Source organism: Cupriavidus sp. CPT47-8839-RL05A, from assembly GCF_058792255.1.
On record NZ_JBYTEG010000008.1, the window covers coordinates 182,467 to 238,793 of the forward strand.

At 62.7% G+C, this 56,327-nt stretch carries 51 protein-coding genes, 1 tRNA gene and 1 pseudogene (2 of these 53 only partly in view); 29 read left to right on the plus strand and 24 right to left on the minus strand.

Annotation, left to right across the window (positions count from 1 at the left end; genetic code table 11):
• Positions 1 to 1,449 carry the 3' portion of a 4-hydroxy-3-polyprenylbenzoate decarboxylase gene (ubiD, locus tag AC3WVS_RS12035; RefSeq protein ID WP_456804338.1) on the plus strand. 81 nt of this gene lie to the left of the window's left edge, so only the last 1,449 of its 1,530 coding nucleotides appear in the window; its start codon lies beyond the left edge, outside the window; its stop codon occupies positions 1,447 to 1,449.
• Between the two features lie 131 nt (positions 1,450 to 1,580).
• Positions 1,581 to 3,605, plus strand: coding sequence for an acetoacetate--CoA ligase (locus tag AC3WVS_RS12040; protein WP_492318813.1), 2,025 nt, complete (start codon positions 1,581 to 1,583; stop codon positions 3,603 to 3,605).
• A 33-nt stretch (positions 3,606 to 3,638) separates the two neighbouring features.
• Here AC3WVS_RS12040 and AC3WVS_RS12045 read toward each other — a convergent pair whose 3' ends face one another.
• Complete coding sequence (locus tag AC3WVS_RS12045; protein ID WP_018311213.1) at positions 3,639 to 4,292, minus strand: glutathione S-transferase family protein; 654 nt, start codon at positions 4,290 to 4,292, stop codon at positions 3,639 to 3,641.
• A 250-nt stretch (positions 4,293 to 4,542) separates the two neighbouring features.
• On the opposite strand from AC3WVS_RS12045, the gene AC3WVS_RS12050 reads away from it, so the two are divergent.
• On the plus strand, positions 4,543 to 5,757 hold the full coding sequence (locus AC3WVS_RS12050; protein WP_492318814.1) for a polyhydroxyalkanoate depolymerase: 1,215 nt from the start codon (positions 4,543 to 4,545) through the stop codon (positions 5,755 to 5,757).
• 84 nt (positions 5,758 to 5,841) lie between these two features.
• Positions 5,842 to 6,744 carry an aldose epimerase family protein gene (locus tag AC3WVS_RS12055; RefSeq protein WP_492318815.1) on the plus strand — a complete coding sequence of 301 codons (903 nt, stop codon included), beginning with the start codon at positions 5,842 to 5,844 and terminating at the stop codon, positions 6,742 to 6,744.
• 15 nt (positions 6,745 to 6,759) lie between these two features.
• Here AC3WVS_RS12055 and AC3WVS_RS12060 read toward each other — a convergent pair whose 3' ends face one another.
• The 3 genes from AC3WVS_RS12060 to AC3WVS_RS12070 form a co-directional block, all read right to left on the minus strand.
• A complete protein-coding gene (locus AC3WVS_RS12060; protein WP_492318816.1) occupies positions 6,760 to 7,137 on the minus strand; it encodes a DUF5594 family protein in 378 nt (125 codons plus the stop codon).
• 86 nt (positions 7,138 to 7,223) lie between these two features.
• Positions 7,224 to 8,336 carry a CoA transferase gene (locus AC3WVS_RS12065; protein ID WP_492318817.1) on the minus strand — a complete coding sequence of 371 codons (1,113 nt, stop codon included), beginning with the start codon at positions 8,334 to 8,336 and terminating at the stop codon, positions 7,224 to 7,226.
• Between the two features lie 8 nt (positions 8,337 to 8,344).
• Complete coding sequence (locus AC3WVS_RS12070; protein ID WP_492318818.1) at positions 8,345 to 9,334, minus strand: tripartite tricarboxylate transporter substrate binding protein; 990 nt, start codon at positions 9,332 to 9,334, stop codon at positions 8,345 to 8,347.
• A gap of 90 nt (positions 9,335 to 9,424) precedes the next feature.
• On the opposite strand from AC3WVS_RS12070, the gene AC3WVS_RS12075 reads away from it, so the two are divergent.
• The 5 genes and pseudogenes from AC3WVS_RS12075 (at position 9,425) to AC3WVS_RS12095 (ending at position 13,579) form a co-directional block, all read left to right on the plus strand.
• Positions 9,425 to 10,423, plus strand: coding sequence for a LysR family transcriptional regulator (locus AC3WVS_RS12075; protein WP_492318819.1), 999 nt, complete (start codon positions 9,425 to 9,427; stop codon positions 10,421 to 10,423).
• Between the two features lie 107 nt (positions 10,424 to 10,530).
• Positions 10,531 to 11,391 (plus strand): transglutaminase-like domain-containing protein, encoded by an 861-nt coding sequence (locus AC3WVS_RS12080; RefSeq protein ID WP_492318820.1) that lies wholly within the window; start codon positions 10,531 to 10,533, stop codon positions 11,389 to 11,391.
• A gap of 98 nt (positions 11,392 to 11,489) precedes the next feature.
• A tRNA-Gly gene (locus AC3WVS_RS12085) sits at positions 11,490 to 11,564 on the plus strand.
• An 86-nt stretch (positions 11,565 to 11,650) separates the two neighbouring features.
• Positions 11,651 to 11,821, plus strand: a pseudogene (locus tag AC3WVS_RS12090) (DUF6538 domain-containing protein); the annotation flags it as partial.
• 30 nt (positions 11,822 to 11,851) lie between these two features.
• Positions 11,852 to 13,579, plus strand: a complete 1,728-nt coding sequence (locus AC3WVS_RS12095; RefSeq protein WP_492318887.1) for a site-specific integrase — start codon at positions 11,852 to 11,854, stop codon at positions 13,577 to 13,579.
• Positions 13,580 to 13,737: 158 nt separating this feature from the next.
• On the opposite strand, the gene AC3WVS_RS12100 is transcribed toward AC3WVS_RS12095, so the two are convergent.
• From AC3WVS_RS12100 to AC3WVS_RS12115, 4 genes are all read right to left on the minus strand, one after another.
• Entirely contained in the window at positions 13,738 to 13,911 is a 174-nt protein-coding gene (locus tag AC3WVS_RS12100) for a hypothetical protein (protein WP_492318821.1), read from the minus strand.
• Between the two features lie 234 nt (positions 13,912 to 14,145).
• The gene (locus AC3WVS_RS12105; RefSeq protein ID WP_492318822.1) at positions 14,146 to 14,961 is read right to left on the minus strand and encodes a hypothetical protein; all 816 of its coding nucleotides are present in this window, start codon (positions 14,959 to 14,961) and stop codon (positions 14,146 to 14,148) included.
• Entirely contained in the window at positions 14,958 to 15,161 is a 204-nt protein-coding gene (locus AC3WVS_RS12110; RefSeq protein ID WP_492318823.1) for a hypothetical protein, read from the minus strand. Before AC3WVS_RS12110 ends, AC3WVS_RS12105 begins: the two co-directional genes overlap by 4 nt.
• Positions 15,158 to 15,490 (minus strand): hypothetical protein, encoded by a 333-nt coding sequence (locus AC3WVS_RS12115; RefSeq protein WP_492318824.1) that lies wholly within the window; start codon positions 15,488 to 15,490, stop codon positions 15,158 to 15,160. Before AC3WVS_RS12115 ends, AC3WVS_RS12110 begins: the two co-directional genes overlap by 4 nt.
• 230 nt (positions 15,491 to 15,720) lie before the next feature.
• Between AC3WVS_RS12115 and AC3WVS_RS12120 the strand changes: the two genes are divergently transcribed.
• From AC3WVS_RS12120 to trmB, 3 genes are all read left to right on the plus strand, one after another.
• Positions 15,721 to 16,296 carry a recombinase family protein gene (locus AC3WVS_RS12120; protein WP_492318825.1) on the plus strand — a complete coding sequence of 192 codons (576 nt, stop codon included), beginning with the start codon at positions 15,721 to 15,723 and terminating at the stop codon, positions 16,294 to 16,296.
• Between the two features lie 77 nt (positions 16,297 to 16,373).
• Complete coding sequence (locus tag AC3WVS_RS12125; RefSeq protein WP_492318826.1) at positions 16,374 to 17,516, plus strand: hypothetical protein; 1,143 nt, start codon at positions 16,374 to 16,376, stop codon at positions 17,514 to 17,516.
• Between the two features lie 289 nt (positions 17,517 to 17,805).
• Positions 17,806 to 18,594 (plus strand): tRNA (guanosine(46)-N7)-methyltransferase TrmB, encoded by a 789-nt coding sequence (gene trmB, locus AC3WVS_RS12130; RefSeq protein WP_492318827.1) that lies wholly within the window; start codon positions 17,806 to 17,808, stop codon positions 18,592 to 18,594.
• Between the two features lie 69 nt (positions 18,595 to 18,663).
• Here trmB and AC3WVS_RS12135 read toward each other — a convergent pair whose 3' ends face one another.
• The 3 genes from AC3WVS_RS12135 to AC3WVS_RS12145 form a co-directional block, all read right to left on the minus strand.
• The gene (locus tag AC3WVS_RS12135) at positions 18,664 to 19,545 is read right to left on the minus strand and encodes an undecaprenyl-diphosphate phosphatase (protein WP_492318888.1); all 882 of its coding nucleotides are present in this window, start codon (positions 19,543 to 19,545) and stop codon (positions 18,664 to 18,666) included.
• Between the two features lie 78 nt (positions 19,546 to 19,623).
• Positions 19,624 to 20,184 (minus strand): DUF1439 domain-containing protein, encoded by a 561-nt coding sequence (locus AC3WVS_RS12140; RefSeq protein ID WP_492318828.1) that lies wholly within the window; start codon positions 20,182 to 20,184, stop codon positions 19,624 to 19,626.
• 41 nt (positions 20,185 to 20,225) lie between these two features.
• Complete coding sequence (locus AC3WVS_RS12145) at positions 20,226 to 20,531, minus strand: YkgJ family cysteine cluster protein (protein ID WP_492318829.1); 306 nt, start codon at positions 20,529 to 20,531, stop codon at positions 20,226 to 20,228.
• A 276-nt stretch (positions 20,532 to 20,807) separates the two neighbouring features.
• On the opposite strand from AC3WVS_RS12145, the gene AC3WVS_RS12150 reads away from it, so the two are divergent.
• The 6 genes from AC3WVS_RS12150 (at position 20,808) to AC3WVS_RS12175 (ending at position 28,683) form a co-directional block, all read left to right on the plus strand.
• Complete coding sequence (locus AC3WVS_RS12150; protein WP_492318830.1) at positions 20,808 to 21,623, plus strand: TetR/AcrR family transcriptional regulator; 816 nt, start codon at positions 20,808 to 20,810, stop codon at positions 21,621 to 21,623.
• Between the two features lie 2 nt (positions 21,624 to 21,625).
• Positions 21,626 to 22,738, plus strand: coding sequence for an efflux RND transporter periplasmic adaptor subunit (locus AC3WVS_RS12155; RefSeq protein WP_492318831.1), 1,113 nt, complete (start codon positions 21,626 to 21,628; stop codon positions 22,736 to 22,738).
• Between the two features lie 11 nt (positions 22,739 to 22,749).
• Positions 22,750 to 25,986 carry an efflux RND transporter permease subunit gene (locus tag AC3WVS_RS12160; protein ID WP_492318832.1) on the plus strand — a complete coding sequence of 1,079 codons (3,237 nt, stop codon included), beginning with the start codon at positions 22,750 to 22,752 and terminating at the stop codon, positions 25,984 to 25,986.
• A gap of 113 nt (positions 25,987 to 26,099) precedes the next feature.
• Positions 26,100 to 26,753, plus strand: a complete 654-nt coding sequence (locus AC3WVS_RS12165; protein WP_010813784.1) for a protein-L-isoaspartate O-methyltransferase family protein — start codon at positions 26,100 to 26,102, stop codon at positions 26,751 to 26,753.
• 13 nt (positions 26,754 to 26,766) lie between these two features.
• Positions 26,767 to 27,090, plus strand: coding sequence for a rhodanese-like domain-containing protein (locus AC3WVS_RS12170; protein ID WP_011615877.1), 324 nt, complete (start codon positions 26,767 to 26,769; stop codon positions 27,088 to 27,090).
• Between the two features lie 75 nt (positions 27,091 to 27,165).
• A complete protein-coding gene (locus AC3WVS_RS12175; RefSeq protein ID WP_492318833.1) occupies positions 27,166 to 28,683 on the plus strand; it encodes a TolC family outer membrane protein in 1,518 nt (505 codons plus the stop codon).
• 67 nt (positions 28,684 to 28,750) lie between these two features.
• On the opposite strand, the gene AC3WVS_RS12180 is transcribed toward AC3WVS_RS12175, so the two are convergent.
• Entirely contained in the window at positions 28,751 to 29,575 is an 825-nt protein-coding gene (locus AC3WVS_RS12180; RefSeq protein WP_492318834.1) for a DUF4377 domain-containing protein, read from the minus strand.
• A gap of 356 nt (positions 29,576 to 29,931) precedes the next feature.
• Here AC3WVS_RS12180 and AC3WVS_RS12185 point away from each other — a divergent pair, with 356 nt between their 5' ends.
• Positions 29,932 to 31,221: an O-antigen ligase family protein gene (locus AC3WVS_RS12185; protein ID WP_492318835.1), complete on the plus strand. Its 1,290-nt coding sequence runs from the start codon at positions 29,932 to 29,934 to the stop codon at positions 31,219 to 31,221.
• Entirely contained in the window at positions 31,218 to 32,309 is a 1,092-nt protein-coding gene (locus tag AC3WVS_RS12190; RefSeq protein WP_492318836.1) for a glycosyltransferase family 4 protein, read from the plus strand. Before AC3WVS_RS12185 ends, AC3WVS_RS12190 begins: the two co-directional genes overlap by 4 nt.
• Before the next feature lie 8 nt (positions 32,310 to 32,317).
• Here AC3WVS_RS12190 and waaA read toward each other — a convergent pair whose 3' ends face one another.
• The 3 genes from waaA to AC3WVS_RS12205 are packed head-to-tail and all read right to left on the minus strand — an operon-like array spanning position 32,318 to position 36,079.
• A complete protein-coding gene (gene waaA / locus AC3WVS_RS12195) occupies positions 32,318 to 33,607 on the minus strand; it encodes a lipid IV(A) 3-deoxy-D-manno-octulosonic acid transferase (RefSeq protein WP_492318837.1) in 1,290 nt (429 codons plus the stop codon).
• Positions 33,607 to 34,713 (minus strand): lipopolysaccharide heptosyltransferase I, encoded by a 1,107-nt coding sequence (gene waaC / locus AC3WVS_RS12200; protein ID WP_492318838.1) that lies wholly within the window; start codon positions 34,711 to 34,713, stop codon positions 33,607 to 33,609. The genes waaA and waaC overlap by 1 nt, the downstream gene beginning before the upstream one ends.
• Complete coding sequence (locus AC3WVS_RS12205) at positions 34,694 to 36,079, minus strand: phosphomannomutase/phosphoglucomutase (protein ID WP_492318839.1); 1,386 nt, start codon at positions 36,077 to 36,079, stop codon at positions 34,694 to 34,696. The genes waaC and AC3WVS_RS12205 overlap by 20 nt, the downstream gene beginning before the upstream one ends.
• Before the next feature lie 421 nt (positions 36,080 to 36,500).
• On the opposite strand from AC3WVS_RS12205, the gene AC3WVS_RS12210 reads away from it, so the two are divergent.
• The 3 genes from AC3WVS_RS12210 to AC3WVS_RS12220 are packed head-to-tail and all read left to right on the plus strand — an operon-like array spanning position 36,501 to position 40,203.
• Entirely contained in the window at positions 36,501 to 37,817 is a 1,317-nt protein-coding gene (locus AC3WVS_RS12210) for a sugar transferase (protein ID WP_492318840.1), read from the plus strand.
• On the plus strand, positions 37,814 to 38,983 hold the full coding sequence (locus AC3WVS_RS12215; protein WP_492318841.1) for a glycosyltransferase: 1,170 nt from the start codon (positions 37,814 to 37,816) through the stop codon (positions 38,981 to 38,983). Before AC3WVS_RS12210 ends, AC3WVS_RS12215 begins: the two co-directional genes overlap by 4 nt.
• Positions 38,968 to 40,203, plus strand: coding sequence for a lipopolysaccharide biosynthesis protein (locus AC3WVS_RS12220; RefSeq protein ID WP_492318842.1), 1,236 nt, complete (start codon positions 38,968 to 38,970; stop codon positions 40,201 to 40,203). Before AC3WVS_RS12215 ends, AC3WVS_RS12220 begins: the two co-directional genes overlap by 16 nt.
• 166 nt (positions 40,204 to 40,369) lie before the next feature.
• Here AC3WVS_RS12220 and AC3WVS_RS12225 read toward each other — a convergent pair whose 3' ends face one another.
• The gene (locus AC3WVS_RS12225) at positions 40,370 to 41,437 is read right to left on the minus strand and encodes an MraY family glycosyltransferase (RefSeq protein ID WP_492318843.1); all 1,068 of its coding nucleotides are present in this window, start codon (positions 41,435 to 41,437) and stop codon (positions 40,370 to 40,372) included.
• Between the two features lie 199 nt (positions 41,438 to 41,636).
• Here AC3WVS_RS12225 and AC3WVS_RS12230 point away from each other — a divergent pair, with 199 nt between their 5' ends.
• From AC3WVS_RS12230 to AC3WVS_RS12255, 6 genes are read left to right on the plus strand one after another with little or no spacing between them, the layout of a single operon-like run.
• Positions 41,637 to 42,686, plus strand: coding sequence for a glycosyltransferase family 4 protein (locus AC3WVS_RS12230; protein WP_492318844.1), 1,050 nt, complete (start codon positions 41,637 to 41,639; stop codon positions 42,684 to 42,686).
• Positions 42,683 to 43,843, plus strand: a complete 1,161-nt coding sequence (locus AC3WVS_RS12235) for a glycosyltransferase (protein WP_492318845.1) — start codon at positions 42,683 to 42,685, stop codon at positions 43,841 to 43,843. Before AC3WVS_RS12230 ends, AC3WVS_RS12235 begins: the two co-directional genes overlap by 4 nt.
• Positions 43,840 to 44,664, plus strand: coding sequence for a glycosyltransferase family 2 protein (locus tag AC3WVS_RS12240; RefSeq protein ID WP_492318846.1), 825 nt, complete (start codon positions 43,840 to 43,842; stop codon positions 44,662 to 44,664). The genes AC3WVS_RS12235 and AC3WVS_RS12240 overlap by 4 nt, the downstream gene beginning before the upstream one ends.
• Complete coding sequence (locus tag AC3WVS_RS12245; protein WP_492318847.1) at positions 44,655 to 45,890, plus strand: oligosaccharide flippase family protein; 1,236 nt, start codon at positions 44,655 to 44,657, stop codon at positions 45,888 to 45,890. The genes AC3WVS_RS12240 and AC3WVS_RS12245 overlap by 10 nt, the downstream gene beginning before the upstream one ends.
• Complete coding sequence (gene wzy / locus AC3WVS_RS12250) at positions 45,883 to 47,232, plus strand: O-antigen polysaccharide polymerase Wzy (RefSeq protein ID WP_492318848.1); 1,350 nt, start codon at positions 45,883 to 45,885, stop codon at positions 47,230 to 47,232. The genes AC3WVS_RS12245 and wzy overlap by 8 nt, the downstream gene beginning before the upstream one ends.
• Entirely contained in the window at positions 47,213 to 48,112 is a 900-nt protein-coding gene (locus AC3WVS_RS12255; protein ID WP_492318849.1) for a glycosyltransferase family 2 protein, read from the plus strand. The genes wzy and AC3WVS_RS12255 overlap by 20 nt, the downstream gene beginning before the upstream one ends.
• Positions 48,113 to 48,125: 13 nt before the next feature.
• Here the strand turns inward: AC3WVS_RS12255 and AC3WVS_RS12260 are convergent, their stop codons facing one another.
• From AC3WVS_RS12260 to AC3WVS_RS12295, 8 genes are all read right to left on the minus strand, one after another.
• On the minus strand, positions 48,126 to 49,001 hold the full coding sequence (locus AC3WVS_RS12260) for a glycosyltransferase family 2 protein (RefSeq protein WP_492318850.1): 876 nt from the start codon (positions 48,999 to 49,001) through the stop codon (positions 48,126 to 48,128).
• Positions 49,001 to 50,029 carry a glycosyltransferase family 2 protein gene (locus AC3WVS_RS12265; RefSeq protein WP_492318851.1) on the minus strand — a complete coding sequence of 343 codons (1,029 nt, stop codon included), beginning with the start codon at positions 50,027 to 50,029 and terminating at the stop codon, positions 49,001 to 49,003. The genes AC3WVS_RS12260 and AC3WVS_RS12265 overlap by 1 nt, the downstream gene beginning before the upstream one ends.
• 122 nt (positions 50,030 to 50,151) lie before the next feature.
• The gene (locus tag AC3WVS_RS12270; protein WP_492318852.1) at positions 50,152 to 51,096 is read right to left on the minus strand and encodes a glycosyltransferase family 2 protein; all 945 of its coding nucleotides are present in this window, start codon (positions 51,094 to 51,096) and stop codon (positions 50,152 to 50,154) included.
• Between the two features lie 2 nt (positions 51,097 to 51,098).
• On the minus strand, positions 51,099 to 52,154 hold the full coding sequence (locus tag AC3WVS_RS12275) for a glycosyltransferase family 2 protein (protein ID WP_492318853.1): 1,056 nt from the start codon (positions 52,152 to 52,154) through the stop codon (positions 51,099 to 51,101).
• Between the two features lie 140 nt (positions 52,155 to 52,294).
• Positions 52,295 to 53,161 (minus strand): alpha-1,2-fucosyltransferase, encoded by an 867-nt coding sequence (locus AC3WVS_RS12280; protein ID WP_492318854.1) that lies wholly within the window; start codon positions 53,159 to 53,161, stop codon positions 52,295 to 52,297.
• Positions 53,158 to 54,903, minus strand: coding sequence for an FkbM family methyltransferase (locus tag AC3WVS_RS12285; protein WP_492318855.1), 1,746 nt, complete (start codon positions 54,901 to 54,903; stop codon positions 53,158 to 53,160). The genes AC3WVS_RS12280 and AC3WVS_RS12285 overlap by 4 nt, the downstream gene beginning before the upstream one ends.
• On the minus strand, positions 54,900 to 56,183 hold the full coding sequence (locus tag AC3WVS_RS12290) for an ABC transporter ATP-binding protein (protein ID WP_492318856.1): 1,284 nt from the start codon (positions 56,181 to 56,183) through the stop codon (positions 54,900 to 54,902). The genes AC3WVS_RS12285 and AC3WVS_RS12290 overlap by 4 nt, the downstream gene beginning before the upstream one ends.
• Before the next feature lie 3 nt (positions 56,184 to 56,186).
• On the minus strand, positions 56,187 to 56,327 hold the 3' end of the coding sequence (locus AC3WVS_RS12295; RefSeq protein WP_492318857.1) for an ABC transporter permease. Its footprint extends 726 nt past the window's final position; 141 of the gene's 867 nt are visible here — the last part of the coding sequence; the start codon falls outside the window, past its right edge; it ends in the stop codon at positions 56,187 to 56,189.

Consider the following 56,327-nt stretch of genomic DNA (forward strand, 5'->3'; position numbering starts at 1 on the left):
CCCAACCTGGAAATGACCGAAGTCTGCGACCGGCTGCTGCGCGCCGGAGGCCCCGCGGTCCTTTTTGAGAAACCTTCCGGAGCCAGCACCGATGGAGGTATCTATAGCGTCCCCGTGCTGGCCAATCTGTTCGGCACGACACACAGAGTCGCACTTGGCATGGGCGCCGAATCGATGGAGGACCTGCGCGACATCGGCCGGGTCTTGTCGGCACTGAAGGAACCGGAACCGCCGCGCGGCCTGCGCGAGGCCGGCAAGCTGTTCACGCTGGCCAAATCTGTGTGGGACATGGCACCAAAGCGCGTCAGCAGCCCGGCCTGCCAGGAGGTGGTGTGGGAAGGCAACGACGTCGACCTGGCGCGCCTGCCGATCCAGACCTGCTGGCCGGGCGACGCCGCGCCGCTGATCACCTGGGGCCTGGTGGTGACCAAGGGCCCGCACAAGAAGCGCCAGAACCTGGGCATCTACCGCCAGCAGGTGATCGGCCGCAACCAGGTCATCATGCGCTGGCTCGCGCACCGCGGCGGCGCGCTGGATTTCCGCGAGCATGCGCTGGCCAATCCCGGCAAGCCCTTCCCGATCGCGGTGGCGCTGGGCGCCGACCCCGCCACCATCCTGGGCGCGGTGACGCCGGTGCCCGATACGCTGTCCGAGTACCAGTTCGCCGGCCTGCTGCGCGGCAGCCGCACCGCGCTGGCCGGCTGCCTCACGCCGACGCTGTCCGAGCTGAGCGTGCCGGCTTCTGCCGAGATCGTGCTCGAAGGCCATATCCAGCCCGACCCGAACCACCCGTCCGGCTACCAGCATGCGCTGGAAGGCCCGTTCGGCGACCACACCGGCTATTACAACGAGCAGGACTGGTTCCCGGTGTTCACCATCGACCGCATCACCATGCGGCGCGACCCGATCTACCACTCCACCTACACCGGCAAGCCGCCCGACGAGCCCGCCGTGCTGGGCGTGGCGCTGAACGAGGTGTTCGTGCCGCTGCTGCAGAAGCAGTTCCCGGAGATCACCGACTTCTACCTGCCGCCCGAGGGCTGCAGCTACCGCATGGCGCTGGTGCGCATGAAGAAGCAGTACGCCGGCCATGCCAAGCGCGTGATGTTCGGCGTGTGGAGCTTCCTGCGGCAGTTCATGTATACGAAGTTCATCGTGGTGGTCGATGACGATGTCGACGTGCGCGACTGGAAGGAAGTGATCTGGGCCATCACCACCCGGGTCGACCCCAGCCGCGACACGGTGCTGGTCGACAACACGCCGATCGATTACCTGGACTTCGCCTCGCCGGTGTCGGGCCTGGGCTCCAAGATGGGCATCGACGCGACCGACAAGTGGCCGGGCGAGACCACGCGGGAATGGGGCACGCCGATCTCAATGGATGCGGCCGTCAAGGCAAAGGTCGACACCATGTGGGAAACGCTGTTCGAGCGCCCCGCCAACCGCTGATGAACCGCTGACGGGCAACCGCGCCCGTCCCCCGTTATCATGTCAGGCTGATGCCGGGTGTCGCCCCAAGCGCCCCCGGAACGACCATCGGACCATCCCATGCCCGCGACAGACGGGCGCAAGGAGGAGACATGACGACCGCCGCCCCGCTCACCGAAGGCAACCTGATGTGGACGCCGTCCGAGGCGTTCCGCGACAGCAGCCAGATCGCCGCCTTCATGGGCTGGCTGCGCGCCGAGCGCAGCCTGGCCTTTGACGACTACGACAGCCTGTGGCAGTGGTCGGTCACCGAGCTGGAAGCCTTCTGGGATGCCGTGCGCGCGTATTTCGACGTGCATTTCGACACGCCCGCCACGCAGGTGCTGGACCGCCACACTATGCCGGGCGCGCGCTGGTTCGAAGGCGCGACGCTGAACTACGTGCAGCAGGTATTCCGCCATGCCGGCACCGGCAGCGCCCGCCAGCGCGCCGCGATCCGTTATGCCGGCGAAGCGCAGCCGCTGGCCGAAGTGAGCTGGGCCACCCTCGAAGCCCAGGTCGCGTCGCTGGCGCATGCGCTGCGCCAGATGGGTGTGCAGCGCGGTGACCGTGTCGCCGGCTACCTGCCCAATATCCCCGCCACCATCGTCGCCTTCCTCGCCACCGCCAGCCTCGGCGCGGTGTGGTCGGGCTGCGCGCCCGACATGGGCCAGGTGGCAGTGATCGACCGCTTCCGCCAGATCGAGCCCAAGGTGCTGATAGCCGTCGATGGCTACCGCTATGGCGGCAAGGTCTACGACCGGGCCCCGGTGGTGGCAGACCTGGTCGCCACCCTGCCCTCGCTGACCGATCTCGTGCTCGTGCCACAGGTCGGCAGCAATGCGGCGCCGCCCGCTGGCGTGCGCACCCATGCCTGGCAGGAGGTGCTGGCGCACGACGTGCCGCTGGCGATCGAGCCGGTGCCGTTCGACCACCCGCTCTGGATCGTCTATTCGTCCGGCACCACCGGCATGCCCAAGCCGATCGTGCATGGTCATGGCGGCATCGTCATCGAGCAGCTCAAGCTGATGGCCTTCCATAACAACCTGGGCCCGGACGATGTCTTCCACTGGTACAGCAGCAGCGGCTGGATCATGTGGAACGCGCAGGTGGCCGGGCTGCTGCTGGGCACCACCATCGCGCTGTATGACGGCAACCCGGCTTTTCCGGATGCCGGCGTGCTGTGGCGCTTCGTCGACGATGCCGGCGTGACCATGTTCGGCGCCGGCGCGGCCTTCTTCACCAACTGCATGAAGGCCGGCATCGAGCCGGCGCGCATCGCCGACGTGTCGCGCCTGCGCGGGCTCGGCTCGACCGGCTCGCCGCTGCCGGTCGAGGCCTACGACTGGATCTACCGCCATGTGCGCGAAGACATCTGGCTGGTGCCGATGTCGGGCGGCACCGACTTTGCCGGCTCGTTCGTCGCCGGCTGCCCGCTGCTGCCGGTCTATTCCGGCGAGATGCAGTGCCGCTGCCTGGGCGCCAGGGTGGAGGCCTTCGACGACCACGGCCAGCCGCTGCTCGACGCGGTGGGCGAACTGGTCTGCACCGAGCCGATGCCGTCGATGCCGCTCTACCTGTGGGGCGACACCGACGGCAAGCGCTATCGCGACAGCTATTTCGACACCTATCCCGGCGTCTGGCGGCATGGCGACTGGCTCAAGATCACAAAGCGCGGCGGCGCTGTGATCTACGGGCGCTCGGACGCCACCATCAACCGCCACGGCATCCGCATGGGCACCAGCGAGCTGTACCGCGTGGTGGAAGACCTGCCGGAGGTGCTCGACAGCATGGTGGTCGACCTGGAATACCTGGGCCGCGAATCCTATATGCCGCTGTTCGTGGTGCTGCGCGAAGGCCTGGTGCTGGATGATGCGCTGCGCGACACCCTGCGCGCGCGCATCCGCGACGCGCTGTCCTCGCGCCACGTGCCCAACGAGATCGTGCAGGTGCCCGGCGTGCCGCGCACGCTGTCGGGCAAGAAGATGGAGGTGCCGATCAAGAAGCTGCTGCTCGGCCATGCGCCGCAGGGCATCGCCAACCGCGATGCGATGGCCAACCCGGACACGCTCGACTGGTACTTCGACTACGCCGCACGCTTCCTGAAAGCACGGCAGGCCGACTCCGCCACGGCGTAGCGCCGGCGGACGCGGCGGTTGCCAGCGAGGACATCAGAACTCCACATCCAGCTCGCTGATTTCGTCGGGTTCCTCGCGCGCCGCCGCGATCCACTCCTGCAGTTCCGGCATCGACAGGATCTGCTTGCAGTAGGCAACCGGCACGGGATCGAGCATCACGCCATAGGTGACAAAGCGCGTCACCACCGGCGCGTACATGGCGTCGGCCATGGTGCGCGTGCCGAACAGGTACGGCCCGCCATAGCGCGTCAGGCATTCGGTCCAGATCGCCGTGATGCGATCGATGTCCGCCTGCGCACGCGACCATACCTTCATCCCGGGGAAATGCCCCTTCAGGTTCATCGGCAGCGCCGAACGCATCGCGGCAAACCCGGAATGCATCTCGCCGCAGATGGCGCGGCAGTGGGCACGCGCGGCGCGGTCTTCCGGCAGCAGGCCAGCCTTGGGGTGGATTTCATTCAGGTATTCGGCGATTGCCAGCGTGTCCCACACCGTCACGCCGTGGTGGCGCAGGCACGGCACCAGGATCGACGGGGACAGCAGCAGGATTTCCGCACGCGCCGCGGCGTCGTCCGGCGGCACCAGCACTTCTTCGAATTCCAGGCCGGCAAAGCGCGCCAGCAGCCAGCCGCGCAGCGACCATGAGGAATAGGTCTTGCTGCTGATGGTGAGTGTGGTCTTGGACATCGCGCCTCCTTTACTGCTTGTTGCCGCCCGTGGCCGCGCACCTATGCAGTGCATCCGGCAGGCACCAGTCTGAAGCCGCTGCGCGCAACGCGCCGCGAAGCGGCGTCATGCCCATGCGCCAGGCGCATGCCTCGCTACTTGCGCGGCATGGTCCGCCCGCTCACAGCACAAAGCGCAAGGCGCGTGCCAGGCATAAACTGATGGCATGCATATTGCGGCTTGCAAGAGCCAGAATAGCGGGGACCGAGCCATGCTGTACCACGCCTACCAGATCTACGCGGACATGATACTGCCGGCCTGCACGCTGGCGGAGCTGGCTGCCGCGACGCTGGCGGCAAATCCCAGGTCCGGTGGTTTCGACGCGGTGCCCCGCCTGCGTGCCGCCTGCGAGCTCATCGCGCTGGTGCGGCTCACGCACCACCGGCCGGCCTTCGGCATCGACCACGCTACCGTCGGCGGCCAGCCGGTGCCGGTCACCGAGGAAGTCGTCGCGCGCACGCCGTTCTGCTCGCTGCTGCACTTCCGCCGCCACGGCATCGTCGGCCAGCCGCGCGTGCTGCTGGTGGCGCCGATGTCCGGCCACTTCGCCACGCTGCTGCGCGGCACGGTCCAGACCATGCTGGCCGACCACGACGTCTATCTCACCGACTGGCACAACCCCCGCGACATTCCGCTGCTGGCCGGGCGCTTCGGTTTCGACGAATTCGTGCAGCACCTGATCGGCTTCCTGCAGACGCTGGGCGGCGGCACGCATCTGGTGGCGATTTGCCAGCCTACCGTGGCGGCGCTGGCGGCAGCGGCACTCATGGCCGAGGACGGGGACCCCGCCCAGCCGCCCAGCCTGACGCTGATGGCCGGCCCCATCGACGCGCGCGTCAACCCGACCAAGGTCAACGCGCTGGCCATGAGCCAATCCCTCGAATGGTTCGAGCGCACCCTGATCGGCATGGTGCCGCTGCGCTTTGCCGGCGCGATGCGGCGCGTCTACCCGGGCCATGTGCAGCTGCTGGCCTTCATGAGCATGAACCCGGAGCGGCACGAACAGGCGCTGCGCGAGCTCTACGCCCTGCGCGAGCGCGGCGAGCACGACAAGGCCGATGCCATCCGCGACTTCTACATCGAGTACTTCGCCACCATGGACCTGACCGCGGAGTTCTACCTGGAAACCGTCAGCCTGGTATTCCAGCGCTTCCTGCTGGCCCAGGGCCTGCTTGACGTGAGCGGACGCCGTGTCCGCACGCACGCCATCCACCGCACCGCCCTGCTCACCGTGGAGGGCGAACGCGACGATATCTGCGCCATCGGCCAGACCGTGGCGGCGCAGGACCTGTGCGCCAGCCTGCGCCCCTACATGCGCATGCATCATGTGCAGACCGGGGTCGGGCACTATGGGGTGTTCAATGGCAGGCGGTGGGAAACGCAGGTGTACCCGCTGGTGCGCAACACCATCTACACCAGCAGTTAGGACGGCCGCAGCCAGCGCGCTGGCCTGGCTTATCATGGCAGCTGCGCCAGGCGGCACGCGAACGGCGCGGCACCAACAATCAACATGCCATTGCTTCCGACACAAGACTTCCAGGGCCAGCCACTGGTCCGGGTCGGCGCTGCCGACACGTTCCTGCTGCTCGCCCCGCAACACGGCGGGCGGCTGGTCCGCTGGGTGCACCGCGGCCAGGACATCCTCTACTGGCCGGACGCTGCCGACTGGTCCCGCCCGGCCAAGGTCCGCGGCGGCAACCCGCTGCTGTTTCCGTTTATCGGCCGGCATTTTGCCGATGGCAGTCCCGGGCAGTGGCGCGACGGACAAGGGACGGTGCACACGCTGGCGCAGCACGGCTTTGCGCGCGACCTGCCCTTCGACGTCAGCGCCGTCGACGCGCAAGGCGCGATCACGATGACGCTGCGCGACAGCGATGCAACGCGCGCCGGCTACCCCTTTGCCTTTGTCTTCGACGCCATCTACCGCCTGCTGCCCGACGGCCTCGAAGTCACGCTGCGCACCACCAATACCGGCGCGCAACGCCTGCCCTGCTATCCCGGCCACCATTTCTATTTCGCGCTGCCGCACGCGCAACGTGCCGCGGCGTCGCTGGCATTGCCGGGCACGGAACGCATGCGCCAGCTACCCGATGGCAGCCCCGGGCCCGCAGAGCCGGGCGAGACGACTTATCGGCTGGACGACGCACGCCTGCAGGACACGTTCCACGTCTTGCGCGACAGCCCGTCCGCCGCGCTGGCGATGCCGGACCGCCGCGTCACGTTCGAACTCGACCTCGCCGGCAGCGCGCCATGGCATGCCGTGACGACCTGGGCCGAAACCGAAACCTCTGACTTCTATTGCGTGGAACCGTGGGTAGGCCTGCCCGATGCGATCCACCACGGCCAGGGGCTGCGCTGGATCGAGCCGGGGCAAACGGAAAGCGCGATATGCCGGCTGCGGGTGGCTGGCTGAGTCAGTGCATCGGGCTCAGTGCTCGAAATCCAGCCCGCCGATCAGGATCGCCGGGTCAGCCTGCGACAGCGAGCGGAAGTCGATCCCGCGCGGCTCCTGCCAGGCGCGCAGCTTGGCCGGCAACGCCGCCAGGTAACCGGCAAAGCGCGTCTCGCCCCCTGCGGCAAACAGCCGTTGCACCTCCAGCCCGTCCCACGCCAGCGTGATATCCAGCGCATAAGGGTGGCGCCGCAGGTCCGGCGGGCCATCCCCGGTCACGCGCAGGCGCGGCGGCCGGCCGGGGGCTTCGGCGGGCAGGGACTGGAGTTGCACGCGCCGGTCATGCTGGCCAATCGCGGCGGCGATGCGCGGCAGGCATTCCGCTTCAAAGCGGGCGAAGAAATCGGTGGTCAAGGTGGCGGCGTCCTGACGTTGCGAGTTGAAGCGATGGCGGCACACAACCGTGCGCCATCGTGCCAGCAACTATACGCCGCCGGGTGTCATACCGGGCGATAGACCTGGAAGCCCAGCCCCGGCGACAGCACCGCGGTCTCCCCTTCCTGCAGCGCCACCGGCCGCAGGCTGCCATTGGCCATCGACTCCCCCGCAAACTCAGCAATATTGCGCAGGCGGGCCGCCGGGATCCCCAGCGCGCTGAGGCGCAATTCCAGCTGCTCCGCGGTGCCCACCGCCACCGCGCCCGCAATCGCCCGCTTGAGCGCGGCCGGATCGAGCGAGCGCACGAAGGCAGGCAAGGCGCCGGCATCCAGCGGCGTCTCGAACAAGGCTGGATCCTGCGCAAGCCCGCCCAGCCCGAGTGCGTCAAGCAGCGCCAGCAACTGCTTCGGCGTATTCGCGCCGATTGCCAGCCAGCCATCCTGCGTGCGGAAGAAATCGGCCGACGGGCTGCCCGAATAGCCCTGGTTGCCCTGCCGCGCCGGCACGCCGCCGGTGGTCATGGCATCGCATGTCATCGGATACATCAGTTGCAGGCCGGCGGTGGCCATCGATACGTCGAGCAGCATGCCCCGCCCCGTGCGTTCGCTCTCGCGCACGCCGGCCAGGATGGCAAAGGCGGCCAGCATGCCGGTGGCCGAGTCGATCACCGGGAAGCCGGTCTTCATCGGCGGATCGCCCTCGGTGCCGGCCATCCAGGCCATGCCGGTGGCGGCCTGCACCACGTGGTCGTAGGCAGGCCGGCCATGCCACCGCGCCGCACCGCGGCCAAAGCCCGAGATGCTGCAATAGACCACGCGCGGATTGCGCGCGCGCACGGCTTCATAGCCCAGCCCGAAACGCTCGAGCACGCCCGGCCGCAGGTTGTCGACGAAGACGTCGCAGCGGCCGGCCAGTTCCAGCGCGTGTTCGCGCCCGGCCTCATCCGACAGGTCGAGCGCCAGCGACGACTTGCCCGCATTGAGCGCGACAAAAGCGGCATGCCCCTTGCCCGCGCGGCGCATCACGTCGCCACCGCCGGCGCTCTCGACCTTGGTGACCTGTGCGCCCAACTGGGACAGCAGGAAGGTGGCAAACGGCCCGGCGATCACGTGCGAGAAATCCAGCACGCTGATGCCGGCCAGCGGGGCAAAGTCCGGTTGTGGAGCGAGGGTCATGGGATGGCCTATTCGATGGTGATGCGGTTCTTGTCGATAACCTGGCGGATGCGGGTGGTCTCGTCGGCCACCAGCCGCGAGAAGGCTTCAGGCGTGGGCGTCGGCGCAAGCACCGCGCCCATCTCGGCATAGAGCCGGCGCAGGCCGGGATCAGCCAGCGCCTGCATCACCGCGGCATGCAGCCGCGCCACGATCGGCGCGGGCAGATGCGGCGGCGCCCAGATGCCGCTCCATGCATCGAGATCGAGATCCTTGCGGCCCAGCGCCTCATTCAGCGTAGGCACCTGCGGCAGCACCGCGGCGCGGCTGGCCGAGGTCACCGCCAGGGCCCGCGCCTTGCCGCTGGCGATCTGCGGAATCGCCGTCGCCGCCACCGGGAAACCGAACTGCGTGTCGCCCTTGATCAGCGCTGGCACGATCTCGACCGAGCCCTTGTACGGCACATGCACCACGTCGATGCCGGTGGCCGACGCAAACGCCGCACCCGACACATGCGCGGCCGAGCCGATCCCGCCCGAGGCGTAGTTCAGCGTGCCGGGCGCGCGGCGCGCCGCGGCGACCAGGTCGGCCACGTTCCGGTACGGCGAGCTGGCGCTGACCACCAGCACCGCCGGGCTGACGCCAACGCGGATGACGTGGGTGAACGCCATCGGGTCGAACTTTGCGCCGGGCTGCAGCAGCTTCTGCGTGACATGGGTCGAGGCACCCAGCATCAGCGTGTAGCCATCCGCCGGCTGCTGCGCGACAAACTCCGCGGCCAGGATGCCGCCTGCACCGACCTTGTTCTCGACCACCACCGGCTGGCCGAGCGCGCGCGCAAGCAACTCAGCCAGCTTGCGGGTCTGGATATCCGGACCGCCGCCGGCGGCGTAGGGCACCACCAGCCGGATCGGCCGGTTGGGATAGGGACTGGCCGCACCGGCCCTGCCCAGCGCGGCAGCGGCCGGCAGCGCCAGCAGGGACTTCAGCAGCAGGCGGCGCCCGACGTTGGCATGCATCGCATGTCTCCTCCATGGTTTGCCCCGATTGTCCGGCGCCGGGCCATTCGAAACAATTATCCAGTTTTGATGGAGCCATCACGCTTTGTTATGAGTCCCGCCTCCCCTACGCGCCCGAGCGCCGCCACCCCTTCTCCCAACCGGATCGACCGGCTGCGCATCCGGCACCTGCGCCTGCTCGACCTGGTGGCGCGCAGCGGCTCGCTGACCGCGGCCGGCGAAGCGCTGCATATCAGCCAGCCCGCGGTCACCAAGATGCTGCAGGAGCTGGAGCACGCCTTCGGCTGCAAGCTGATTGAACGCACCACGCGCGGCGGGCGGCTGAGTCCCGCGGGCGAACGCGCGCTGGAGCGGCTGCGCGTGGTGCTGGGCGTGATCGACGCCGCCGGCGAGGCGCTGCAGGCGCGCCCGGAGGTACCGCTGGTCCGGCTGGGCATGCTGCCGCTGGTGGGCGTGGACGTGCTGCCGCAGGCGGTCGCGCTGCTGCTGGCCCAGGAAGCGCTGCCGCGGCTGGCAGTGCGCGAACATACCGTCGGCGGCCTGACCGCAATGCTTTGCGAAGGCGAACTCGACTGCATCGTGGGCCGGCTGCAGAAAGACGATACCGACCAGCTCAAGGCCAAAGTCCACATCACCCCGCTGCGCGATGAATACCTGGCCGTGGTCTGCGCCCCCGGCCACGCGTTGGCGCGGCGCCGCGAGGTTGCGCTGGCGGACCTGCATGAAGGCCCCTGGATCCTGCCGCCGCGCGGCACCCACACGCGCGACGTGTTCGAGCAGCCCTTCCTCGACGCCGGCCAGCTGCCGCCCGTTCCGCATATCGAATCGGCCTCGTTCCACAGCAACCTGGCCATGACCGCCGCCGGCGGCTTCCTGACGGTGGCGCCGGCCACGGCGCTGGCCCACTACCAGGCCATGTCGATGGTGCGGGAAGTGCGGCTGCGCACACCGTTTGCCTCGGGCCGGCTGGTCTTCATCACCCCGGCGGAGATCGAGGCGCCGCCCGCCGTGATCCGGTTGCGCGAAGCCCTCGAAACGGTGACAAGGCAGGACACCGGCGCACCGCCGGCACGCGCGCGGCGCCGCTGACGGGTCACGGGCTGGCTGCCGCACTACACTGGAAATGGATGCACCGCCATTTCCGGCCCAAGGGAACCGGCCGCCTTTCCCCGGCCCCAGCCAGTGCTGATCACCCGATGAACCGCCTCAGGTACGCAGTAAGCCTGTCCTATGAGGTCATGGATCCCATGGCGGACTTCCTGCTCAATATCGAAGCCGCCCGCACGCCCCGGCAGTTCGTCGTCTCGGAGCAGCTGACGCTGCCGCCCGGCCTCGAGACCACCCGCTACACCGATCCCGTGCTGGCCAACCGGCTGCTCAGGCTGCGCGCGCCCCGGGGCCGCCTCGGCATCCGCTATGAGGCGATCATCGACATCGATCACTACCTGGAAGACGGCGACAGGCTGGCAGAAGTGCCCGTTGCCGAACTGCCCTTCGATGTCCTGCCCTACCTGGCACCAAGCCGCTACTGCGAATCCGACCGCCTGATGGAATTCGCCAGCCGCGAGTTCGGCGGCATGCTGCGGGGCTATGTGCGCGTCTACGCCATCCGCGAGTGGGTGCGCAATCACGTGCGCTTCCTGTCGCGCTCCACCAACGAACGCACCTCGGCTGCCGACACCGTCGTGGAGCGCACCGGCGTCTGCAGGGATTTCGCCCACCTGATGATCGCCCTGTGCCGCGCGCTGAGCATCCCGGCACGGATGTCCAGCAGCCTCGACTATGGCGCGGACGCAGGCATGGGCGCACCGGATTTCCACGCGGTCGTGGAGGTCTACCTGTCGCACCGCTGGTACCTGCTGGACCCTTCGGGCATCTCGATCCCCACCGGGCTGCTTCGCATCGGCACCGGCCGGGATGCCGCGGACATACCATTTGCGGCCATCTTCGGCCAGGTAAGGTCGGAGCGGCCCGCGGTGGAAATCGAGCCGTTGACGGATGCGGCGGCTGGTATCGGGATGCCGGAGTTTACGCCGCAGGCGATTTCGACGTGGTAGCGGATAAGGACGTTAGTGCTGGCACAGGCACTTATTTTGCCCGCACCGCAGCTGGCGGCTTGCGTCCGCGCCAGAAATCCGCATAGAATCTCGGGTTCGCGGGCGTCGTATAATGGCTATTACCTTAGCTTCCCAAGCTAAAGACGTGGGTTCGATTCCCATCGCCCGCTCCAAACTGCATCTAAGCGCTTGATTCCGCAAGGAACTTGGCCGCTACCGGGGCTGCGGCACGCAAGGCTACTACGAAAGCGTAGCCCGTATGGCCGTCAGATCAGGGTATCTCTACCGCCGACCCAGCGGTATCTATGTTGTCCGTATCTGCATCCCTGCCCGCCTACGCGACGCCGTTGGTCGTAGCGAGATTCACGTTTCGACAGGGCTGCGCGAACTTGCCCCAGCCCAAGTCCTTGCGTTTCAAACCCTGGCGGATTGGAAAGCCCGCCTACTGAAGCTCGATCGCATGGACGTATTGAAACTGGACGTTGGCAGCCCCCTGCTTGGTGGCGAAGGGTTCCTATCGCTGGAGGCAGCAGCGGACGCTATTGGACTATCCGCGCCCCGCTTGGCTGAGGAGGCCGCGAATCTGGGCGAAGATTTACACGTCTATGCCGATGGCTGGCCCTGTGTGGTGGTTGATGACATTCGCAAGCTGACTCCCGACGGCACGGACGGCACTTACTGCTACGACGAAGCCAGAGCCATTGGCATTGAGACCGCGCTACGCAAGCATGTAGTGTTGCCGGACCGGCGAGGCGCCGCAGCACAGATCGGCAGGACTGGACATGTATGCGAAGGGCTGTTCTTCCTGGACAGCCGCCGCCGCAAAGCCGCTCTTACATCAAACCCAGATACAACCGTCCCCGCCGCCCAAGTCTCAATACACAAGGACGCGGCAGAACGCATCAGGGCCGCCCTACGCGCGCACCTGACCCCGCAGGCAGTTGAAGCAGCGAAGGAAGCCGCCAGCAGGACCATAGCAGCCCCACAGGGCCACAAGCATGCCAGCATGAAGGTGAGCGAACTAGTGTCCGCCTTCGTAAAGGCGAAGGTTGACGGAGGCCGTTGGAAACTTAATCAGCAGAGCAAGATGGAAACCGTGACGGACTCCTTCGTCTCGCTCATGAATGATCCGGCGCTGGGAAAGATCGACCGCCCCCTAATCGAGCGATACCGGGAGCAATTGCGGCGCCTGCCAGCCGACATCTACCAGTTCCGCCGCAAGCACGGGGCGAACCTGACTTTACGGCAAGTGGCCGATCTGGCGGAATCGCTCGGCCTCTCGGCCAGGACTCAAACGTCGGTGGACCGGGCTGTCGGCAACCTTTCGGAAATGCTGACTTGGGCTGTCGAATCCGGCTACATGCCGGAGAACCCTGCGAAGGCGATGGCTGCCAAGCGCAGCAAGGCCGCACAGGCCAAGAACCAGCGCGACGCCTTTTCACCTGACGACCTAACGCGCGTCTTCGACGCCGAGTGGTTCAAAACAGGACGGGGCGAACTGACCAAGAGCGGCACATACCGGACATTCTGCCCGCACTACTACTGGCTGCCGCTGCTGGGCCTCTATACCGGCGCTCGCATCAACGAGTTGTCTCAGCTTTACCTTGATGACGTGCGGAAGACCGCAGCCGGCGCCTGGTATCTCGATTTCAACCTGGACGGCGCTGACAAGCTTGATGCCGATGCCCCAGAGGACAAGTCCCTCAAGACCGACGACTCTATGCGATCCGTGCCGCTTCACAGTGACGTGCTGCGACTCGGCTTTGAAATCTACGTCCAAGCATTGCGCGACGCCGGCCATACGCGCCTGTTCCCGGAATTGCTGCACGACAAGGTGAAGGGCTACGGCAAACCGACATCACAGTGGTTCACGAGATACATGAAGGCGCGTGGCATTAAGCGCAATGGCCGCAAGGTCTTTCACTCTTTCCGCCACACGTTCATCAGCGCTCTATTTGCTGAAGAGGTTCCTGAACCTATCGTAAATCAGTTCACCGGGCACGCACGTGGCCAAACAATGTCCAGCACGCGATACCGAAAGGATCACGCACCTGACAAGCTCAAACCCTACATTGAGCGCTTGTCGTTTGAGGGGTTGCCCGACATTGCCCCCTTTGACGTGGCGGCGGGCCTAGATGCGGTCAAGGATGCGCTAGACCGAAAGAAGAGCGCCAGCGGCGCCCTATAAGGTTTCGTCAAAAAACCTAGCCGTTGATGAATGGTAAGGAGTCGTATAGGTCGTTTTTTTCTAAGACTCCTACCCCTCTCCCAACCCGGCATACTAAGTCAGTAGTGACTTACCTGTAAGACGGAAAGGCAAAGCTCTGGCCTTACCTTTCCGCCCTACTACAGCCCTTCGCTTACCGTGGCGTTGCCATGACAGTCATTCACCAGGACAAACCGGCGACCGGCAGCAGTGATGCCAACGTTGATGATGGTGTGTGCGATGCGGATGGGCTCTTCTAGAAGGACAGCCTCTTCAAGATAGTCTGCTGCTTGTTCAATGGTCAGGTGTTGCATTTGATGGCTCCTTGCAGTTTGGTTGCCGTAGTTGGGGACTATGATGCAGCGCAAGCAGCGCTGCATCAGGGGGTGACGAAAAGCGTTGCAGGGGGGTGACGGAACTTCGAGAGTTGTCACCCCCCCTTCGGCGGATTTCTGTCACCCCCTGAAACCCGCGCCAGCATTGGGTTTCGAGGGGTGACAGAAGCATGGGGGAACTATGTTCCCCCAAAACACATATAGAGCAAGTAACTAACACAATCGCTCCGCTTGATATTTCTTGATGGCGGTCTCGACCTTTGCCAGATGCTTCGCCACCAAGTTGCGGGGCATGGTATCGCCGGTCATCTGTTCATAGCGCATCGCGGTCTTCGCGGGACTGACCTTCCTGCCCTTCCGAGACATGCGCGAACACAGCCAAATCCGGTGACGACGCAGGAGCGTTTTCCGAGCATCGGCCTCTGTGTAGGCGATGCTTGTATAGTCGCCGCTGAATGCCTTCAGTGCTTCCATTACGCCTGCGCGCATCTCGTCTGTCGTCCTGGCGATGCGGTTGATGTGGTCGGAACGCAGAACCGCACAATCCCACTGTTGGTCGTCATCGAGCCGCAAGCCTCTGGCGATTTCGCCCATTGAGCGGTTTCCGAAGTGGTGCAGAAACTCGCATGCGGACAGGAATGCGCCCGTGCTTCTTGCCGTGAAGACACTCTTCCATCTGAGCCGATCCACTCGCTTCATCTGGTCGGGATGCTGGCGCACGATCCATTGCACGTCATGGGCAAGCAGGTCCGATTCCTGATTCAGACTGAAGGGCTTTGAGCGAATGGAGTGCAGACGGAAACATGGCGGCACGCCGCGCCGAGTCAGTTCTTCCGCTATGACATACGCCGCGACGCGATTGCCACCGCGCCCGGTCGCATGCTCTCGATAACGGCGAATCAGTTCGTTCTGTTCAAGCCCTTTTAGCGCTTCGCGCACCCGGTCCAACCTGGCCGCATCGACACTCCACAACAAGCTCAACGGCTGAAGGCCACTCTCCTCTAGAGTGACCCGGCTAGACGTGGTCATGCCGTCTCGTCATACCAAATCGGACTCAACCCGGCAGGGTTGTCCACGATCCAGACCGGAGCGCCGTAGCGGGTTCCAAAGTAGAGCGTTGCCCCGCCGCCTAGATCGACCTCATAGGACACGGTTGTCTCGGACAGCGTTTGCTCGACTACATCCCCCTTCGGGGTGAGGTAAAGGCTCTCAGGGATCATTACGGTCATTGCTTGCCCCCGCCGGTCGCGTCACTCTGAATCGATGCCGCGAAGGCTTCGCCCATGGTCTGATAGCCTGGATCAAGACGCTTGATGCCGTCCACCAACCCTTCCGGGCCATACGAGACCAGCAGGTTCAAACCCATACCGTGTTTAGCCGTGCCCTGCGCCTGCTTTTCAAGCCAAGTCCGGTATTCCCACAGCTCCTCTACGTGAGCGCCGAGCAAGCGATTGATGATGCCAGACTCGGACAGTCCGGTCTGCGCGGACAGCCACGCCAGGAGTTCTGCCGTGGGATCGTCCAGAGTGACACTGAGGCGCTTCTTGTCGGTAGGCATAGCCACACCCTATGAAATTACGATGACGATAACCTTACCACATAAGCAGCACGAGTGAATCACTTTTGCGCACTGAGTTGCACTAGTGCAACATGAGCGGCGGTAAAAAATCGTCCGGTTTCCTACCCGCACGAGCGGCATGCGCTAACCGGTAATAAATTCCTTGCAACCGACTTTCTTACCAAGTAGGATAATTACCACCATTTATTACCACTTACTTGGTGGCGCCTATGAGCCGAACTTTCCTCTACGCTCGCGTTTCGACGGACGACCAGACAACGGACAATCAGATTCTGGAAGCGCAGACCGCTGGCTTCACCATTCAGACGCGGCACATCATCGCCGAGACCATCTCGGGGAGCGTCCCCGCCTCTGAGCGCCCCGGCTTCTCAAAGCTAATGGACAAGTTGGACGAAGGGGATACCCTGGTTGTGACCAAGCTGGACCGGCTAGGGCGTAATACAGGGGACGTGCTGGCGACTGTCGATAGGCTGGCAGCGATCGGCGTTCATGTGCATTGCCTGGCCCTCAAGGGGGTAGATCTGACAAGCGCATCGGGTAAGCTGCACATGACCGTGCTGGCCGCAGTCGCTCAATTTGAACGGGACATCCTCATTGAGCGGACACATGCCGGACTTGCGCGCGCGAAGGCTGAAGGCAAGAAGCTAGGGCGGCGAAATTCGCTAACCGATGAGCAAAAAGCCGAGATACGTGCCAAGCTGGCTGCCGGCGCGACGGCACGGGGACTAGCGAAGGACTATGGAGTTTCTCATCCGACGATACTGAAATTATCGGCGACTCAATAATGACCCACGATGAACAAACAATTCAAATCCGCAGACCTATAAAACTTAACCGATAGCAATCAATACAAAGAAAAGGCATGGACACAGAACCATTTGTCAAAGGCATTAGCGCAACCGGCTTCCCCCTAGAATACAAAATTGTAAAAACCCTACAAGAAAATAAATGGCAAGTTATAAGCAATAAATATTACGTGGATGAGGACGAGGAAAAGCCACGAGAAATAGACATTCTTGCTTATAAGGCCGCAGCCACTAAGGCATTCGACCTCAGGACAGCAATCCTGATAAGCTGCAAGAAAAGCGAGCACGCCGTTTGGGCGATGCTGACCCGGAACCCCGATTTTAAGGACCCCAACACAGAATGGGAGCCGACTCATTTTTGGACAAACCATAAACCTCTGGATTACATAACCAGTCAGAGCAACTGGCCATCCGAATACTATGCCGCAGTCGCCGAGAGAAACATTAATGTCTTGGCCCGCCCCACCAAAGAAATCTTCGCCTTCCAGGAGATGCAAAAGCAGGTCAACAATGGCCCAGCACAGTTTGCAAACAAGCAGAAAGAAGTTGGCAAACCCCTTGGCGACACCAGCATTTTCAACTCGGTCATGTCCCTCATGAAGGCTCAGGCATATGAGATGACCGCACGCTCAGCGAAAACCCCAAAAAAACCAAGAATATATCAATTTAACCTAATTTCCTTATGTGACACCGAGCTCATCGATTTACACTTCGAGGACGAAGAGATAACAGCATCAGAAATAGACAAAATCCCATATATTTCCCGATACATACTCAAAAGGCGGGATATTTTTTCCAGAATTACTTTCTGCCGGGCAAATGCATTCAAAAACTTACTTGCCGACTACGATGCCTTGCACAAAGCCAATCTTGAGATATTGAAGGAGAAGAACAAGGAATTTTATAAGGATATTCTCACTGACAAGAAGCGATATTCGCTTATCCAGGATGAATTCTCTCAAGCACTATTCAAAAAACTCTCCGCACTGCACATTAGAGAGAAAGGCGCAATGCTTGACTTCAAATTCTCCCAGTTTGCTCTCGATGAAAACAAGAAACAAACAATTTACGTTTTTACCGACGACAAACATCTTCCATTCCTCAATTCACCAAACGCCATAAAGGCAACCAAGGAAATACTAACAAATCACTATGGCTATACGGGTGAAATTAGATTCGAGGACGATATTCCCTTCTAGCTACCTGGCACTTTACCCAGCGGGGTTACGGGCAAACAGCCCTGTCAACTGCGCGCAGAAGGCAAGTTGGCCAAGGCTCCGCATCGGGCTCCGATCAGGTAGAATTGCGCTCGACTGCTACGAAACCTTGCTACGAGCATTCGGCCCAAGCTTCCGTAGTGCTTTTAAATCAACAACTTGCGCGCCGTGATGTGGGTCCGTTCGATTCCCATCGCCCGCTCCACTTCCAGTCGAGACAAGCCGCCTTTGCCACCATTACGGTGATCTGCCCGGCGGCTTTTTTGTTGCCATGCTTCCCCAAGACCCCAGCACCGAACCGACGCCGGCTGACGACGCCGCGCCGGTAGACAGCGCCGGACAAGCGTCCGCTCCCTCTCCTGCCGATCCTGAAGGCGTTGCGCATCCGCGCCGGATCCGTTCGTTCGTGCGCCGCGCGGGGCGGACCTCGACCGGGCAGCAGCGTGCCATCGACGAAGTCGGGCCGCGCATGATGGTGCCGTACGCACCGCAGCCACTGGACTGGGAGGCAACATTTGGCCGCAAGGCGCCGTCGATCCTTGAGATCGGCTTCGGCATGGGCGAGACCACCGCGCATATCGCCGGCCTGCGGCCGCAAGACAACTTCCTGGGCTGCGAGGTGCATGAGCCCGGCGTGGGCGCGCTGCTCAAGCTGATCGACGAGCGCGGCCTGGCCAATGTGCGGATCCTCCAGCACGATGCGGTGGAAGTGATCGCGCATATGCTGACCGATGACTGCCTGGACGGCGTGCATATCTACTTCCCCGACCCCTGGCACAAGAAGCGCCACAACAAGCGCCGGCTGGTGCAGCCGCCGCTGGTGAAGGTGCTGGCCGCGCGGCTGAAGCCGGGCGGCTATATCCATTGCGCGACCGACTGGGAAGAGTATGCGCACCAGATGGTGGAAGTGCTGTCGGGCGAGCCGTTGCTGGAGAACACCTCGACCGCTGCGGACGGATTTGCCGAGCGGCCCGATTACCGGCCCGTGACCAAGTTCGAGCGGCGCGGCGTGCGCCTCGGGCATGGCGTGTGGGACGTGGTCTTTCGCAAGCGCGCCTGAGCGCTGGCGACGGAGAAACAAAAAAGCGTGGCAGCTGCCACGCTTTTTTGTTGCCTGCGGCAAACCCGCTCAGGCGTGCCAGGACACCAGGCCGGAATACGCGGTAACCAGCACCACGATGCCGAAGGCGATGCGGTACCAGGCAAACGGCTTGAAGTCATGCGTGGCGACGAAACGCAGCAGCCAGCGCACGCACAGGAAGGCGGACAGGAAGGCAAAGACGAAACCCACCGCGAAGATGCCGAGGTCGTCGGCGTTCAGCAGCGCGCGCGCCTTGTACAGCTCGTAGACGGTGGCGCCGAAGATCACCGGGATCGCCAGGAAGAACGAGAACTCGGTGGCCACCTGCCGCGACAGCCCGAACAGCATGCCGCCGATGATGGTGGCACCGGAGCGCGAGGTGCCCGGCACCAGCGCGAAGCATTGCGCCAGGCCGACCTTGAGGGCATCGCGCCAGTTCAGGTCATCGACCGATTCAATCCGCGGCGCGCCGGCCTTGGCGGCCTCCAGCAGCGCATTGCCCTGCGGATGCGAGACCGTGCCGCGGCGCGCGTCGCGCCATTCGGCCAGCAGGATGACCACGCCGCCAACGATAAAGGCCAGCGCCACCGAGATCGGGTTGAACAGGTGGGCCTTGATCCATTTGCCGAAAATAAAGGCCAGCACGATGGCCGGCACCGAGGCGATCACCACGTTGGCGGCAAAGCGTTGCGCCAGCGGCTCGGCGTGCAGGCCGCGCACCACGTTGCCGATGCGCGCGCGGAATTCCCAGCAGACTGCCAGGATCGCGCCGAACTGGATCACGATTTCGAAGATCTTGCCCTTCTCGTCGTTGAAGTCGAGCAGCTGGCCGGCCAGGATCAGGTGGCCGGTGCTGGAGATGGGGAGAAACTCGGTCAGTCCTTCGACGATGCCGAGTATCACGGCTTTCAGGGCAAGTGCGATTTCCATGCGGAACGGAGAAACGTGGTCATGGGCGTTGCCCGGCATGCGCGCCGGACCGCCTGGATTGTTATATGAGCGCCCCGGTCAGGGGCGGTTGATCTTGACGTTGATGCCGTCAGGCAAAACGGTGATTGTACCGGGTGCCACATTCATGCCGGCAACGCGCAACTGGTCTTCGCGGAAGGTATAGAGCGGATAGTCCTGCAGCAGCTGCTCGGCCAGGATGCCACCCAGCGCGTTGAGCTGGCGCGAAAACTGCGCGGGCATGCCCTGCACGTCGAAGCGCTGCACCTCGGGGTCCTGCAGCACCACCGAGCGCGTGGGCTCGTCATAGCGCAGGCCGCTGTCCAGCGCAAAACGCCCTGACAGGGCCCGGCTGAAGAACAGCTTGTTGTCGACCACGGCGTCAAACTGCACGTTGACGCGGTTGCGCGCCGGGTCCAGCGTCAGCTGCGGGTTGGCCAGCTGGATGTCGAACAACTCCATATAGCGCTTGTTGAACGGAAACTTGCGCTCCAGCGCCGCCTGCAGCTGGCTTTGCGAGAAGGTGTATTCGTTGCGGAAGGCGCCGCAGGCGGCCAGGCCCACGGCCAGCGTGGCCGCGGCAGCCGCGGCGAGCCAGCGCCGTCGGGAAGTCCGGATCATATTGCCTCCGATTGCGGGATAGTCAGGTCGCGTACCAGGCGTCATGCGAGCGGACCGGGCCGCCCGGGCCCGGCCTGCGGCGCGGTCAGGATTTCCAGCCGGGTCAGCCAGTGCAGCGCGGCTTCGCGCGAATCGCCGCACATCTCGGCCGACGGCTTCAGGCCGCCGCAGAACGCGGGCCGGTCCGGCCTGCCGAACACCGCGCAGCGCATATCCGGCAGCAGCTGCGCGCACGGCTCGCCCGCCGGCTTGCCGGCAGGCATGCCGGGCAGCGGCGAGGCAATCGACGGGGCGATGCAGCAGGCGCCGCAGCCCGCGCGGCAGGAAAGGTCTGACCGGCAACTCATGACGATGGTTCAGGATGGGCAATGGACAGCCGCAAGGCGGCCGGCACAAAACGGACATTGTGCCCGAAGGGCCGCTGTCGTCCTGTAAGAAAAGGAAAACGCCGTAAGCCGCGGCCGAGCGTCGCCGGAAAAAGCGCACAACAAGCCACACTTAGCAAATCAGCCTCAGTGCCGCCTCGGTGTGTACCCGAGGGTCGCCGGCCTGCGCTTGACCCCCTCATGGCGCTCATCTACATTACTGACCCACAAGTTATTAACTTCCTGACCCGCCCCCACGTGCCCCGCAGGACCCGCAAGACATCCGTGAAAACGCCCGCCGATCCGCACAAGGACGCCGACACCCCGCGCTGGAGCCGGCGCAAGGCCGCCCGCCCGCAAGAGCTGGTGGCCGCGGCGCTCGACCTCTTCGTTGAGCGCGGGTATGCAGCCACCCGGCTGGAAGACGTGGCCGCGGCGGCCGGCGTGTCCAAGGGCACGGTCTATCTTTACTTCGCCAACAAGGAAGAGCTGTTCAAGTCGGTGGTGCGCGAGAACCTGGTGCCGGCACTGGCGCGCGGCTCGGACCTGGTCGACGCCTACGACGGCAGCACGCCCGAGCTGTTGCGCGAGCTGCTGCGCGGCTGGTGGGGCCTGATCGGCGCCACGCCGGTGGCGGGGCTGACCAAGCTGATCATGGCCGAGTCGGCCAACTTCCCGGACATCGCCCGTTTCTATAACCAGGAAGTGATGATGCCGGGCGACGAGTTGTTCGCCAAGGTGCTGGCCCGTGGCGTGGCGCGCGGCGAATTCCGCGCGATGCCGGCCAACCCCACCACGACGCTGGTCTGTGCGCCGCTGGTCTTCCTGATGCTGTGGCAGCGCGCGCTGCGCGCCACCGCCGAGAAGGACATCGACCCCGAGGCCTTCCTGGACGGCCTGCTGGACACGCTGCTGTTCGGGCTCACCACCGGCGATGCCCGCAATCGCCCGCTGCCGCCGCAGACCGGCCCCTATATCTGGGAACGCATCCGCGACGACATGCTGGCGCAACGCGCCGCCGCCATGGAAGCCGACGCCGAGCCCGATCCCCCTGCGCCGCGACCCGGCCCCTGAACATGAAGCGCAAGACCCTGCTGATCACCGCCGCCTGCATCGCCATCGCGCTGACCGCCACGGTCGCCGTGCGCAAGGCCGTCAGTGCGCGCCAGCCGCAGGCGCCGGCCCAGGCCGCCGTCAACGTGGTGGAATTCCTGCAGACCGACCTGGTCAGCGTGGCGCGCCAGGACCTGCGGGTGTCGCTGCCGCTGTCGGGCAGCCTGCGTGCGCTGAACCAGGCCTCGGTCAAGGCCAAGGTCTCCGGCGAGGTCAAGGCGGTGCTGGTACGTGAGGGCGAGCCGGTGCGCGCCGGCCAGGTGATCGTTCGCATCGATGCCACCGAGTACGAGGCCAAGGTGGCGCAGGCGCGCGGCCAGATGCTGGCCACGCGCGGGCAGTTCGAGAACTCGCGCCAGACCTGGGAGCGCAACCGCGAGCTGGTCGGCAAGGGCTTTATCTCCAGGACCGCGTTCGACAAGTACCAGGCCGACCTGGATGTCGCCCGCGCCAACCTTGACGCGGCCCAGGGCGGCCTGGCGGTGGCGCAGAAGGCGCTGGCCGACACCGTGGTCAAGGCGCCGCTCGATGGCATGGTGGCCGCGCGCGCGGTGCAGCCGGGCGAGAAGGTCTCGCCGGATACGCGCCTGGTCGACGTGGTCGACCTGCGCGTGCTGGAACTGGAAGCGCCGATCCCGATGGCGGACGTGGCGCGCGCCGCGGTCGGCCAGCCGGTGGCGCTGGACGTGGAAGGCGCCGGCCGCTTCACCGGCAAGCTGGTGCGCATCAACCCGGCAGTCAGCCAGGGCACGCGCAGCATCATGGTCTATATCCGCGTCGAGAATGCAGATCAGAAGCTGCGCGCCGGCATGTTCGCGCGCGGCGCGCTGGTGCTGGGCGAGCGTGCCGGCGTGGTGGCGGTGCCGGCCTCGGCGGTGCGCACCGAAGGCGAGCGCGCCTTCGTCTATGCCATCGACAAGGACACGCTGGCCGAGCGCCCGGTGCAGCTTGGCATCCGCGACGAGGCCAGCGGCATGGTGGAAATCGTCTCGGGGCTGGACGCCGGCACCGAGATCGTCCGCAACAACCTCGGCACGCTGCGCAGCGGCAGCCAGGTCAAGCGCGTCAAGGCGTAAGGGCCCGCGCCATGTGGTTCACCCGCCTGTCGATCCGCAACCCGGTGCTGGCCACCATGATGATGATGGCCTTCATCGTGGTGGGGCTGTTCTCTTACCAGCGGCTGCCGGTCGACCAGTTCCCCGACATCACCTTCCCGGTGGTGGTGGTGCAGACGGAATATCCCGGCGCCGCGCCGGAGTCGGTGGAGTCCGACGTCACGCGCAAGGTCGAGGAGATCGTCAACACCATCTCCGGCATCGACGAGATCTTCTCGCACTCCTACCAGGGCACTTCGGTCGTCGTCATCAAGTTCGACCTGAGCGTCGACGTCGGCCAGGCCGCGCAGGACGTGCGCGACAAGATCGCGCTGATCCGCCCGCAGTTCCGCGACGAGGTGAAAGAGCCGCGCGTGCTGCGCTATGACCCGTCCGACGCACCGATCTTCTATCTCTCGGTCTCCAACGCACCGGGCGCCACCCGCAGCCAGCGCGAGCTGACCACCATCGCCGACCAGATCGTGCGCAAGCGGCTGGAGACGGTGCGCGGCGTGGGCGCCATCAATATCGTGGGCGGCACCAAGCGCGAGGTCGAGATCCGCATCCGGCCGGCGCAGCTCGAGGCGCTGGGGATCGGCGTGGACCAGGTGATGAGCGCCATCCGCAACGAGAACCAGGAACTGCCCGCGGGCGAGCTGCGTTCCTCGGCCACGGAAACGGTGGTGCAGATCAAGGGCCGCGTGCCCACCCCGGACGCGTTCCGCCAGATCATCGTGGCGCGCCGCGCCGGCCAGCCGGTCACGCTGGGCGAGATTGCCGATGTGCGCGACGGCCAGGAAGAGCAGGAAAGCCTGGCGCTGCTGGACGGCAAGCGCGCGCTGTTCCTGTCGGTGGTGAAGGCACAGGGCCAGAACACCGTCGATACCGTCGACGGCCTGGTGCGCATGACCGAAGAAACACGCAAGCTGGTGCCGGCCGGGGTGCAGCTGAACGTGGTCAACGACACCGCGCGCGGCATCCGCAGCAGCGTCAAGGAGGTGCGATCGACGCTGCTCGAAGGCGCCTTCCTGACGGTGGCAATCGTATTCCTGTTCCTGGGCTCCTGGCGCAGCACGGTGATCACCGGCCTGACGCTGCCGATCGCGCTGATCGGCACCTTCGGCGTGATGTATATGTGCGGCTTCACGCTCAACGTGATCACGCTGATGGCGCTGTCGCTGTGCGTGGGCCTGCTGATCGACGATGCCATCGTGGTGCGCGAGAACATCGTGCGCCACAACCTGATGGGCAAGGACCACCGCAGTGCGGCGCTTGACGGCACCAACGAGATCGGGCTGGCGGTGCTGGCCACCACCTTCTCGATCGTGGCGGTGTTCCTGCCGGTGGGCTTCATGGGCGGCATCATCGGGCGCTTCTTCCACCAGTTCGGCATCACCGTGGTCGCGGCGGTGCTGATCTCGATGTTCGTCTCGTTCACGCTGGACCCGATGCTGTCGTCGGTCTGGCACGACCCGGACCTGCACGGCACCGGCAACAAGAAGAGCTGGTACGGGCGCACGGTGGGGCGGTTGCTGGACTGGTTCTCGGCAAAGATGGACAAGCTTGGCAACGGCTACGCCGGCATGCTGGGCTGGGCGCTGAAGCACCGGCTGGCCACCGCCATCATCGCCGCGGTGACCTTCTTCGGCAGCTTTGCGCTGGTGCCGCTGATCGGCACCGAATTCGTGCCCAATGCCGACCTGGGCGAGACCCAGGTCGGCTTCACCACGCCGGTCGGCACCTCGATCGAAGTCACCGAAGCCAAGGTGAGGCAGGTGGAAGCCGCGCTCAAATCGTTCCCCGAAGTGGCCTACACCTACGCCACCATCAACTCGGGCAATGCCTCGGGCCGCAACAATGCGCTGGTGTCGGTGCGCCTGACCGAGCGGCGCTCGCGCCAGCTGTCCACCGCGCAGCTCAACCCGCTGATCCGGCAGCGCCTGGCGGGCATTGCCGGCATCACGCTGACCATGGTGGGCATGCCCGACGGCGCCGGCGGCCAGAAGGCGATCCAGGTATCGATCCAGGGCGATGACCTGGACGAACTGCGGCGCCTGTCCAGGGAAGCCGGCACGCGCATGAAGGCGATCCGCGGCCTGGCCGACCTGGATTCGAGCATGAAGGACGACCGCCCCACCATCGAGGTGCGCATCCGGCGCGAGCTGGCCTCGGACCTGGGCGTGGGCGTGGCGCAGATCGGCAATGCCCTGCGCCCGCTGCTGGCCGGCGACGCCATCAGCTCATGGCGCGCGCCCGATGACGAGAACTACGACGTGCGCGTGCGCCTGCCCAGGGACGCGCGCACCGGCATGGCCGACCTGAGCGCGCTGATGATTGCCAGCAGCCAGACCAACGCCGACGGCTCGCCCAAAATGGTGCCACTGCGCCAAATCGCCGAGCTGGTGCCGACCACCGGCGCCAACCAGATCAGCCGGCGCGATTTGAACCGCGAGGTCGAGCTGACCGCCAACGTGGCCGGGCGCTCGGCTGGTGAAGTCGCACGCGATGTCAAGGCCGCGCTGGACGGCATGAGCTGGCCTGCCGGCTACAAGTACCGCTTTGGCGGCTCGACCAAGTCGATGAACGAGTCCTTCGGCTACGCCGTGTCAGCGCTGGCGCTGGCGGTGATCTTCATCTACATGATCCTGGCCTCGCAGTTCGCCAGCTTCTTCCAGCCGATCGCCATCATGACCTCGCTGCCGCTGACGCTGGTCGGCGTGTTCGCGGCGCTGCTGCTGTTCCGCTCGACGCTGAACATGTTCTCGATCATCGGCTTCATCATGCTGATGGGGCTGGTGACCAAGAACGCGATCCTGCTGGTGGACTTCGCCAACCAGGCACGCCAGGGCCATGTGGACGGCGCCGACGGCCGCCAGCCGCTGTCACGCGAGGCGGCGCTGGTGGAGGCCGCGCGCGTGCGGCTGCGCCCCATCCTGATGACCACGCTGGCGATGATCTTCGGCATGGTGCCGCTGGCCTTCAGCCTGGGCGAAGGCGCCGAGCAGCGCGCGCCGATGGGCCAGACCGTGATCGGCGGAATCATTACCTCGTCGATCCTGACGCTGGTGGTGGTGCCGGTGATCTATACGTATCTTGATGATTTCGGCGCCTGGCTGCGCCGGCTGTGGCAAGGCAAGCCCGCCAGCGAGCCCGCAGCGCACGCGCAGCCCGCGCCCGGCCGGCAAGCGGCACCGGATCGGCCGGCACCGGCGGAGGCCAGCGCGGAATGAGCCTGGCGGCGTCTGCAAGGTTAAAATAAAGGGTTTGATAAGACTGTCCGGCCGTGGCACCGCGCGGCCGGCGCACAGACCGACAGCGGTTGGCATTGGTAAGGAATGGCAAGATGGATCTCGAAAAAGCCCGATTCAACATGATCGAACAGCAAATCCGCCCGTGGGACGTGCTGGACCAGGAAATCCTGGACCTGCTGGCGGTGGTCAAGCGGGAGCAGTTCGTCCCGGCCGCGTACGCCTCGCTGGCGTTCGTCGACATGGAGATTCCGCTGCCCGCCGGGCAGAACATGCTGGCGCCGCGCGTGGAAGCCCGCATCCTGCAGGACCTGGCCGTGCGCAAGCATGAGAACGTGCTGGAAATCGGCGCCGGCTCCGGCTACATGGCCGCCCTGCTGGCCAACCGCGCGCGCCACGTGCTGACCGTGGACATCGTGCCCGAGCTGGTCGAGCTGGCCCGCACCAACCTGGCCAACGCCGGCGTCACCAACGTCGACGTGGCCGAAGGCAACGCCGCCGACGGCTGGAGCGCCGCCGCGCCCTACGACGTGATCTGCATCTCGGGCTCGCTGCCGGCGATTCCGCAGTCGATCCTGTCGCAGGTCAAGGTGGGCGGCCGCATCGCCGCCTTCATCGGCGAGCTGCCGGTGATGGAAGCGCGCCTGGTCACGCGCGTGTCCGAGACCGAATACCAGGTCGTCAACCTGTTCGAAACCGCGGTCAAGCCCCTGCAGGGCGCGGCCCGGCCGTCGCAATTCCAGTTCTGAGGACGGATCCACCATGCAGGTCATCAAAGCGACCGAACTGGCCCAGTGGCTGGCCGATGCCAGCCGCGCCAAACCGGTCCTGCTCGACGTGCGTGAAGGCTGGGAGGTGCAGACCTGCGCCATGCCCGGCATCACCCACATCCCGATGCGGGACATCCCCGCGCGCGCGGCCGAACTCGACGAAGACGCCGACATCGTCTGCATCTGCCACCACGGCGCACGCAGCATGCAGGTGGCGGCCTACCTGGAGCGCCAGGGCTATGGCAAGGTCTACAACCTGACCGGCGGCGTCGACGCCTGGGCCAGCGATGTCGACCCGGCCATGCCGAAGTACTGAAGCGGCAGTCCAGCACAGCAACACCAAGAAGAATCGACTGTAGCCGCGGCCCGCGCCCGGCAACCTGGAGCTTTCATGACGTTTGCGCCCAACGCCCTGGCCGGAGTGATCCGGACACGCCTGGCGATCGCGGTTTCCCTGCTTGCCCCGCTGCTGGCCATGATGCCAGCGGCACCGGCAAGCGCGGCCGACCTGCTGCAGGTCTATCGCGATGCGCAAGCCAATGACGCGCAGTTTGCCAGCGCGCGCTCGCAGCTGCTGGCCACGCGCGAGCGGCTGCCCCAGGGCCGTGCCGGGCTACTGCCGCAGGTGGTCGGCACCGCGGGCGCCAACCGCACCAAGCTCGACCAGACCGCTTCGCTGCCGGTCGGCGCCGGGGCCAGTGCCTCCGGCACGCGCTTCTTCAACAACAACAACTGGCAGCTGCAACTGAGCCAGCCACTGTTCCGCTGGGACCGCTGGGAAACCTACAAGCAGGGCGAACTGGCGTCGCTGGCTGGTGAAGTCAGCTTCCACCAGGCCGAGCTCGACCTGATCACGCGCAGCGCGCAGGCCTACTTCGACGTGCTGGCGGCACAGGACAACCTCTACCTGGCACGCGCGCAGAAGAAGGCCATCTCCGAGCAGCTGGAGCAGGCCAAGCGCAATTTCGAAGTCGGCACCGCCACCATCACCGACACCAACGACGCCCAGGCCCGCTATGACCTGGCCACCTCGACCGAAATCGCCGCGCAGAGCGACCTTGAGATCAAGCGCGCCACGCTGCAGCAGATCACCGGCAAGCCGGTCGACGAAGTGCTGGGCCTGCGCCCCGAAGCACCCATCCCCGGCCCGCAGCCGCCCGACGTCAACGCCTGGGCCGCGCAGGCAGAGACCAGCAACCTGCAGGTGAACCTGGCCAGCTACAACCTGGAAACCGCCCAGCGCGAAACCAACAAGGCCAAGGCCGGCCACCTGCCCTCGGTCGACCTGGTGGCCTCGTACGGCTTCACCAACCAGACCGGCAGCGCCACGCAGGCCATCTCCACCCATTACAACGCCTCGCAGATCGGCGTGCAGCTGACCATGCCGATCTTCGCCGGCGGCCAGATCCAGTCGCGCGTGCGCGAGACCCTGGCCCTGGCCGACAAGGCCGCCAGCGACCTGGAATTCGCGCGCCGCACCGCCGCGCAGACGGCCCGGCAGACTTACTCCGGCGTGTCCAACGGCCTGGCCCAGGTCAAGGCCCTGGAAGCCGCCGAACGCTCGGCCACCAGCGCAGTGGAATCCAACCAGCTCGGCTATGAAGTGGGCGTGCGCATCAATATCGACGTGCTCAACGCCGAAGCGCAACTGTTCTCCACCCGGCGCGACCTGGCCAAGGCCCGCTACGACACCATCATGAACGGCCTGCGGCTGAAGGCCTCCACCGGCGTGCTGCAGGAAGCCGACGTGGTGCAGATCAACACCCTGCTGACCTCCTCGCCGGGCGCGCTGTACAAACTGCCCGCGCCAGCACAGGCCGGCGCCAGGGCCCCGGCAAACCCGCGCGCCTCGGTCGAGCGCCGCGGCACGCGGCGCGAAGCCACGCCTGCCGGCGCACCGCGCTCCTGATCCTCCGCAGCACGCCGCAAAGCAAAACGGGCCGCAATTGCGGCCCGTTTGCGTGAACGGCGTCGCACTACTTCGCCCGCGTACGCGACTCCACCTTCAGCAGCTGCCAGCGGATCGACGATGCATCCGCCGGCGGGTTCGGCACCTGGTACTCGCGCACTCGCAGCGTATAGGCCACGCCCGGCTCAAAATCCAGCCCCTCGATCGGGCCGTACCAGAGCTGCCACGGCGCCTCCGGCGATTCGCGCCAGCGGTAGCACGTCATCTTGCCCACGCCCGAGCACTCCACGCGCTGCGAATCGATATAGACCACCTTCTCCACGCCGCCGGCTTCCACGCTCGCACCGCGCTTGCCCAGGCCTTCGCGCTCTACAAACTGCAGCAAGTCGCCGCCGGCAGTCTTCCAGATGATCTGCCGGCCCGTACTGCCCGCCGACGGCTGCGTGCCGACCGTGGCAAACGGCGTCTGCATCGCCTTGAGCAAAGCCGATTCCAGTTCCATGCGCGGCGGCGGGCAAGCCATGCGCGTGCCGGCGATGCGGTCAAAGCGGATGCCGGTATCGGTCTTGCCATAGCTGCCGGTAAAGCGGTTGCAGCCACTGGTGCCGCTGACCGTGCCCTGCGCGGCATCGATGCCCTCATTGAACTCAAAAATGATGGGCTGGCCGTTGTCGCCGTGCGGGATATCGCGCAGCGCGCCGTCGGGCTGCTGCCAGCGCACCAGTTCCCAGCGGCTGGGGCCGGAGGGTTGGGTCTGGTTGAGGTTGGTACCGGCGGAGGGGAGGTCAGGCGCCGGCGCGGTCGTGCAGGCACCTAGCGCGGTTGCCACCAGCAAGGCGGCCGCGCTGCGGGCAGCCAGGGAGAAGGGGAACAGGCTGGTACGGCTGTGCATGAAGGACTCCTGTAACAGGGCCGCTCAAGACGGCCGCATGGTGCAATCGACAGATCTGACAAAGGGCATGCCGAAAAGTGCACCCCACTGATACATCAGTTTAGCAAGGCGGTTGCGCCAAAGCGCCGGTCAAGCATCGATTAAATCACATACATTCTGTAACGTCCCAACGGGTTCGGCGGGCTAGGATGCGGAACATCAAGATATCCCACCCTGACCATCCGATATAATCGCCTCGCCCGGCGCAGCAATGTGACCGACAGGCTCCGCTGCTCAACAGGCGGCGACAAAATAATAAGAAGGATGGATCGGCCCGCATCCCGAGTGCACAACCCTTCCTCCGGAAACCTCTCTCCATGCTCTTGATGACGAGATTGCAGAGATCCCAATCGTATGGGGTCGACAAAGCTCTGTACCTGGCCGCCTGTGCCGTTCTGGCAGCGTTCCCTGCGCTGATGTTTGTCAAGCCGACGGTTAGCAACCTCTGCTACGGACTCCTGCTCGGTTGGAGCGCCATCACTCTCGTTGCCGGCGGGCGCGAGGGCCGGGCGGAATGTGGGGGGCTGTTGCGCAGGTACTGGTTCTTCATGCTGGCCATGGCGGCGTTGCCGCTGGCAGTGCTGTTGCAGCAACTGCTGTCGGGGGCGGAGGAGCCGCATGTTTCTTACCTTTACCTGCGCTTTGCTTTGTTCATTCCGTTGGTTTTTGGGATGGTACGGCTTGGCAGGGGTGGGATGCGGAATGTGCAGTGGGGTTTCGTGGTCTGTGCGCTCCTTTCCGCGGCCTGGATCCACGAGGCGACAGCTGCCGGTCGCCCAGCTCACGTAGGGTCCTCCAATATCATCCCCCTTAGCAATCTTTCCATGCTGATGGGAATACTCGCCCTGATTTCCATTGGATGGGATCGGCGCAGGGACTATCTGCAATCGGGCCTGAAGCTGCTGGCCGGCTTTGCCGGCCTGTACGCCTCATACATGAGCGGCACGCGTGGCGGCTGGCTCGCCATCCCGGTGCTGGCGATCATTGCGTTGGCAGCATCTCGCAGATTGACTCGCCTACACAAGGCCGCCGCCCTCGCAGGACTGGCCGGTCTTATGACCCTCACCTGGTTCGGCAGCGCCTGGGTGCAGCAGCGCACGACAGAGGTTGTATCCGAACTGTCTCAATTTGATCACCATGTAACACTGGACACGTCGATCGGTGTACGGCTACAGCTGTGGCGAGAATCGCTCCAGATGGTGCAGGCCCATCCCTGGACCGGCGTGGGGCCGGAGAACTTCGAGCGGACCCTGCAAACGCTTGCGGCGCAGCATGAGATCTCCCCACTCGCTGCCAGCATGCCGCATTCACACAATGAACTCCTGCATGCTACGGCCACACTCGGCATCCCGGGCCTATTGGCAATCCTTGCTCTGTATCTGGTACCGGCCGCCTTCTTCCTGCGCCACCTTGGCAATGCAGACCGGGGCACGCAGGTCGCCAGCGCCATGGGCCTGGCCCTGTGCTGCGGCTTCATGGTGTTCGGCCTGACCGAGGTCATGTTCGCCACGACCCTGGTCAATGCCTTCTACAGCCTGATCATGGCCGTGTGCTTTGCCTATGTGATTGCGCGCAAGGACGCCTTGCCCGCGCGGGCGGCCAGTTGAGCCAGGACTCACGACGCCACATCTGCTTCCTGACCGGTACCTTGAATGCGATGGCCGGCGCGGAGCGGATGACCGCAACGATTGCCAATGCGCTTGCCGACGTTGGCCATCGTGTCACTATCCTGAGCCTCTGGGACGCTGCCAGCCAGTTTCCGCTGCATCCACGCGTGCGCCATGAAGCGCTGTTCGCGCAACGGCCCTCTTTCAAACGCGCCTATTTCGCCACGGTCGCCGGCATCCGCAGGCACTGCACCGCGCATCGCATCGATGTGCTGGTACAGGTCGACACCATGCTCGAACTCTTCGTGCTGCCTGCCACCCTCGGCCTGGGCCTGCACCATATCGCGTGGGAGCATTGCCACTTCGACGAGGATCTTGGCAAGCCGGCGCGCAAGCTGGCACGTCGACTCGCTGCGCAGTTCTGCCGGCAGGTGGCCGTGCTGACAGAACGGGACCGCCGCCGCTGGCTTGAGGCACTGCGGCCGCGCAGCGAGGTCGTCTGCCTGCCGAATCCGCTGCCATTTCCCATGCCGGCGGAGCCCGCGCCACGCACGCAGAAGACCGTGCTGGCCATGGGCCGGCTGGTTCCGGCGAAAGGCTTTGACGTCTTGCTGCGCGCCTGGCAACAGGTGGCGCAAGCGGAACCGGAATGGCAACTGGCCATCCACGGCGAAGGCGAAGAGCGCCCTGCCCTCACTGCACTGATCGGCCAGCTGCAACTGCAAGACCGGGCCAGCCTGCCGGGCATCTGCCAGGATCCGGCGCAGGCCTACGGCCGTGCGTCGGTCTTCTGCCTGAGTTCGCGCTATGAGGGATTCGGGCTGGTGCTGATCGAAGCGATGGCCTTTGGCCTGCCGATCGTATCGACCGATTGCGAGACCGGACCCCGCGAGCTGCTCACCCCGGGGCAGGATGCTCTGGTGGTTGCCGCGGATGATGCCGATGCGCTGGCCAAGGCGCTGCTGACGGTGATCCGCCAGCCGGAACTGGCGAGCCGCCTTGGCGCCGGCGGCCGCGACAAGGCAAGCCAATTCACGCTGGAGCGGCTTGCGCTGCAGTGGGATGCCCTGGTCAAGGCACCAGGGTAAACACCGGATCAGCCTTCCAGCGCCGGGGCCAGCGCAGCGAGGGTGCGCACAGTGGCGCCCCGATGCAGGCCTGCAAAGGTCTGCGCATGCGCGCGCATATCGGCCAGCCGGGCTGGATCGGCCAGCACGCTTGCTGCGGTGCGCATCAGCGCATCGGCATTGTCGACACGCAGGCAAGCGCCCGCGGCAATCGCGTCTTCCGTCGCCTGCGCAAAGTTGAAGGTATGCGGGCCAACCAGTACCGGCGTGCCGACCGCGCAGGCCTCGATCAGGTTCTGCCCCCCGAGCGGCAACAGGCTGCCACCGATAAAGGCAAGATCCGACGCAGCAAAGTACATCGCCATCTCGCCCATCGAATCGCCCAGCACGATATCGGCAGTCAGCGGCGACTGGATGACATTGAGATCCAGTGCACTCCGGCGCTCGACCGAGAACCCCGCACGCGCCGCCATCGCGGCGACTTCATCGAAGCGCTGCGGGTGACGGGGGATCAGCAGCAAAGCGGGACGCGGGACATCGCCCGCCAGTGATTGCCAGCGGGAGAAGGCATCGAGCAACATCGGCTCCTCGCCCTCGCGCGTGCTTGCGGCTGCCAGCACCGCACGCGTGCCAATGACCTTGCGCAACTGCTCGCCCAGCGCAACGCCTGCCGGCGCCGGCTGCATATCGAACTTCAGGTTGCCGGTGATCTGCACCGCCGGCACGCCCAACGCTTGAAAGCGCTCGGCATCACCCGCCGTCTGCGCCAGCACGCCCGCAAAATCCCCGTACATGACCGCCGCCGCGCGCCCAAACCGCGCCGTGCGCCGGAAGCTGCGCGGCGACAGGCGCGCATTGACCAGGAACAACGGCACCCCGGCCTTGCGCGCGCCGCGCACCAGGTTGGGCCACACCTCCGTCTCCATCAGCATGCCCGCCTGCGGCCGGAAATACCGCATGAAACACCCCACCAGCCATGGCAGGTCATACGGCAGGTAGCACTGCAGGATGCGCGGCTCCTTGCCGAACAGCTGCGCACCGGTCTGGCGGCCGGTCGGCGTCATGTGCGTCAGCAGCAGGCGGTGGTGCGGATAGGCGCCGAGCAGCGCCTCGATCAGCGGCTGCGCGGCGCGGGTCTCGCCCACCGACACGGCGTGGACCCATAGCCACGGACCTTTCCGGGGCAGGCTGCCGTATATACCCAGGCGTTCGCCGACATGCTGCAAGTAGCCCGGCTCCTTGCGCGCACGCCAGGCCAGGCGCAGCAGCGCCAGCGGCAGCACCACCACCCACAACATGCTATAGAGCAAACGCAGCATCAGGCAGCCACTCCGCGCACGCGGCAAGCCGCGTCGTAGACCTCATCGACCGATGGCACCATGCCGTCGTCACCGACATTGGCGATGCGCCCGGACCAGTAGCCCTCAGTCTTCCAGCGCCACGTGGCCGTATAGATCTCTACCGCCGGCCGGCACAATGCCGCGGCGATATGGACCAGGCCCGTATCGACCCCGATCACCACCTCGGCCCGGTTGATCAGCCCGAAGCCCTGCATCACCGAGAAACGCGGCAACACTCTCGCCTGCGGCACACCGGCAGCAATCTCTTCGGCAGCCTGGCGTTCCTTGTCATTGCCCCACGGCAGCAACATCACCAGCCCCTCATCCGCCAGCCGCCTGCCCAGCACATGCCAGTTCTGCACCGCCCATTTCTTGCGCGCGCCAGCTGTCGCATGGAAGCACACGGCATAGCGCGCAGGCAGGTCGCCCCACAGCGGATCGTCCACATGCAGCGACTGCGCGGCAGGCCCGAAAAACTGCGGCGGCTCCGCCGGCGCAAGCCCGGTCAGCGCAGCACCGAGCAAGCGCGAGCGCCGCACCGAATGCGTCTGGCGCGGCACACGCACCGGATCGGTGTACAACAGCCGCGCCGCCGGCTCATAGCCGGAGCCCTGCGTGGCATTGCCCAGCCCGATAATCGGCGCACCGGGCGCCCGCGCGGCCACGCGCGCAACCACCGCGGTCTTGAGCAAACCCTGGCTCTCGATCACCGCGTCATAGCGCTCCTGCCGCAGTGCGTCACGCACCTCGCCCACCTCGCGCCAGGTGCCGCCCTGCAGGATGCGCTTGCGCCAGCGCCGCAGCGCAAACGGGATCACCCGGCGCACCTCCGGCAACAACCGGACAAGCTCGACGTAGCCCTCTTCCACCACCCAGTCGATCTCGGCACCCGGCCAGCGCGCGCGCAGGTCGTGCACCAGCGGCATGTTGTGCACCACGTCACCGAGCGACGACACCTTGACCAGCAGGATGCGCGGCCGATCCGGCAGTGTGAAAGGCACCGCGGCCGGCGTGGGCTGCGCCACACCGGCCGCGTCCGACGATGTCGCCGGCACTGTCGCGCGCTCAGAACGGGAGCTGAGCATCCGGCTTCTCTGCCAGGATCACGCGCTTGAACTCCGCCTGGATGCGCGCCAGCGCGGCGTCGTTGTCAGCCTCGAAACGCATCACCACCACCGGGGTGGTGTTGGACGGGCGCGCCAGGCCGAAGCCATCGGCATACTCCACGCGCACGCCATCGATGGTGATCACCTCACGCGCCCCTTCGAACTTCGCGTTCGCCTTGATCTGGTCCAGCAGCGTGAACGGCTCGCCCTCGGCACACTTGAGCTGCAGTTCCGGCGTGTTGTTGGCATTCGGCAGCGCATTCAGCACCGCGCTCGGATCCGCGTGGCGCGACAGGATCTCCAACAGGCGCGCACCCGTGTACAGGCCATCGTCAAAGCCATACCAGCGGTCCTTGAAGAACACGTGGCCGCTCATCTCGCCCGCGATCGGCGCGCCCGTTTCCTTCAGCTTCGCCTTCACCAGCGAATGGCCGGTCTTCCACATCAGCGGCTCACCGCCATGCTCGCGAATCCAGGGGGCCAGCTTGCCGGTGCATTTCACGTCGTAAATAACCTGGGCGCCCGGATTACGCGACAGGATCTCTTCAGCGAACAGCATCAGTTGCCTGTCCGGAAAAATCACCTGACCGTCCTTGGTCACCACGCCAAGGCGGTCGCCATCGCCATCGAAAGCCAGGCCAAGCTCGCAGTCCGTCTCGCGCAGGGCCTTCATCAGATCCTGCAGATTCTCGATATGTGCGGGATCAGGGTGGTGGTTCGGGAAGTTGCCGTCCACGTCGCAGAACAGCTCCGTCACTTCGCAGCCCAGGCCACGGAATAAGTCACCCACGAAAGCGCCGGCCACGCCGTTGCCGGCATCCAGAGCAATCTTCATCGGACGAGCCAGCTTGACGTCGCTGATGATGCGATCGAGGTACTTTTGGCGCACATCGACTTGCTTGTAGGTGCCGGCACCGCTGCTGAACTGACCGGCTTCGATCCTCTGGCGCAGCGCCTGGATCTGCTCGCCATAGATCGCCTTGCCGGCCAGCACCATCTTGAAACCGTTGTAGTCCGGCGGGTTGTGGCTGCCGGTGACCATGATGCCGGAGGTCGGGCGGACGCCGTCGATCTCGATGTTGGTGGCGAAGTAGACCATCGGAGTGGCGACCATGCCGATGTCGATCACGTCCAGGCCGGCGGCGCGCAGGCCTTCGATCAGGCCGGAGATGAGGTCGGGGCCGGAGAGACGGCCGTCGCGGCCTACTACGACGGATTTTTCGCCCAGGTCAACCGCGGCGGAGCCGAAGGAGAGACCGATGAAGCGTGCAACTTCACGCGTCAGCGTCTTGCCAACGATGCCGCGAATGTCATAGGCCTTGAAAATCGATGAGTCAATTTGCATGAGCGTTACGATGGTTGAATGCGTGTTTACGACAGGACAGCGTCGAGACCGCTAATGTGTGCAAGGCAGCATTGTGCCGGATTGTGCAACCGCGGTAACCGTCGAGATTGAGGAAGGATCCTGGATTGCGTCGCCAAGGCGTACACAATGCACTAATGTGCACACCTCGGACCGCCGGATAGGGAGGCAGTTATAATCATGCGCCCCGATTGCAAATTTCCCGCCCTCGGTGAAAACCTGCCTGGGCTGGCCAGGTGCGCAGGGAAGCGCAAGATTGTGCACGCTCATCCACCCGGCCTAACCATCATACCTTTGCTTAACTAGCCGGTGGTCCGGGAAAAACTGGTTGCAGTTGCAAAATTTTGTAAATCTGTACAGTGACAAACTCGCGTAGAGGGTTGAGGTGTGGCTAGATTCACCAATGACGAAAACCAATAGTATTTCCCGCTCGGCACCAGCCGTTCGCGCGCGAGGATCCGAGATCATCCGGCGCGCCAGCCGGATGGTGGCCTGGGCACTGTTAGGCTTGATATTTCTCGGCCTCGGCATGTTTGCAGTTGAACTACTACGCCAAACTGGAATTGTCACTGGGCTGTTCACGCGCACGCTGGGCTGGTCTGCGGCTGCGTACGTCGCTGCGTTCGTGCTTATGCTCAGGTCGCTACATTTGCCGCCTGTCGAGGGCAACAGCCTTGTGGGGCTGTCCGTAACATTGGCTTTTGTAGCCCTGCTGCTGTGTTTCGCCGTTATGCGACTGGAGTATTCGCGCGTAGCGTTGTTGCTCACCTATTTCGGCACGCTGGTGTGGACGTGGTTTGGGTACCGCTTGTTTGTCAGGAACTATGTACCCGTGTTTGGATACTCCGATCCCGCGACGCTCGCGCAACTCGAGCAGATCGTGAACATGCCCGGTGCAGCCCTGCCGAGTCCGCACCGGTTCGAGCATATCCGGTCCCTGGAGGAGGCCACCGGGTGTGACGCATTGATGGTCGATCGGCATGCCATGGCCGATCCGGAACGCACTCGCACGCTGTCGCAGCTGAAGTTAACCCATGTCCGCATGTATTCCGTCGAACGAATCGGCGAGATGCTGACTGGGCGGGTAGGACTCGCGCACATCGATGAGAATTTCCTGGACGACTACGCTAAGCACTATTTTTACGGCTTCCTGAAGCGACTCATTGACATTGTTTCCGTGGTGGCAATGGCACCGCTTGCAGTTCCGGTAGGCGCGCTAGTGGCACTTGCCGTCCGCATTGAGTCAAAGGGCCCGGCGGTATTCCGTCAAGTGCGTGTCGGTCTGTTCGGTCGCCCCTTTGTCATGTTGAAGTTCCGCAGCATGACCACTGAGGAAGATGCTCCTGCGCAGTTCGCGTTGAAGCAAGATCCTCGTGTCACCCGCGTTGGCCGGATCATCCGCAAGTATCGGCTCGACGAGATTCCGCAGCTCTGGAATGTGTTGACCGGTGACATGAGCCTGATCGGGCCGCGGCCGGAACAAGTGCCCATGGTCGAGCAGTTCTCGCAGAGCATCCCCTACTATCCCTATCGCCACCTGGTTCGCCCCGGCCTTTCGGGCTGGGCGCAGGTCCAGCAGGGGTATGTAGGCACCCACGAAGAAACGGTCACAAAGCTAAGTTACGATTTGTATTACGTGAAACACTGTTCGTTTGCCTTGGATCTGCTGATTGCAGTCAAGACACTGCGAACCTTGCTTACCGGATACGGCGCGCGTTGAACCCATCCGAGCCGTCCGCTCAGCCGGACTCTTTGCGTATCCTGCTGGTGACAACCGGCCTACGCATGGGCGGTGCTGAACAGCAGGTTGCTGCCCTCGCGAAAGAGTTCATCGCACGAGGTCACAGCGTCGCGCTGATCAGCCTGACTCCGGATTGCGAAGTCCCCATGCCCGACGCGGTAGAGCGCCTGATGCTCGATTTGCGCAAGACACCTCTGTCGATGGTTCATGCGCTGTTGAAAGCACGACGCTTTGCCCTGGAATGGCGCCCGGACATCGTGAATTCGCATATGTTCCATGCGAATATGTTTGCGCGTTCACTGTCGCGCAATTGCCGGCTGCCTCCGCTGATCTGCGCGGCACACAGCTTTTCAGAGGGCGGCCGGCTACGCATGCTCTGTTATCGGCTCACCGATCGCTGGTGTACGCTGACGACGCAGGTCAGCCAGGCCAGTCGCGCAGAGATGATCCGGGCAGGAGCCGTCAGGCCTGACCGTGTACGCGTGATGTACAACGGGATCGATACGGAGAAATTCAAGCCAGACGTGACACTACGCGAGCGCACGCGCGCGCAGCTTGGCATTGATTCCCGCGCACGTTTGATCCTGACCATAGGACGCCTAGCCGTAGAGAAAGCACAAGATAGACTGATCGATGCGTTCCAACGGATGAACCGTTCACAAACTACTCGCCTTTTCGTTGCAGGCGACGGGCCGCAGCGTGCAGCGTTGCAGGAGCGGATAACAAGATACGGACTGCACGATGCCGTCTCGCTGCTGGGGACAAGGCACGATATTCCCGCCCTGTTAAATGCAGCTGATCTTTTCGTACTCTCTTCGCGCGTCGAGGGCATGCCGCTTGCGATTGGCGAAGCGCTGGCTTGCGGGCGCCCTGTCGTAGCCACTTCGGCGCCCGGCGTCAAAGAACTAATGGGTGACATTGGCATCGTGGTGCCCATTGACGATATCGATGCCCTGGCGCTTGCCATGACGCAATCGTTTGCCACCGAGGCCGGAACAGATGGCCAACGCGACATGCGCCGCCAACGCATCGTCACGCACTTCGGTATTGCCGCTGCCGCCGATCGCTGGTTATCGCTCTATCGCGAGATGCACTGCGAAGCCTCCGAACCCGCACGCTGCACAAGGTCATGCGGCGACGCATAGCCGGCAACGTCGGCTGGATGTTGCTCGATCGCTGCTCACAAGTGCTGGTGGGCATCGGCGTCGTCGCGATACTCGCCCGTACCCTCGGCACCGATGGCTTTGCGGCATTTCAATACGCCCAGTCCTTAGTACTGATCGGGGCCTCCGTCGCGCTGATTTGCGGTAGCGAAGTCGTGGTTCCGCGGCTTGTGGCCCTTTCCGATCTAGCCGCACAACATCGGCTCCTCAAGCATGTGTTCCGCCTGCGCCTTCTAGCCGCGTGCTGCGCCTATCTGCTGGTCTGCGGCTTTCTGTGGGTATCCCGGCAAGGGGATGCCAGTTGGCAGCCGGCGTTGATATTGGGTATCGCAATCCTGCTGCGCGAACCCTCTGGCGTCGTGATCGCGTGGACACAGGCACATACGCGAACCCAGCCAAGTGTGCTGATCAATCTTGCTTCCCTGGCTTTGAAAGCCGGCACTGTTGCCACGCTTGCCGTGATGGGAATTCATGCCGTCGGCGCCTACGCCGCCGCTTTCATTCTTGAGCCCCTGATGGCCGCTGTCTTACTCGGCACCTTCTATCGCAAATATATGCCTCAGCAGGCAGTCGATTACGATGGCCAACTGACGCGTCAGCTGTTTCGCGATGGATCTCTTTTCTGGATCAGCTTTATGCTGATGATGGCGGCGCGCAGGGCTGATCAGCTGATACTCAGACCGCACGTATCTTCTGAAGAGTTCGCTGCCTATGCGGCCGCAATGCAGATCGTGGACAACTACACCACGTTGGCCACCATTCTCGCGGGTGGCATCGCTCCGCTCTATGTCTATGCACGTGATGCATCCGCTGGCATTCGCAATGTACTGAAGCTGGCGACCTTCATCACCATCGTGGGGGCTGCCGGCACGGTGCCCCTTATCCTCCTGGCGCCATGGATCGTGCATCTGTTGTATGGCGCCGCCTTTGCCGAGGCAAGCTCGCTATTGCGCCTGGCCACCCTTGCCTCGCCATTGGTGTTTGCCGATGTTGGCTTTACTATCCTGGCAGCTTACCTGCGCAAGCCCCGATGGATCGCCATCAAGTGGGGCCTCGCGTTTCTGGCAACTGTTGCTGTCGATCTGACTGCTATTCCCCGATTTGGCGCGAAGGGGGCCATTCTAGGCTACACAGTTGCCAATGCCCTGGCCACGCTGGCAGGCATCTGCATGTGGCTCCACGCGCGAAGGGCGCAGGCATGATCTGCGCACTGCCAATCTGAGCTTAACCAGGTGCCTACCCATCAGCCTCCAATCTTCGAAGGACTCCTGGAACGCGGAATATTGCAGGCCCTGACAGACACTGGAGCAGAGACCGTCCACGGCGTTAGAGAGAGGGAATTCAGCTTCCATGTGGCTCGCATTGGCACTATCGCGAGCGAAGTCTCCGTATCCATCGGATCACGACCCATGCTCGCTGCATGATCAGCAAGTGAATGCCCGTCAGCAGCAGAAAGGCAACGAACAGAATGGACTCCGGCACACCCTGCTTCCATGCCACAACGCCAATCAGGCCGAGGAGAAGGTTACCGACCAGGAGGAACCATACCGCCTGCTTGCTATTCAGGCCCGCCCGCAAAAGCAGGTGATGCAGGTGGGTACGATCGGCCGCCAGCGGATTCTTGCCCTGGATTGCCCGACGCAGGACCACCGCCAGCAGATCAATCAAGATCAGCCCGACCACCCAGAGCATAACGGCCGGGGGCACGTAACTGCCACCTGGGTTGTACTCCTTCTGCGACAGTTCCACCGAGAACCAGCTGATCCCGTAGCCAAGCAACAAGCTTCCCGCATCGCCCAGGAAAACCAACCGGCGGCGCAGGGGGCTGGGCATGTTGAACAGCAGGAAACCTGCAATGGCGCCACACACCAGAAGGCAGATCCGGTATGCACCCGGATTGCCAATGTCGTTTGCCAACCACGCGAACCAGCCGAACACAATAAAGGAAAGGCCCCCCGCCAGGCCATCCATGCCATCGGTCATGTTGATGGCATTGACCACCGCGAGGACAGCAAGAAGGGTCAGCGGAATGCCCCACGCATAGAGAATGACGTCGCGCTTGTTGAGAAGATCGCCCAGGGAGTGCAGATACACCTCACCCCACGAAGTCATCAGGATTGCCGCTGTGAACTGGAATGCCAGCTTGCTTAGTGGCGGAATGCCATTCAGATCGTCGAAGAGGCCAACCAGCGCAAGCAGCGTCAGGCCAATGTACAGCGGCGTGTAATGATCATAGCCGCGCACGAACATCGCCGTGGACACCCAGACCGCGATGAGGATCGCGATACCGCCGACCAGTGGTGTCGAGCCTTCGTGTCGCTTTCTTCCGCCGGGGTGGTCAAGCAAACCTCCGCGGGTGGCCAGTGGGCGCAGGATCAGCACAGCGCCTGCACTCAACAAGGCCGCGATTGCAGGGAGCCAGAATAGTTCAAACATGAAAACTCAAGAGAAATCGTAGCGCCAAGGTCGGGCCGGCATTCGCGTAGAATGTCGACTTCCCGACCGTGTCCACGTTCAGCATTGCAGATTGCAGGCGAACGTGCGGCGGCGAGCGGTCATTTGACTTCACATCGTGCCGCCCAGATAGTAGGGCCTGCCCTCCGCGTTGTGCAACCGCACAACCACAGTATTGTTCATGCTCTTGCCTATTTTTCTCGTATCGCGTAATGGGGTAAAGAACACGGGCGGCGTTGAGCGCGTCGTACATCTTCTCCAGAGTGACCTCAAACGGCATGGCGCCGAAGTAACCCTGGTCGACGAAGCCATGGTTTTACCACAGTTTCTGCGTGGCAAGCGCCTTGCGCAGTTTGCCTTTCCAATCGCGGCATCGCTGTGGCTATGGGCCAGAAGATTATCTGGCGGCAAGTTCGTGACCATTTCCAACTCCTCGTACACGCCGCTCTATCCTGCTGAAGCAGTAATCGTTCACGGTTCCGCGGCTGGTTATATCCGGGCCCTGGCCAAGTCGGGCAACCGGTTTCTGGGGATGCGGCTTCTGGCCCGCCTCGAAGGCCTGACAATGCGCTTCGCGCAGCGCGTAATCTGCGTCTCGGAAGCCGTCCGCGACCTGTGCATCGACCACCATGGGGTACCCGCAAGAAAATGCCGCGTGGTCCACAACGGCATTGATGCATCCGTGTTCCATGCCAGGCAGAAATTCACGGACGGCCTCGTTCGGCTGGGCTTTGCGGGACGCTTGGAATATGGCAAGGGGTTGCCTTATCTGATCGAGATAGCGCGCTGGATCGGCACGCAACCCGACATGCGGCTGGTCATCGCAACGACGAGCGACGTGCCGACTGCCCTGAAGGACCTCCCCGGCATCACGATTGTCCCCGGCCTCGCGCCGGATCAGATGTCGACGTTCTACAACATGATCGACATCATGCTGTTGCCCTCCCTCTTCGAAGGGTTTGAGCTTGTCACGCTCGAAGCACTAGCTTCCGGCGTCAGTGTACTAGGCACCCGGGTGGGCGCCTGCGATGTATTCCTGCGGCAAGGCGTGCCCTGGGTCAGCGAACTGCCGACAGACACCGGTGATTTCGTCAGGCAAGCTACGTCAATTTTTGAGCGTCTGCGACGCAATAGCGACCCCGCCCGCATGCATGCATTCATTGAAGAATCCTTCTCCATCGAGCGTTTCTGCAAGCAGATTCGCGCACAACTGCAATTACGAGATTCGTGAACGTTCTGCTGATATCACCCAATGGGCTTCAGGAGCTTTCCGGAGGCGGCCTCTACCTCCGTTCGCTGACCCAGGCGCTTTGCGCCGCCCAAGGCGTCGACCAGCTGACCGTCATCAGCAAGGACATGGGAAATGGGGAAATATTCGAGTTTCCTGCCCACTGCAAACGCATTTACCTGAAAAAAACTACGCTCCGAGACGTAGCGGCACGCGTGCGGCTGTGCCCCACCTATTTGATGACTTACCGCTCGCTCCTGACGCGCGAAGCACGGGCTGCAGACGTGACGCTGTTCCACAATTCCCGTCTCGGCATGCTCTTGTCCGAAATTCGCGAAAAAGTGTCCGACAAGACCTACGGGATTCTGAGCGATAACGTGGAAGCCGAACTGAAGCGCCAGCACAATGGTGGAAATATGTTACGGCAGGTAAGTAATGCGTTGGATACGTGGCTTATTCGACATGCGGAGGCCCCGTGCCGCTCTGCAGACTTCATGACCTTTATCACGGAAGCCGATCGTGCGCTGTTCGACAGCCACTACGGCATACCCGCCCGCACAGGCATACTGCCCATCTCGCTGGCTCGTGGCGAGCCCGACACTCAGCACCTGGCGGCTTCCACCGCCCATCCGCAGATCCTGTTCACCGCACATTTCGGCTTTGCACCAAATCAGACCGCGTTGCGACACTTCGCCGAAGTGGCAAAGTTGTTCAAGGAAAGCTCCGATACGCCCGCGCAGTTCGTCGTTGCGGGTGCCCGTGCGGCGGAAATGGCCGCACCGTACCGTTGCCTGCAGGTCATCGACAATCCCAATCCCAGCCGGATGGCCAGCGCCTTCGCGTCAGCCGCGGTCTACCTGGCACCGGTAAGTTGGGGCAGCGGCATGAAGACCAAGGTCGCCGAGGCGTTGTCGTATGGCATCCCGGTGATCTGCATGCCAAATGCAGCGGTAGGCTATGAAGCCATGCTTTCTGACGAGCGGTATCGCGAGGCCATTAGCGTAGTTGAAAATGTGCCACAGATGGCACGCACACTTCACAGAATTTTACAAACCCACGATCAGGGGCCCCTCCGGAATGCAGCATTCGCAGCATTCGATGCCTTATACTCGCAGGCGTCGCAGACTCGGCGGCTGGAACTGCTACTCCTTGCAAAATGATCATATCGAGTGCGAAAAGACTGGTTAGCATCATTACTCCCGTGCATAACGATGGGAAGTATATTGGCGCGACCGCCAGTTCAATTCTGCAGCAGAGCCTCACCGACTTCGAATGGATTTTGGTCGATGATGGCTCAAATCGCGAAACGGCAGCCGTGCTCGTCCGTCTTGCCGCATCTGACGCGCGCATTCGGATCATTACCAATCCGGTGGCATACGGTCCCGCACGCGCGCGTAATATCGGTATCGCGGCCGCATCGGGAGAATATGTCGCATTTCTCGATGCTGATGACATCTGGGACAAAAATAAGCTGGAGCATCAGGTCACGTTTATGCGCCAACATGACCTGGATTTTAGTTATCACGACTATATCCCGTTCGAGGATGGCAGCGGCCGCCCAATATCGAGAATTTGCGGACCGAACCGGTTGACGCTGTTTTCCCATAACGCCCGGCGGGGCGTAGGGTGCCTGGCCGTCATGCTCAAGCGGAAGATAGCCGGCGACGGCGTTTTTCCGGCAATGCCTCCCGGCCTCGTGGCTGAAGACTTTGCCGCCTGGGCTATCCTGATCAAGGCCGGTCTGCGCGGTGAGCGCTTGCCCAAGACGCTGGCTTGGTATCGTGTACGCAAGCGCTCCTTCTCGTCTAACAAGTTCCGCTCGGCGCATTCTGTCTGGTTCATCATGCGCACGATGGAAGGCTTCGGCAAGGTCACGTCGGCGTTCTTCCTTGCGAGCTTCCTGTTCACAGCCATGACCTCACGGGTAGTGGCTCGTGTTTCCGGCCCTTACCAGACACTGGCCGCGCCTCCATGGCATTGAACGCACTGATCTCCGGTCTGGGCGTTCTCCTGAAGTTGCTCTGCGGCCTGGCCGCGAACAAGATCCTGTCCACGCAGTTGGGACCGACGGCCTTCGGGACATGGGGTAATGTCTTCAGCCTGGCCACGCTCTACACGACGTTCTCGAATGGCGGCATCTCGCAAGGGCTGATCGCGCGGTTGTCCTCACCGACACAGGACGATGCGGCGCGCGCACGGTGGCTGGCCGGCGGGTTGCTGTTTGTGCTTGGTGTGCCCGTGCTGATCGCCGCCTGGCATGCCGGATTCCGGCAACTCGACGTGGTCAGCGGCGCCGAGGCGCTCGGCCCGCTCGCCGCACTGGCGCTCGGTCTGCTCGCTGCACTGGCATTGCAGATCCAGGCCACCGTGCTGGCACAAGGGCGGTCGCGGCTGAATGCCATCGTAGTTGCGCTATCGGGTGTCACCGCACTGCTGAGCTACTGGCTGTTCGTCCTGCCTGGTTCGATCCCGAGCGCGGTCCGCGCACTGGTGATCAGCTTTGCCACAACGCTCGCGATCTGGCTGGTGGTGGCCGCCTCCACCCGAACGCGCTGGCACGCCGGCATCGCCGCCTTGCGCGACGGTTGGCCGGCAGCCCGATCGCTGGCACCCTATGTCGCTATCGCGCTCGCACCGGCCGTCGTGGGCACCGCGGCCGTGATCGCCGTCCGCGAAGTCGTGTCGACGCAGGTCAGCCCGGAAGCGGCCGGCCTCTGGCAAGGCATGTTCCGCATCTCCGACGCCATCGTCGCCATGGCGCAAGCCGTGGTCAGCTTCGTGCTGCTGCCCGAAGTGTTCCGGAGCGATACGCCGCGCCAAACGCTAAAAAAACGTCTGGCCGGCTATGCTCTTCTCGTTGTGCTCGGCTTCATCGTTGGCGTAGCAATCCTGTGGCGCGGCGCCGACCTCGTGGTCAAGGTGCTCTACTCCGAGCAGTACGCGGGCATCTCACCCCTGCTCTGGATCGAACTGCTCGGCGATGCCTTCAAGGCCCTAGCAATGCCGTTCGTCGCGTTTTTCATTTATCAAAGAAATCTTCGGTTTTCCTGGGCGCTCGAGTTGACGTTTTCGGTCTGCTTCATACTGGCCACCTACATACTGACCGGCTTGGCCGGCCTGGCAGGGGCAGCGGTCGCGTACGCCTGTGCGAACTTCGCCCTGCTGATTGTTGCTTTTGTATTGTTTTTTGGAGCCCAGGATGCCTAATTTTTTCTTTCTGGCAACAGTGGCGCTGGTAATTGCCAACCTGATCAGCGGCGCCTACGGCGTACTCGCCTGGCAAGAACCCATTACTGCGCTGACGTTCTTTGTTTGCATATACCGAGTCAGCAAGGCTTCTTCCAGCCGGTTCAACCCGGCAATGCTGCTTTGCCTGACCACCACGCTCTTCCTGTTCAGCCGATTCCTGATCACCTATTTCTTTGGCTGGTCCGACTACCGCTACGGCGACTGGTTCCGCATGGGTCCGATGAACGACCATACGGTAGCGCTGTCGCTGTGCGGCATCAGCCTGTTTCTATGCGGCATTGCATTGTCGGCAGGCAAGCTCGGCAACGTCCCGGTGCGCAATGACCAGTCTCTTGGCGTCTTCGCATTACGCTCCGGCCTGGCACTGCTGCCCTTTGCGCTTTATCGCGTCTATATCAATATTGACACGTGGCGCAATGGCGACTATCTCGCTCTCTACAAGTACGGCGGTCCGAGCGGCATTCCCTATGCGCTCGGCAGCTGGCTGATCTTCTGTATCTTCATGTACCTGGCGTCGCGCCCCCGGCAGCGTTTGGCATTTATGGCATATGGCTTCGGACTGGTGCTTTGCGTACTGGACATGCTCAAGGGGGCGCGTGGTGTTCCAATGGCGCAGATCATCGCGCTGACGTGGCTGCTGGTCACGACCCAGGAGCTCAAGGTTTCCTGGTGGAAAGCTGCTTGCGCCGGCATCGGCCTCGCCATCGTTGCCGATATTGTGGGCCGCGTTAGAGTGGGCATTCCTGTTGCGACAGCAATTTCGTCCGATCCATTCGAAACACTCTTCGGATTCGCTTACGGGCAGGGTGTCAGCCTGATCTTCATCGAGTCCACGGCTACGCACCTTGTAAGGTTCACACCTGTCGACGGCTTGCGCGCGACCTTCGCCATCTTCCTCGACGGCTATCATCGAATGCTAGGCGATCTCGCTGCCGGTCAGACGCTGGAATTCGTCAAGCACACAGCCAGCCTGGCGCATCGCATATCGTTCATCGTCGATCCGAAAATGTACCTCGAAGGCAAGGGCATGGGTGGTTCTGCAGTGGCGGAGTCCCTGCTGTATTCGCGGCTGTTCGGGCCGCTTGTCGCTGGCCTTTTCACCGGCACGTGTTTGCGCCTGCTCCACCGCGTAGCCATGGCCTCGCCGCTCGGCCTGTTTATCTTCTCCGCCACGTTGCCCTTTTTCCTGCTTCTGCCGCGTGAAAACCAGTTGCTCTTCGTGGTTCCGATGCTGAAGGCATCGCTGTTTGCTACGCTCTTTTACGTCATCGCCAAATTCCATGTCAGACAGCCAGCCTAAGGTGACCGTCGTCGTTCCGACCTACAAGCGCGCTCACCTGCTTGCAGACACGATTCCGTCCTATCTGCAGCCAGAGGTCGCACAACTGGTACTGGTGGACGACTGCTCGCCCGACAATACGCCCGAGGTCGCGAAGGCGCTCATGCAGCGCTACCCGCAGATCACCTATCTGCGCAACAGTGCTAACGGGAAACAGACCACATCGAAGAACCGTGGCAAAGCACTGGCGCAGACGGAATTCATTTACTTCGGTGATGACGATTCCCTACTGAACCCCGGCGCTTTGGGGATTCTGCTGCAAACAGCAAGGGACACCGCCAGCGATATCGTTGGCGCCTCCGCCCTATACCTGCGCGACGACAAGGACACGGAGACCGCCGTCATTGAGCGCCGCAAGCTCGCCAGCAAGGTGGACGATGTAGTGAACCTGAGCAGGCTGCGATTCGATTTTGCGGCCAGAATGCCTCGAGCCGTGGAGGTTCCAGTATGCCACGCATCGTTCCTGATCCGGGCGGATGCGGCCAGGGAGATAGACTTCGACACGGGCTACGTCGGCAACTGCTATCGCGAAGAAACCGATTACCTAGTGCGCTGCCGTGCACGCGGACTCAAGATTTCATATGAGCCCCGCGCATTGCAAATCAACCTGCCTCCATCGCAAGCCACCGGCGGTGCCCGTGGGCGTGGCAGGTTGTCGTATGAGAGTTATGCGCTTTACAACACGGCTCGGTTCTTGCTGAAGAATCGGCAAGCCTTAACGCAGGCGGACCAACGCTGCAATGTCGCACTTATGCTGGGCTGGTACATAGAGGCGCGGGTAAGCGCCGCGTTGGCGCGGGCAGCGAGCAGTCTGTCGCGAAGACTCTCCGGACAGTCGTAGCCTGTCACGACACCTACGAACGCGAAGCGCTTGCCAAAAGCTCCTGAATACGTTCAGCAACGCTCGCCGGCACTGGATCCTCTACGCGGCGGAAAGCCAGTCCCTTGTCCATGCCCGGTATCGCAGCCAGCACATCCACTGCTGCCTTTACGGCACTGGAAAGTGCCGCCAAAACGGCATTGGTCCATTGCTGCCGCGCGATGAACGTCCGCAGTTGTGCCTGGAGAAGATGTCTTCGCGCGACCAGCGTCGACGTCACACTGTAGTTGCCTTGCCGGTATGCCAGCAAGGTCTCATCTAGGCACGCAAACCTGCTGGCCGTACAGCTACGCAACAGTAGTTCCTGATCCTCCGCACGCCTGACTTCCGGAACGCGATACCGATGCTTGCGGAACCACTCCACCCGGCCCATCCATGTGGGATGCGGCAATGGGATGCCACGCCACGGACGCGCGCAGATCGCCTCATGGGTATTGCGAAACGGCAGGAGTCCGACAATGGACCCATCATTCCGGAATACCGCTGCCCGACACCCTACCAGATCGACTTCCGGGTGTTCCTCTAGAAATTGGTACTGCTGCTTCAGTCGCTCCGGAAAGCTCAGATCGTCTGCATCCATCCGAGCAAGGTAGCGACTGCGGGTCAGATCGACACCCTGATTGAGGCGTGCAGTCAAACCGAGTTGAAATCCATCCGAAACAAGCCGGATACGTGCGTCCTGCAAACCAAGCACGAGTTGGGCCGTATTATCCGTGGACCCATCGTCTAACACTATGAGTTCGAAGTCCGCGAAAGTCTGAGCCAGAATGGAACGTACCGCAGAAATAATTGTCCGCTCGCCATTACGCACAGGCAGCAGCACGGTGATCAATGGGATTTGCTCAGACATTACTTTTCGCCGCCATACTTACCTGCGGGCGGCAGCTTGCGTTGTCGACCCAGTACAAAAAGAACCCCGTTCTTGGTCCAGCGTACTGGTGCTCGAACGGGAGCCGGAACCTTCGGGTAAATCGCAAAGAAGATGCGCGCGAGACCTTGCAACGTGAGGAGTCGCATACGGCGATAGCTCTTAATAAGCTGGTCGAAATACACGGCAGGTTCGGGTTGCGCCACCCCGTACTTCAGGAATCCACGACGCGAGCGTATGCGGTACTTCTCGAACAGTCGGTACCATTGCGCCTTGATCTCGGGTTCTTCGGCTACCTTGTGCGCGATCTTTTCGAACAGGATCGAATACTCATAAAGCTCGATTTGCCCGCTGTCCCTGCATACCTCCGTGACCTGATGTTCCGCATTCGTCGGCGTGCAAATCAGCGGCCTAGTGCTAAACGCGAATAGCGTACCGCTCTGGAGGATACGGATATAGAAATCCAGGTCCACCAGCCATTTCATTCTTATATCGTATTCGAGCGAGAAGGCCCGGCGATAGATCGTGGTGCTCGGCGCACCAACGAAATTGCCTGCGAATAGCACCTCCGGCATCGCTCGCAGCGCCTGCATCTGACTCTCGGTGGCTCGATGAACACGCTGTTGCCCCGTTGCGACATCAGTGATCAGCGTTGCACAGAACGCAAATCCAGCATCAGGCTGATCATCGAGCAGTCGCACGAAATCGCCCAGCGCATCCGCATCGGTAAAATTGTCGTCATGATGGAGGATCTTCAGGTAGTCGCCCGAGGCAAGACGCAACGCAGCGTTCCAGTTCTCCGGCGAGCCCAGCTGCTTAGCATTGCGCACGTATCGCAAGCGCCCGCCGAAATCGAATTCGGCAAGCAATGCTTCTACGGAGTCGTCCGGCGAATCGTCGGTAACGATCACTTCATAGTCAGTAAAACGCTGATCCAATACCGACTGCAGCGTCTGGCGCAGGAAGGCCACCTGCCGATAGGCCGGAATACAGATGGAAACTTTAGGCATGGGCCTCTCTGACAATATCGGTCACGCGTGATCCACGCATTCATGACCATTTCTTCGGACCACCAGGCGCATCCGAATGACTTGCCCAGCCCTTTTCTTGATAACTTTACGCATGGCGCCCATCAGACTGTTCTTTCCAACCTGCGGATAATGCCGAGCACTACCCGACGGTAGAAACGGCTCGTCGTTGCACGCGGCGCTTCCGCCAAGGGAGAGGGAAGCGGGGCCACTGCCGTTACAAAATAGTCGCGCGCCCAATAGAAGCGGCTAAGAAGTCCTTCCTTGGTGCCCTCGACAATCTCCTTTGAGCGATCCCACATGCGCTTGTTCTGCAAGTCCTGTTCGGTTTGCGTTTTGGGGCGCGTCAATGACAGATTACTATTGCGCGGCGCGGTGCTTACGTAGTAACTGCAGGTGAACGCCTCGATCACGGCTGGCTCATGATAGAAACCCAGCCGGATAAGAAAGTCCCAGTCCTCGGAACGCGTCAACGCTTCATTGAAAGGCCCTTCTCGCAGTTCGTCGTGCAGTCGCGTGCGGTCAATCAGAAAGCTATGGATCGGGATGAAGTTCTCTGTCCACAATGCCTTCAGGGAAAATTTCTTGCGCACGAACGGAGTGGTTTCCTGAATGACCTCGAACTGCTCATTCTCCTTCTTCAATACTGTTTGAGCATAGGCCCATGTGCGGCCAGTGTCTTGCAGGACCGTTACAAGGCGCTCCAAGTGATCCGGCTCCAATGCATCATCATCGTCCAGGAAGCCGACGTAGCGACCCTTCGCCACAGCGATACCAATATTGAGATTTCTAGCGCGCTGGTCTTCATTGGTCGGATTGTGCGCCACACGGTATTCGATACCGGGCACCAAGGTGCCGAGGCTGCTGAGGTACTCGAGATATCCCTCGTCGGTGCCTTGGTACACCAATACGACCTCAAGCGGACGATAGCTCGAGCGCCCAACACTTTCGAGCGCGCGCGCGATTTCGCGATGACGACCTCCAACGCTCCGCACCACCAGCGTTGCCATCTCCTGCCCTGCAAGTCGATTCTCTTGTGGAACTGGCATCTTCAATTCCCCCACTTCAACAACCGCTTGATGGCATTGCGGCATCTCCGCTGCAATGCACTGACCGAGCCTCGCATCGTCCTTGCCAGATCCGCCGACGGCGGAGGCAGATATGGCTGCGCCTCCACCACTGCCAATCGACGATACGATTGGAGACCTGTCTCTGTCAGCACCTTGCGGAATCGCTCTTTTAGAAGATCGTGCAACGCCCGCCCGTCCCAGAAACCCGACGCCACGTTGGCGGCCTCAAGTTTGGCGAACCAATGCGCAATGTCATTGAGGTACTCGGGCGTCGCAGCGTACCGTTCGAGGATCAGACTTTCATGCAGTTCAGAATCCCGCTCCTCGAGCTCGACACCTGCCTGTGCGAACATCCAGCCTCGCACCTTACGCGACGCCAGATACTGGTGATTGGATTCGCTCGTGCTGACCTGCTTCTTGTGCAACCGGTAGTGCAGCAACAGGTCCGGCAAATTGGCGCTACGCACTTCCTGGGTAAAGCGGCTCCACAACCAGTAGTCTTCCGCGTGCGGAAATTCGTTGGTGTAAACCAGCTTGCGCTCATCGTAAACAGAGCGGCGAAACATCAGTGCCGGGTGTGCCAACGGGCAATAGAACATCAACGCGACACGAATATCGTCGTGCGATGGCGGAAACTGGAATGTATAAGGCGTCGCGATGCTGTCGAAGAAGCGGATGGCACCGCCTACGACACCAACGTCGGCATGCTGCTGCAGAAACTCCACCTGCAGTCTGAAGCGGTCCGGCACACAAATGTCGTCGGCATCCATGCGCGCGATATAGTCGCCTTTACAGAAACCCAAGGCCTTGTTGAGCGTGTTGACGAGACCAAGGTTCGATTCATTCTCCACGATTCTGATGCGAGGATCCGCAAATGACCGCGCAATCTCAAGCGTATTGTCCGATGAACCGTCGTCAATGAGTATGACCTCGAAGTTCTCATAAGTCTGGGCCAGCACGCTTTGCATAGCCTCGGCCAGATGCTGCTGCGCGTTGTACGCTGGCATTACGACGCTGATCAAAGGCTCGCCTTTCATTCAATTTCCGCCATGTCAGTGAACATCGTCACATCAACTGGTAACGCGTCACTGTTTATTGATTGATCTCTAAAGATTAATTTCACTGCAGCGATACATCTCATTGCCGATGCGTTCTATCGAGTCCGAACGAGTCCGTTTCAGAGCCTTGTCCACGTCGGCGGCAGCAGATCTCTCGTATCGAACTTCTCATCGCGAAACCACTGCGCTGGCGCAATCACTACCTTCCTCTCTGACGCATTCAGCCACGCTCCCCACCAGCTAAAAGTGCTATTCGCGATGATGTTGTGACGGCAGGCTGACATCAGCCGCAAATCCTCATAGTTCCGGGCGGAGTCGTTGTGGCGGATATACCGCGCCTCGTGTCCGAGATGAAGGTTCCCCGCAACCCAGTCCGGGTCGTCGGAGAAAACATAGAACGTCGGTTTCACACCCACGTTTTCGGCTACATACCTGGCAGCCCGCATGTAGTAGTCCAGGGAACATGTTCCATGCACGGCATTGGCCGATGCACTGGTCACATAGTCACCACGGCGGACGTGAATGGAAACTGCCCCCTCGTCACCGCCGATACGTGCCAGCCATTCGGCATTTTCCGAAGTGGGCGGGGTGATAATCTGAAAATCGCAGCGCAATTCCTGTGTCATTTCCGCGAAATAGCTCTCGCTTTGCCAGTACCCGTCCAGGTACGTACCGTCAGGCAGCTTCATGACCTCAGGATCCACAGCAAATCCGCGTTCGCGAAACACGCGCAATTCGGTACCCAGGCCAAAGCGCCGCAATGCCTTGGCCCACCGATTCTCAGCGCGCCCGCTGGGTATCTCGCGGTCTCCAGCCTGCACGGCCTTCAATGCAAAATGGTGCAGCCCGTAGGTGTGCAAGGGATAGTCGGCAAAGCCACTGCTGTCGATCTTCAACGGCACCCCAAGCCGCCGCGCCAGTGCGCGGCCTGCCGCGTACTGGAACATCTGGTTTCCAAGACCACCGATCACTCGCGTGACGATCATTCCTCCAACTCCTTGCTTACCCAGTTTTCCCAAATGAAAGGGAATTGATATGTCACGCGATGTGTTACAGCAAGCCGCTGCTGGATCGCCGCCATCCGTGCTTCGGCGTCAGGCACGAAATCGTGAAACTGCACCTGAAGTCGGCGGATTTTCCGTATCAGGCCCGTGTCGATCAGGTGATCGAGCAGGTCGTACTCGGCGCCCTCGATATTCACCTTCATCAAGTCAACTTGCGAAACATCCTCGGCTGAAAACACCTGCTCGGGCGTGACGACGCGGATTTCCACTATGTCTTCGCCCTGCAACTGCATGGACGATGCATCACCGGCAATCGAGATCTGGAACGTGCCCGCACAGCCACCAAGGCCCACAGCATGGAGACGGATCGCGTCGTTCTGCTCAAAACGACGCGCGATCTGCTCCACATACGATGGTACCGGTTCGAAAATGTGAATGTGGCAGCGATACCGTGCGTAGATGTCGCTCGCCCATTGTCCTTCGAATCCACCGACATCGAACACGATCGATTTGGACGTCAGTGGGTAATCGACGCGCAGAGTACGGTCGCCATCGGCCGCCACCCATTTCCGGTACGACATCTCCTTCAACGAAGGCGACGGCGGGGGTGGCGGGGGCGGTGGCGGCGGGGGTGGCGGCGGAGGTGGATCCATCGCATCGGCTGCATACTGCAGGCGGTAGCCCGCGGACCTGAGAGCCCGTACCAATAGCTTGTTCACAGACTTTCCGTTCTTGATTTCTGGCAATTGCTGCGGCGATGTCGAATCGCCACGTGCCGCGGTGTTGGCGATTTCTGCTGCTTCCCTGGCCGCGCGCTCCACCATCTCGTTCATCGGGATAATGGTCTTCTGCACACGCTCGCTCTGCGCCGTAGTGGCAATCAGGTGCTGCAGGACGATAGCGAGATTTGGAAAGAACTGCGTATTCCACAGATACTGCGTCCGTGCGCGCGCAATGGCCTCGAGGTGCGAAGAGTAATGCTTCGGGTCATCGAGACAACCGGCAATAGTCCGAGCAGCGCGTTGTGGTTCTTCCATCGCGATCCGCGTCCACGCGTCGTCCGCGTGATAACGTCCGACGTTCGTACAGCCTGCATAGAACGGATAGCACCACGCGAGCCACGCATCGGGGAGCTTTTCGGTCAGGAAATCATCGCTTTCGTGGTTCTCCAACACCACCGCATATCGGTAGCGGGACAGCAGATCCCACTTCGCGTCGAAACTACGAATGCCGCGCCCAAACACATGCAGGCGGTCTCCCAATGCCCCGGACAACGCCTGAACGAAATCCAGCCGCTTCCGATGGCCTTCGCTGAACGCCTTGTCTGACGAGATGACGCAAATCTCTTCCTGCTTTGCCACCGGCGCCATTGCAAGCAACTCGTCCATGGATCGTTCGACGAACCAGGGATGTGCCTGTTGCATCCTGAAGATGCGGGGATGATCAATGTCACGGCGCCCGCTGACGACAGTGTGGAACTGCGACAGAAAACCGGCATCATAGTGGCCAAGGGAGTCCGGTTCGCCCGTCACGAATATGGTTCGTTCGTGCGGGCACTTGACTTGCTCTCGTGCGGCGAGCGATTCGAACACCACCCAGGCATCGCAGTTCGAAATATTACTGTCGATGTGAAATCGGAAAGGCCCCCAAGTCGGCAAGTGGCCTGGGAACTGACGCATCCACGGCCAGGCAGGTGCGCACGTTGACAGTTTGACGTCGATCATGCGAGAGACAAGGATTCCAATCGCCAACCCGGATTGAGATGCACATAACCGAACGGCTGTTCGGCGGCATGCTGCACGTTATACCCCAACGAACGGCGAACAGTGATTGGGAAGGAGAGCATGTTGTCAAAATAGTCGCAGACGCCAAACTGGCTGGAGTGGATTTCCACGACATAGCTGCCCGCTACCAGAAAATCGGCAGGCAATCGCGCATGCAGGACATAATCGCCGGGCAGCACGGTTTCCATGTCCGGATTCCAGTCTGCGGCGAGCGAACGCGCAATCATTTCGCCAAGCACCGTCTTGAGATAGAACCCCATCCGAAACGCCTGAAGAGGCCGATGCACACGGAACTCGATCTGCACATCAATTGGCTTGCTGCCATCGCAAGCGGTGACCGGCACTTCGTCCTGAAGGATCAGGACATTCAGGCAATCGACATCCTCCGTGTGAAACGGCAGGTTCGCGCATTCGGTATTCACGGATCGCCGCATGTAGGACAGCACGGCTTCATCGACGGACACCTTCCCGTTGTTCACGCGCCCCCCCTCAAGGATCAGCGCAGTGTCGCACATCTCTTTGACCGCCCCCATGCTGTGGCTGACGAATAGCACGGTACGCCCTTCTGCCGCCAACTGGCGCATCTTGGCCTGACACTTCTTCTGGAATGCGGCGTCGCCAACGGCCAGGACTTCGTCCAGGACAATAATGTCCGGTTCCAGAAATGCCGATACTGCAAAAGCGAGGCGCACGTACATGCCGCTGGAATAGCGCTTGACGGGTGTGTCGAGGAATCGCTCAATCTCCGCGAAGTCGATAATCTCATCGAACTTACGACGCACTTCGGCCTGGCTCATGCCCAGAAGCGCGCCATTGAGAAAGACGTTCTCACGCCCGGTCAACTCCGGATGGAAACCCGTACCAACTTCGAGCAGACTGCTCAACCGGCCGCGAATCCGCACACTGCCGGACGTCGGGCTGACCACACGCGAAAGAATCTTCAACAGCGTGGATTTGCCGGCGCCGTTCCTACCGATGATGGCAACGCGTTCGCCCTCTTCCACCTCGAAGTTAATGTCGCGCAATGCCCAGAAAACTTCTTCTGTCTCGACTTCAACGCCGGCCGCAGCGTTACGCTTCCGGCCACCACGCAGCATTGTACCCAGCCCGGAACCGATCGCATCGCGCAACGATTTCTGCGTCGACGCCTGGGCCTGCGCGGTGCGATGCTTGAGCAAATAGCTCTTCGAAAGATTCTCTACAACAATTGCTTTGCTCATGATTTACATCAGATCGGCGAAGCCGCTTTCAGTACGCCGGAAGAACCGGATTCCCGGGATGAGAAGCACGATCGTGATGCCGACGGAAATTGCGAGGGCGTCCCAGTGCAAAGGATTCTGCCCGCCTAGCAGGCACCAGCGGAA

Excerpts from the sequence above, each read along its gene's own strand:
- AC3WVS_RS12040 (WP_492318813.1), top strand. The coding sequence starts at position 1,581 with ATGACGACCGCCGCCCCGCTCACCGAAGGCAACCTGATGTGGACGCCG.
- AC3WVS_RS12045 (WP_018311213.1), bottom strand. The coding sequence starts at position 4,292 with ATGTCCAAGACCACACTCACCATCAGCAGCAAGACCTATTCCTCATGG.
- AC3WVS_RS12050 (WP_492318814.1), top strand. The coding sequence starts at position 4,543 with ATGCTGTACCACGCCTACCAGATCTACGCGGACATGATACTGCCGGCC.
- AC3WVS_RS12055 (WP_492318815.1), top strand. The coding sequence starts at position 5,842 with ATGCCATTGCTTCCGACACAAGACTTCCAGGGCCAGCCACTGGTCCGG.
- AC3WVS_RS12065 (WP_492318817.1), bottom strand. The coding sequence starts at position 8,336 with ATGACCCTCGCTCCACAACCGGACTTTGCCCCGCTGGCCGGCATCAGC.
- AC3WVS_RS12070 (WP_492318818.1), bottom strand. The coding sequence starts at position 9,334 with ATGCATGCCAACGTCGGGCGCCGCCTGCTGCTGAAGTCCCTGCTGGCG.
- AC3WVS_RS12075 (WP_492318819.1), top strand. The coding sequence starts at position 9,425 with ATGAGTCCCGCCTCCCCTACGCGCCCGAGCGCCGCCACCCCTTCTCCC.
- AC3WVS_RS12080 (WP_492318820.1), top strand. The coding sequence starts at position 10,531 with ATGAACCGCCTCAGGTACGCAGTAAGCCTGTCCTATGAGGTCATGGAT.
- AC3WVS_RS12095 (WP_492318887.1), top strand. The coding sequence starts at position 11,852 with ATGGACGTATTGAAACTGGACGTTGGCAGCCCCCTGCTTGGTGGCGAA.
- AC3WVS_RS12100 (WP_492318821.1), bottom strand. The coding sequence starts at position 13,911 with ATGCAACACCTGACCATTGAACAAGCAGCAGACTATCTTGAAGAGGCT.
- AC3WVS_RS12105 (WP_492318822.1), bottom strand. The coding sequence starts at position 14,961 with ATGACCACGTCTAGCCGGGTCACTCTAGAGGAGAGTGGCCTTCAGCCG.
- AC3WVS_RS12110 (WP_492318823.1), bottom strand. The coding sequence starts at position 15,161 with ATGACCGTAATGATCCCTGAGAGCCTTTACCTCACCCCGAAGGGGGAT.
- AC3WVS_RS12115 (WP_492318824.1), bottom strand. The coding sequence starts at position 15,490 with ATGCCTACCGACAAGAAGCGCCTCAGTGTCACTCTGGACGATCCCACG.
- AC3WVS_RS12120 (WP_492318825.1), top strand. The coding sequence starts at position 15,721 with ATGAGCCGAACTTTCCTCTACGCTCGCGTTTCGACGGACGACCAGACA.
- AC3WVS_RS12125 (WP_492318826.1), top strand. The coding sequence starts at position 16,374 with ATGGACACAGAACCATTTGTCAAAGGCATTAGCGCAACCGGCTTCCCC.
- trmB (WP_492318827.1), top strand. The coding sequence starts at position 17,806 with ATGCTTCCCCAAGACCCCAGCACCGAACCGACGCCGGCTGACGACGCC.
- AC3WVS_RS12135 (WP_492318888.1), bottom strand. The coding sequence starts at position 19,545 with ATGGAAATCGCACTTGCCCTGAAAGCCGTGATACTCGGCATCGTCGAA.
- AC3WVS_RS12140 (WP_492318828.1), bottom strand. The coding sequence starts at position 20,184 with ATGATCCGGACTTCCCGACGGCGCTGGCTCGCCGCGGCTGCCGCGGCC.
- AC3WVS_RS12145 (WP_492318829.1), bottom strand. The coding sequence starts at position 20,531 with ATGAGTTGCCGGTCAGACCTTTCCTGCCGCGCGGGCTGCGGCGCCTGC.
- AC3WVS_RS12155 (WP_492318831.1), top strand. The coding sequence starts at position 21,626 with ATGAAGCGCAAGACCCTGCTGATCACCGCCGCCTGCATCGCCATCGCG.
- AC3WVS_RS12160 (WP_492318832.1), top strand. The coding sequence starts at position 22,750 with ATGTGGTTCACCCGCCTGTCGATCCGCAACCCGGTGCTGGCCACCATG.
- AC3WVS_RS12165 (WP_010813784.1), top strand. The coding sequence starts at position 26,100 with ATGGATCTCGAAAAAGCCCGATTCAACATGATCGAACAGCAAATCCGC.
- AC3WVS_RS12170 (WP_011615877.1), top strand. The coding sequence starts at position 26,767 with ATGCAGGTCATCAAAGCGACCGAACTGGCCCAGTGGCTGGCCGATGCC.
- AC3WVS_RS12175 (WP_492318833.1), top strand. The coding sequence starts at position 27,166 with ATGACGTTTGCGCCCAACGCCCTGGCCGGAGTGATCCGGACACGCCTG.
- AC3WVS_RS12180 (WP_492318834.1), bottom strand. The coding sequence starts at position 29,575 with ATGCACAGCCGTACCAGCCTGTTCCCCTTCTCCCTGGCTGCCCGCAGC.
- AC3WVS_RS12185 (WP_492318835.1), top strand. The coding sequence starts at position 29,932 with ATGCTCTTGATGACGAGATTGCAGAGATCCCAATCGTATGGGGTCGAC.
- waaA (WP_492318837.1), bottom strand. The coding sequence starts at position 33,607 with ATGCTGCGTTTGCTCTATAGCATGTTGTGGGTGGTGGTGCTGCCGCTG.
- waaC (WP_492318838.1), bottom strand. The coding sequence starts at position 34,713 with ATGCTCAGCTCCCGTTCTGAGCGCGCGACAGTGCCGGCGACATCGTCG.
- AC3WVS_RS12205 (WP_492318839.1), bottom strand. The coding sequence starts at position 36,079 with ATGCAAATTGACTCATCGATTTTCAAGGCCTATGACATTCGCGGCATC.
- AC3WVS_RS12210 (WP_492318840.1), top strand. The coding sequence starts at position 36,501 with ATGACGAAAACCAATAGTATTTCCCGCTCGGCACCAGCCGTTCGCGCG.
- AC3WVS_RS12220 (WP_492318842.1), top strand. The coding sequence starts at position 38,968 with ATGCGGCGACGCATAGCCGGCAACGTCGGCTGGATGTTGCTCGATCGC.
- AC3WVS_RS12225 (WP_492318843.1), bottom strand. The coding sequence starts at position 41,437 with ATGTTTGAACTATTCTGGCTCCCTGCAATCGCGGCCTTGTTGAGTGCA.
- AC3WVS_RS12230 (WP_492318844.1), top strand. The coding sequence starts at position 41,637 with ATGCTCTTGCCTATTTTTCTCGTATCGCGTAATGGGGTAAAGAACACG.
- AC3WVS_RS12240 (WP_492318846.1), top strand. The coding sequence starts at position 43,840 with ATGATCATATCGAGTGCGAAAAGACTGGTTAGCATCATTACTCCCGTG.
- AC3WVS_RS12245 (WP_492318847.1), top strand. The coding sequence starts at position 44,655 with ATGGCATTGAACGCACTGATCTCCGGTCTGGGCGTTCTCCTGAAGTTG.
- wzy (WP_492318848.1), top strand. The coding sequence starts at position 45,883 with ATGCCTAATTTTTTCTTTCTGGCAACAGTGGCGCTGGTAATTGCCAAC.
- AC3WVS_RS12255 (WP_492318849.1), top strand. The coding sequence starts at position 47,213 with ATGTCAGACAGCCAGCCTAAGGTGACCGTCGTCGTTCCGACCTACAAG.
- AC3WVS_RS12260 (WP_492318850.1), bottom strand. The coding sequence starts at position 49,001 with ATGTCTGAGCAAATCCCATTGATCACCGTGCTGCTGCCTGTGCGTAAT.
- AC3WVS_RS12265 (WP_492318851.1), bottom strand. The coding sequence starts at position 50,029 with ATGCCTAAAGTTTCCATCTGTATTCCGGCCTATCGGCAGGTGGCCTTC.
- AC3WVS_RS12270 (WP_492318852.1), bottom strand. The coding sequence starts at position 51,096 with ATGCCAGTTCCACAAGAGAATCGACTTGCAGGGCAGGAGATGGCAACG.
- AC3WVS_RS12275 (WP_492318853.1), bottom strand. The coding sequence starts at position 52,154 with ATGAAAGGCGAGCCTTTGATCAGCGTCGTAATGCCAGCGTACAACGCG.
- AC3WVS_RS12280 (WP_492318854.1), bottom strand. The coding sequence starts at position 53,161 with ATGATCGTCACGCGAGTGATCGGTGGTCTTGGAAACCAGATGTTCCAG.
- AC3WVS_RS12285 (WP_492318855.1), bottom strand. The coding sequence starts at position 54,903 with ATGATCGACGTCAAACTGTCAACGTGCGCACCTGCCTGGCCGTGGATG.
- AC3WVS_RS12290 (WP_492318856.1), bottom strand. The coding sequence starts at position 56,183 with ATGAGCAAAGCAATTGTTGTAGAGAATCTTTCGAAGAGCTATTTGCTC.